Raw genomic sequence first — 55,977 nt, 5'->3', positions numbered from 1 at the left:
ACGATCACCTACCGGGGCGGTCTGCGCGTCGCCGCGCGGGACGACGGCACGTACTCCTTCGAGGGCGACGGCGTGGAGGTGCGCGGCAGCGGGACCGTGAAGTTCGCCCTGGTCCTGCGGCTCTCCGCCGCCGCGGACGGGGGTACGTCGATGGCCTTCAGCGGGACGGCGTCCGGCGACGGCCGCATCGCCGAGCTGGTGGAGAGTTCTCCACAGGCTGTGGAGTCCGCCGCGCGGCGGTTGCTCGCGAAGTTCGCGGAGGGGGTCGCCGCCGCGGCCGCCCCCGACGGTGCGGCCGATGTCCCGGAGCCGCCCGCCGGGCCCACCGGGGGTGGGGAAGGGGTGCACGGGATCTTCGCCGCCGAGGTGCCGCCGCCGTCCCTCGATCCGCTCACCGGCGGGGCGGGTGACCGGTTCGGGGAGTCGCTCGACGGGGGCGAGGTGCCTGCTGCCGAGGCCGCGCATGCCCGGCGGACGATGATCGGGCGCAGCGCGGAGGAGGTCGATCACGCGCCGCCGCGTGGGCGGTATGCGCCCGTGCCCGTGCCCGAGTCGATGTCCGGCGGGGTCGCCACCCTGCGGTGGGCTGCGCCCGCGGCTGCTGTGGTGTTGGCCTCGGCGATCGTGGTGGGGCGGGTGCTTCGGCGGCACCGCTGAGCGCTGGCGCTGTGCCGTTGCCGTTGTGGCTGTGCCGTTGGTGCCGGTGCGCTTGTTCTTGATCGCGTCGTTGGGGCTGGGGTCAGGGCTTCGCGCCGGCGCGCTCGTCCTCAAGCGCCGGACGGGCTTGGGTTGTCGCGCGCCGTCCGGGCTGGGCTCAGAGCATCGCGCTGGCGCGCTCGTCCTCAAGCGCCGGACGGGCTTGATCTGTGCCGGGCGGGCTTGATCTGTGCCCGGCGGGCTGGATGTGCGCCGGACCGGGTGGGCCCTGATCGTGATGTGCGCCGGGCGGGGCCTGATCGTGTCGTGTGGGCCAGCTGGTGTCCGGTGTCCTGGGGAAGGGCGGGTGGGTGGGAGGGAGAAGCCGTAGGGTCGGGGCCGTGAGTAGTGAAGAGATCAGGCTGGCCGCGGGCTTCGCGGACGTGACTGTGCAGCCGGGCAACGGTTGTCGCCTGGGGAGTCTGCGGATCGACGGAGTCGAGCTGCTGCGGCAGGGGGAGCGCTACGGCAGCTTCCCGATGGTGCCGTGGTGCGGCCGCACCCGCGAGGGCCGGTTCCGCAACGGTGGCATCCCGCACCGGCTCCCCGTCAACTCCCCACCGCACGCCATCCACGGCACCGCCCGCGACGCCGCCTGGAACACGGCCAGGGTGAGCGCCACGGAAGCCGTGTTCACGTACGACCTGACGGACCCCTGGCCCTACCCGGGCCGGGTCACGCAGGTCGTCGAGCTGACCGAGGACGCCCTGACGCTGCGGCTCGCGATCGAGACGTACGGGGACTCGTTCCCGGCGCAGGCCGGCTGGCACCCGTGGTTCAACCGCCACCTGGGGGACGCGCGGGAGGGCGAAGGGGTACGCCTCGGCTTCGACGCCGCCTGGCAGGAGCAGCGCGGCGACGACCACCTGCCCACCGGCACCCGCATCGACCCCGCCCCGGGCCCCTGGGACGACTGCTTCGGCATGCCCGACGGGGTGGACGTGACCCTGACCTGGCCGGGTCGGCTCGAACTGAACGTGGCGAGCCGGGAGCAGTGGGTGGTCATCTACGACGAGCCCGCCGAAGCGGTGTGCGTGGAGCCGCAGACCGGGCCGCCCGACGGCCTGAACACCCTGCCGCGCCTGGTCACCCCCGTGGAGCCCCTGGAGACGGCGACCACCTGGAGCTGGCGGCGCCTTTAAGCTCGTAGCCATGACGAACGACGTACGCGGCGACCTGCTGCAGCAGATCAAGGACAAGGCCGTCGTGCACGGCAAGGTGACGCTCTCCTCCGGTCTTGAGGCCGACTACTACATCGACCTCCGCCGGATCACCCTCGACGGCGAGGCCGCCCCGCTGGTCGGCCAGGTCCTGCTCGACCTCACCGAGGACCTGGACTACGACGCCGTGGGCGGCCTGACCATGGGCGCCGACCCCGTCGCGGGCGCGATGCTGCACGCGTCCGCCGCGCGCGGCAAGCGCCTGGACGCCTTCGTCGTCCGCAAGGCCGCCAAGGCGCACGGCATGCAGCGCCGCGTCGAGGGCCCGGACATCAAGGGCCGCCGCGTCCTGGTCGTCGAGGACACCTCCACCACCGGCGGCTCGCCGCTGACCGCCGTGGAAGCGGTGCGGGAGGCGGGTGCCGAGGTCGTGGCCGTCGCCACGATCGTCGACCGGGCCACCGGCGCCGGCGAGAAGATCACCGAGGGTGCGGGCGTCCCGTACCTCTTCGCGTACTCGAAGGACGACCTCGGTCTCGCAGACTGAGGACCTCGCCGAGTCTGGAAGGATGGGGGCGACGATGACGTCGCCCCCCTTAGGTCAGGGCCAAGCACACACCCGCACATCACAAGGAGCGGACACATGCCCATCGCAACCCCCGAGGTCTACAACGAGATGCTCGACCGGGCGAAGGCAGGCAAGTTCGCCTACCCGGCCATCAACGTGACGTCCTCGCAGACCCTGCACGCCGCGCTGCGTGGCTTCGCGGAGGCGGAGAGCGACGGCATCATCCAGATCTCCACGGGTGGCGCGGAGTTCCTGGGCGGCCAGCACAGCAAGGACATGGTGACGGGCGCCGTGGCCCTCGCCGAGTTCGCGCACATCGTGGCCGAGAAGTACGGCGTCACCGTCGCCCTGCACACCGACCACTGCCCCAAGGACAAGCTCGACGGCTACGTCCGCCCGCTGCTCGACATCTCCGCCGAGCGCGTCAAGGCCGGCCGGAACCCGCTCTTCCAGTCCCACATGTGGGACGGCTCCGCCGAGACCCTGGCCGACAACCTGGCCATCGGCCAGGAGCTGCTCGCCAAGGCCGCCGCCGCGAAGATCATCCTTGAGGTCGAGATCACCCCGACGGGCGGTGAGGAGGACGGCGTGACGCACGAGATCAACGACGAGCTGTACACGACCGTCGACGACGCGATCCGCACCGCGGAGGCCCTCGGCCTCGGCGAGAAGGGCCGCTACCTGCTCGCCGCGTCCTTCGGCAACGTGCACGGCGTCTACAAGCCGGGCAACGTCGTGCTCCGCCCCGAGCTGCTCAAGGACCTCCAGGAGGGCGTCGGCGCGAAGTACGGCAAGGCCGCCGGGTCGCAGCCGTTCGACTTCGTCTTCCACGGCGGCTCCGGCTCCACCGAGCAGGAGATCGCCACCGCCCTGGAGAACGGTGTCGTGAAGATGAACCTCGACACCGACACCCAGTACGCCTTCACGCGGCCCGTCGCGGACCACATGTTCAAGAACTACGACGGCGTCCTGAAGGTCGACGGCGAGGTCGGCTCGAAGAAGACGTACGACCCCCGCACCTGGGGCAAGTCCGCCGAGGCCGGCATGGCGGCGCGCGTCGCCGAGGCCTGCGCGAACCTGCGCTCCACCGGTACGAGGCTCAAGTAGCCGGGAGTCCCCCGAGCACGTCCACGCACGTCCACGCACGTGCACCGCAGGGGCCGGACTCTCCGGCCCCTGCGGCGTTCGTGGGGCGGGGTTCGGGGCGGGGCCCCACCGGGCGGTGGCCATGCCGCAGACTTGTCCCATGGCCATTCACCAAGATCTGCTCGGGGGCCCGCCCCCGACCCACCTCCCCGACGACCCCGAGCCCCGCGACCTCCTCGCAGCCGGCACCCCGGCCGCCGACGTCGCCGCGAAGTACCCGAAGTCGTCCCTCGCCTGGGCCCGGCTCGCGGACGAGGCGTTCGAGGCGGGCCGCGTCGTCGAGTCGTACGCCTACGCCCGTACGGGCTACCACCGCGGCCTCGACGCCCTGCGCCGCAGCGGCTGGAAGGGCCACGGCCCGGTGCCGTGGGAGCACGAGCCGAACCGCGGCTTCCTGCGCGCGCTGCACGGCCTCGCCCGCGCCGCCGACGCCATCGGCGAGCAGGAGGAGTACGAGCGGTGCGCGACGTTCCTGCGCGACTCGTCGGCGACCGCCGCGGACACCCTCGGCTGACCGACACGCGGCCGCACCCCCGAATACCGCGTACGACCTGCTTGGACACCCTGTGTGACCAGGCAGGTCTTGCCGTTTCCCAGGATGTTGCGGAGGATGCGGGTGGGGACCGGGGCCCCCGTGCCGGTACCGGCAGGGGCGGACCGCTACCCGGAGTACGCATCTAGGAGACAGCGATGTCTGACGAGGCGCACGCGGCGCAGGACAGCCCGAACCTCGACTTCGCAGGCACCACCCCGTACGAGGACTACGTACGGGCGGATGTGCTCACCCACCTCCAGCACCTGCGCTCGAACGACCCGGGCGAGATGGTCTTCCTGGTCACCACCCAGGTCATGGAGCTGTGGTTCACGGTCATCGTGCACGAGTGGGAGACCGCGGCGCGCGCCCTGCGCGAGGACGACGTGCCGGTGGCCGTCGCCGCCCTGAAGCGGTCGGTGCGCGAGCTGGAGGCCCTGAACCACTCGTGGAAGCCGCTCGGGCAGCTCACCCCGGCCCAGTTCAACTCCTACCGCGGCTCGCTCGGCGAGGGCTCGGGCTTCCAGTCGGCGATGTACCGGCGCATGGAGTTCCTGCTCGGCGACAAGTCCGCGTCCATGCTGGTGCCGCACCGCGGGGCCCCGCGCGTCCACGCCGAACTGGAGAAGGCGCTCCACGAGCCGTGTCTGTACGACGAGGTGCTCAGGCTCCTCGCGCGTCGCGGCCACGCCGTGCCGAACGCCGTCCTGGAGCGCGACGTCTCCCTCAAGTACGAGCCGTCGCCCGAGGTCGAAGCGGTCTGGACGGCCCTGTACAGCGGGGACCAGGACGCCGAACTCGCGCGCCTCGGCGAGGCGTTGACCGACGTCGGCGAGCTGGTGTGGCGCTGGCGCAACGACCATCTCGTCGCCACCCGCCGCGCCATGGGCTCCAAGACCGGCACCGGCGGCTCCGCGGGCGTCGCCTGGCTGGAGAAACGGGCCACCAAGAGCGTGTTCCCCGAGCTGTGGACGGCGCGCAGCCATGTCTGAGACGAGGGAGCCCGCGGCGCGGGCGCACGTGGAGGCCAAGGCCAAGGAGCTGGACGCGGCGGACGAACTCGCCGCCAAGCGAGCCGAGTTCGTTCTCGACGACACCGTCTATCTGGACGGCAACTCGCTGGGCGCGCTGCCCGTGCACGTCCAGGCGCGCGTCGCCGACGTCATCGACCGCCAGTGGGGTTCGCTGCGCATCCGGTCCTGGGAGGAGAGCGGCTGGTGGACCGCGCCCGAGCGGATCGGTGACCGCATCGCCCCGCTGATCGGCGCTGCCCACGGCCAGGTCGTCGTCTCCGACTCCACCAGCGTGAACGTCTTCAAGGCGCTGGTGGCGGCGGTACGCGTGATCCGGGACGGGGGCGGCGCGGGAGCCGCCGCGCGCGACGAGATCGTGGTCGACGCCACGACCTTCCCCACGGACGGCTACATCGCCGGGTCCGCGGCCCGCCTCACCGGCTGCCGCATCGTCCCCGCCGACCCCGCGGACGTACCCGGCCTGCTCGGGCCGCGCACCGCCGTCGTGCTGCTCAACCACGCCGACTACCGGGCGGGCAGGCTGCACGACCTGCCGGGCCTGACCGCCGCCGTGCACGCGGCGGGCGCGCTCGTCGTCTGGGACCTGTGCCACACGGCCGGGGCGCTGCCCGTCGGCCTGGACGAGCACGGCGTGGACCTGGCCGTCGGCTGCACCTACAAGTACCTGAACGGCGGGCCCGGTTCGCCCGCCTTCCTGTACGTGCGCCGGGACCTCCAGGACCGCTTCGACTCGCCGCTGCCCGGATGGAACTCGCACGTCGAACCGTTCGGGATGCGGCCGGGGTACGAGCCCGCCGCCGATGTCACCCGGGGCCGGGTCGGCACCCCCGACATCCTGTCGCTGCTCGCCCTCGACGCGGCGCTCGACGTCTGGGAGGGGGTGTCGATGACGGCGGTGCGCGCCAAGTCCCTCGCCCTGACGGACTTCTTCCTGGAGTGCGTCGAGGCGTACGTACCCGCGGGCCGCGTCGAGTCGATCACGCCCGTCGCGCACGCCGAGCGGGGCAGCCAGGTCGCGCTGCGCTGCCCGGACGCCGAAGGCGTGATGAAGCGGCTGGTCAAGCAGGGCGTGGTCGGTGACTTCCGGCCGCCGGACCTGCTGCGCTTCGGGTTCACTCCGCTGTATCTGACGTTCGCGGACGCCGAACGCGCGGCCCGGGTCCTCGCCCGGACCTTGGCAGCGGCGCCGACGGGGGGCTGACGGGCCCGGCGGCGTGCTGCGCGGGCGGAGGCTGGTACCGTCCGGCAGAATTGGATCAAGGCACGAACGTCCGTCGGCCCCCGGCGAGTTGTTCCGCCGGGGCCGACGGGCTGCCACCGCCGGCCGAGTCTGGGAGGGTTGCCGTATGCCGGACGACGCCGCAGTGGCCCGCGATGCCGCCGAGGAAGCAGCCGCCCTCGGGCACCCCGCGGTGCCGCCCGACGCCACCGCCGCGTACGGCGCGCACGCGGAGCAGGTCATCGACTTCTACGCCCCGCGCGGCACGGTGGACCGCCCCGCGCCGCTCGTCGTGCTGCTGCACGGCGGGGCCTGGCGGGCGCCGTACGACCGGTGGCACGTGTCGCCGTTCGCGGACTTCCTGGCCCGAAGGGGCTTCGCCGTCGCCAACGTCGAGTACCGCAGGGGGGCCGTTCCGGCACAGGGTCCGCCCGTGGGGGAGCCCGGCGGTGGCCCTGTGGCCGGGCGCTGGCCCGAGACCCTCGACGACGTGGCCGCCGCGCTCGACGCGCTGCCCGCCCTCGTCCGCGCGCACCTGCCGGCCGCCGACCCCGGCCGGACCGTGCTCACCGGGCACTCGGCCGGCGGCCAGCTCGCGCTGTGGGCCGCCGCCCGGCACGTCCTGCCGCTCGGCTCGCCCTGGCGCCTCGACCGGCCGCCGCCGCTGCGTGGCGTGGTGGGGCTTGCGCCCCTCGCGGATCTTCGGGTGGCGGACGAGTTGGGGGTGTGCGGTGGGGCCGTGCGGCAGTTCCTCGGCGTTTCGGGGGCCGCTGTGCGTCCGTCCCTCGGTGCTTCGGGGGCCGCCGTGCGTCCGTCCCTCGGTGCTTCGGGTGCCGCTGTGGATGCCGTGGATGCCGGGGCGGTCGAGGCGCGGTACGTCGAGCGGCTCGCGCATGCGGATCCTGCGGCGCTGTTGCCCACCGGGATCGCTACCACCGTCGTGCAGGGGCGTACCGACATCGTCGTGCCGCCCGCCGTTGCCGATGCGTATGCCGATGCGGCGGCGAAGGCCGGGGAGGTTGTCGGTGTGACGTTGCTCGAGGGGGTTGGGCACTTTCCGTTGATCGATCCGGGGGTGGATGCGTGTGCGGTGGTCGCGGAGGAGATCGCGCAGCTCGCCTTCTGACCGGGGGGCCACCGCGCCGCCGCGCCCGCGCTCTGGCCTCCCGGCCGAGCTCTCTTCCCCCACCCACCCGCCCTCCCATCGCGCTCCGCGCTCGTCCTCAACCGCCGGACGGGCTCTTCCCCACCCGCCCGCCCCTTTCCCGCGCTGACGCGCTTGTCCTCAATCGCCGGACGGGCTTTTCCCCACCCGCCCGCCCTTTTCCCGCGCTGGCGCGCTTGTCCTCAAACGCCGGACAGGCTGGATACTTCGCCCCGGCGGCACGAACGCAGCCCACCCGGCGAAGCTCACAAGCCCTTCCGGCGAACTCGCAAGCCCTCCGGCAAAGCTCTCAGCTCTTCCGGCGAAGCCCGCAAGCCCGCCCGGCGGCGCTTCCAAGCCCACCCGGCAGAGCTCTCAAGCCGGTTCGGCGGGGCTCTCAAGCCCGCCCGGCGAAGCTCTCAAGCCCGCCCGGCAGCGATCTCAGGCCGGTCCGGCGAAGCTCTCAAGCCCGTCCGGTGAGGCTTCAAGCCCGTCCGGCGAAGCTTCCAAGCCCGTCCGGCGTTTGAGGACGAGCGCGCAGCGCGATGGAAGGGCGGGTGGGTGGGGAAAAAGCCTGTCCGGCGTTTGAGGACGAGGCGCGGAGCGCCGATGGGGGCGGGGGTCCAGGGGGCGGCGCCCCCTGGTTGTCGGGAAAGGGGCGGGACTGGGGCGCCCCGCGAGGGAGCAGCCGGCCCCGAGTAGTACCTGCGACGGACCCCCAAGGACCCGTCCCCTTGGGGACGCGACCCGCGGGCAGCGGCCCGTACCGTCTAGGACGTGACCGAGAAAACCCGCAGCCCGGAGCTCGACCTCGCGCAGAACGCCCTCCAGGGCCTGCGCAGCGACCTCTTCCACGGCGCCCTCACCTACCGCCCGCTGCCCCCGCTCAAACCGGACACCCCCCTGCTCCAGTGGATACCGGACCGCCTGCGCAAGTACGCGGTCTGGACCCCGCACACCGTGGTCCTGGCGATGGCGCTGCTGACGCTGGCCGTCGCGTACACGGGAACGTCGGCCGGGTACGGCGGCAGCCGCGAGCTGGCCCACATCGTGATCGCCGGTGTGCCCGCGGCCACCGTGGCCCTGACGCTCGTACGCCCGGTGCTCGCGTGGTGGCTGTCCCTGGGGACGACCCCGGTCATGGTGTTCCTGGCAGGCAGCAGCGACTTCCCGTGGTCGGCGGGCTCCTTCGTCGGCCACACCGCGGTGATGATGGTGGTGGCGGCCCGCACCCGCCCCCGCACGGCGGCCTGGACCTGGCTGCTCACGGTCCTGTACTCGTTCCTCGCCGAGGGCACGGGCACCGGCTACGCCTCCAACAGCGGCCCCCTCGTCGTGCTCAGCGGCATCGCCGTCGCCCTGGTCACCCTGGTCACCCTCAACCGCGACACCCGCCGCGAGGTCGTCGCGGAGCGCACCGTCACCGCGGTCGAGCGGGACAAGCGCACACTCCTCGAAGAGCGCACCAACATCGCCCGTGAGCTGCACGACGTCGTCGCCCACCACATGTCCGTGGTCGCCATCCAGGCGGAGGCCGCCCCGTACCGGGTGCAGAACCCGCCGCCGGAGCTGGAGCAGGCCTTCGCGACGATCCGGGAGAACGCGGTGATCGCCCTGACCGAGCTGCGCCGCGTCCTCGGTGTCGTACGGGCGCAGGACTACGAGGCCCCGGACGCCCCGCAGCCCACGCTCGCCGACATCGACCGGCTCCTGGACAACGTGCGCGACACCGGTCTGAGCGTGGAGAAGGTCGTGACCGGCGCGGTGCGGGAGCTGCCGCAGGGCGTGGAGCTCTCCGCGTACCGCATCATCCAGGAGGCGCTCAGCAACAGCCTGCGGCACGCGCCGGGCGCGACGGCCCGGGTGGAGATCGGCCACGTCCTCGGCGGCCTCGGGCTGCGGATCGTGAACGGGCCCGCGACGGGGCTCGTACAGCCGTCGCCGGGAGCCGGGCACGGCATCACGGGGATGCGGGAGCGGGTCACGATGCTGGACGGCGAGATGACGGCGGAGGCGACCGCGGACGGCGGGTACGAGGTGACGGTGTTCCTGCCGGTGCCGATCGGCACGACGGAGACCGCGGGGCGGGTCGGTACGACGGAGACCGCGGGGCGGGTCGGGACGACGGAGACCGCGGGGCGGGTCGGGGCCGCGGAGACCGCGGGCGTGCCCGCGACCCGACCGGCGCGGGAGACCCCGGGCGCGCAGGACACGCAGGGCGCGCAGGGCACCACGACGATCCTCTCCCTGGACAAGCCCGCCGGAGGCGATCGCGCATGAGCCGCACCATCCGTGTCCTGATCGCCGACGACCAGATGATGGTCCGCGAAGGCTTCTCCGTGCTGCTCAACGCGATGCCGGACATCGAGGTCGTCGGTGAGGCCGTGAACGGCCGCGAGGCCGTGCGGCGGGTGCGCGAGCTCGCCCCCGACGTCGTCCTGATGGACATCCGCATGCCCGAGCTGAACGGCATCGAGGCGACCCGGGAGATCGTCGCGGACACCCTGGTGGAGACGAAGGTGCTCGTCCTGACGACGTTCGACCTGGACGAGTACGTGTACCAGGCGCTGCGCGCGGGCGCCTCCGGCTTCCTGCTCAAGGACGCCTCCGCGCGGCAGCTCGCCGACGGCGTCCGCGTGGTGGCGGCCGGTGAGGCGCTGCTCGCGCCGTCCGTGACCCGCCGCCTCATCACGGAGTTCTCGAAGCTCTCGGACAATCCGCGGCTCGCCGCGTCCGCGCAGGCCCAGGCGCAGTACGGGGAGCTGACCGAGCGCGAGACGGAGGTCCTCGTCCTCATCGCGCAGGGCCTGTCGAACGCGGAGATCGCCTCGCGGCTCGTCGTCGCCGAGTCCACCATCAAGACGCACGTCAGCCGGGTCCTGGTGAAGCTCGGTCTGCGGGACCGCACCCAGGCGGCCGTCTTCGCGTACGAGGCCCGTCTGGTCACACCGGGCTGACGCCGGGCTAACGTCCCCTCATGGATCCCTTACCGGCCCCCTCACCGGCTCCGTCCCCGGACGCCCCCTTCGACCCCTGGTCGCCCGCTTTCGTGGCGGACCCCTACCCCGCCTTCGCCGCGCTGCGCGCCGCGGGCCGCGTGCACCACTACGAGCCGAGCGGCCAGTATCTGATCCCGCACCACGCGGACGTCGCCGCCCTGTTGCGCGACCGGCGCCTCGGCCGCACCTATCTGCACCGCTTCGGCCACGAGGAGTTCGGCCGCGAGGCGCCGCCGCCCGGGCACGAGCCGTTCCACGTCCTGAACGACAACGGCATGCTCGACCTGGAGGCCCCCGCGCACACCCGCATCCGCCGCCTGGTGTCGAAGGCGTTCACCCCGCGCACGGTGGAGCGGCTGCGCCCCTACGTGGCGGAGCTCGCGGACGACCTGGTGCGGGGCCTGGTGGCGGACGGCGGCGGTGACCTGGTGGCCCGGGTGGCCGAGCCGCTGCCCGTCGCCGTGATCGCCGAGATGCTGGGCGTCCCCGAGGCGGACCGGCCGCTCCTTCGGCCCTGGTCCGCGGACATCTGCGGGATGTACGAGCTGAACCCGGGCGAGGCCGCGGCGGCGCGTGCCGTGCGCGCGTCCGTCGAGTTCTCCGCGTATCTGCGGGAGCTGATCGCGCACCGGCGCGGGGAGCCGGGCGAGGACCTGATCAGTGCCCTCGTCGCCGCGCACGACGAGGGCGACCGGCTGAGCGAGCAGGAGATGATCTCGACCTGCGTGCTGCTCCTGAACGCGGGGCACGAGGCCACCGTCAACGCGCTGGCGAACGGAGCGAACGTCCTCTTCGGTCACGAGGAGCAGTTCGCCGCCCTGCGCGCCGAGCCGGAGCGGTTGCTGCCCACGGCCGTGGAGGAGCTGCTGCGCTTCGACACGCCGTTGCAGCTCTTCGAGCGGTGGGTGCTCGACGACATCGAGGTGGGCTCCACCCCGATCCCGCGCGGCAGCGAGGTGGCGCTGCTCTTCGGCTCCGCCAACCGGGACCCGGCCGTGTTCACCGAGCCCGACACCCTGGACCTCGCCCGCGCCGACAACCCGCACATCTCCTTCAGCGCGGGCATCCACTACTGCGTCGGCGCGCCGCTCGCCCGCATCGAACTCGCCGCCTCGCTCGGCGCGTTGCTGCGCAGGGCGCCGCGGCTGCGGCCCGCCGCGGAACCGCGCCGCCGACCCCACTTCGTCATGCGGGGCCTGGAGGAACTGCTCGTCACCTGCTGAACCCGCCTGCTACGAGTTCCTCCGGCAGGAGCCCGCAGGAACGGTGTCCCGCCGGTGCACGCGCCGGTCCTGCCGCGTTCTCAGCGCGGCAGCGTCAGCCGCCACGCCTGCGCCCTGACCTGCCAGGTGCGGGTCCGCACGGGGCCCGTGACCAGCGTGTCCGCGCGGTAGCGGAAGTCGGGCCCGGACACGGTGACCGAGCGGGCACGGGCCCGCACCGGCGCGATCTGGGCGCCCACGGACGCAGGCAGGACCTCGACCCGGGCGAGGCCCCCGCCGCCGGGCCGCACGTACACCCCCTCGACGGGCTGGTCGAGGTCGACGAGCGTCACCCCGTCCGCCTCCACGCGCAGCCGCGAGGGGCCGCCCGGCGCCACCCGCGAGGGCCGCACGCCCAGGGTGCGGACGAGGGACTGGCAGGTCCGCAGCCACGGGTGCCGCTCCCCGGCGGCCGCGCCGCGCCCGCCCCCGCCCGCCTCGTCCCCGAAGCCCCCGCCGAACCCCCCGCTCCCGTCCCAGGGGCCCCGGCCGCCCTCGCCGCCCGAAGCGCCCCGGCCGTCCTCGGCACCCCTGCCGTCCCCGGCGCTCCCGCCACCCCCCGCACCCCTGCCGTCCCCACCGGCGCCGACCGGTGGAATGCGTACGTCACCGAGCACGACGCCGTCCCGGTCGTCCACGAGCAGATCGAGCCGCCGGGGCACCCCTTCGAGGACCGCCCGCGCCGCCGCGACCGCCCCGGCGGGGACGCCGAGCTCCCGCGCGAGCCGGACGGCGGCGGCCGCCTGGGCGACGGGAACGACGGACAGCACGGCGGAACCGAGCCCCCGCTCCTGGTGCAGGATGCTCACCGCACGCAGCAGCGCGCGGTCGTCCCCGACCACAACGGGCCGTCTCGCCCCCCGTCTGACCAGCGCTTTCGCGAATTCCTCCGGCCCCTCGGGCAGGCACAGCTTGACGCCCGCGCCCGCGCCAAGCACGTCCTTGGCGATGCGTACGGACTCCCCGTCCGTACGCCGGGCGACCGGGTCGATGACCACCAGAAGCTGGTCGCGAGCCGACACGTGCGCCCTTTCTTTAGTCCTCGGGTAGCATCTTTGTGCAAGAGCCCCTTGCGCTATTGCGCCAGGGGCTTCGTCTATTCCGGGGCAACCAAGGCTCACCCACACCGGCGGCAGACTGCCTCCGGCTGCGGCCCCCGACCTTGGACATGCCCCGCCCGGAAGGGGTGTACGCCTGTGCCCGCACTCGTGCTGCTCGGTGCTCAGTGGGGTGACGAAGGCAAGGGAAAGGCCACCGACCTGCTCGGTGGCTCCGTGGACTATGTGGTGCGTTACCAGGGCGGCAACAATGCCGGCCACACGGTCGTCGTAGGCGACCAGAAGTACGCGTTGCATCTCCTCCCTTCCGGGATCCTCTCGCCGGACTGTGTCCCGGTCATCGGCAACGGTGTCGTCGTCGACCCGTCGGTCCTGCTCTCCGAGCTGAGCGGTCTGAACGAGCGCGGCGTCGACACGTCGAAGCTTCTGATCAGCGGCAACGCGCACATCATCACGCCGTACAACGTGACGGTCGACAAGGTGGGCGAGCGCTTCCTCGGCAAGCGGAAGATCGGCACCACGGGCCGCGGCATCGGCCCGACCTACGCCGACAAGATCAACCGCACCGGTATCCGCGTCCAGGACCTCTACGACGAGTCGATCCTGAAGCAGAAGGTCGAAGCGGCCCTCGAGCAGAAGAACCAGCTCCTGACCAAGGTGTTCAACCGCCGCGCCATCGAGGCGGAGCAGATCGTCGAGCAGCTCCTGGAGCACGGCGAGAACATCAAGGGCTACGTGGCGGACACCACGCTGATCCTCAACAACGCGCTCGACGAGGACAAGGTCGTCCTGTTCGAGGGCGGCCAGGGCACCCTCCTGGACGTGGACCACGGCACGTACCCCTTCGTCACCTCGTCCAACCCGACCGCCGGCGGCGCCTGCACCGGCACCGGCGTCGGCCCGACGAAGATCAGCCGCGTCATCGGCATCCTGAAGGCGTACACCACGCGCGTCGGCGCGGGCCCGTTCCCGACGGAGCTCTTCGACAAGGACGGCGAGGCGCTGCGCACCATCGGCGGCGAGCGCGGTGTCACCACCGGACGCGACCGCCGCTGCGGCTGGTTCGACGCCCCGATCGCCCGTTACGCCACCCGCGTGAACGGCCTGACGGACTTCTTCCTCACCAAGCTCGACGTCCTCACCGGCTGGGAGCAGATCCCGGTCTGTGTCGCGTACGAGATCGACGGCAGGCGCGTCGAGGAACTCCCGTACAGCCAGACCGACTTCCACCACGCCAAGCCGGTCTACGAGATGCTGCCCGGCTGGTCGGAGGACATCACCAAGGCCAAGACCTTCGATGACCTGCCGAAGAACGCGCAGGGCTATGTGAAGGCCCTGGAGGAGATGTCCGGCGCGCCGATCTCCGCGATCGGCGTGGGCCCCGGCCGGGACGAGACGATCGAGATCAACTCGTTCGTCTAGACGGGATCGAGTCGACCTCGTCCAGGCGAGGTCGAGTCGCTCGCCCAGCGGCCTTGTCCGTGCTCCGGGCCCCCGGTCACTCCGGGAGCTCGGAGCACGCCTTCAAGCCCTCCGACGCCGAGCACGGCAGATGGCCGTGGACGCGGATCACGTCCAGGCCGCTGCCGCGCGTGTACGCGAGGAATTCGGAGGCGAGCGAGTCCGCGGGCGGATCGCCGTAGGTGTAGGCGTACTCGATCTCCCGGTACGGGTATCCGCTGTGCGCGAGGTTGTCCGTGGACGCCTCGTGGCCGTCGAGGGACAGCCGGTGCAGGCCCTTCAGGTCGGCGGCGGCGCGCAGCTCGCTGTAGCCGATGGCGCCGGGGACGCGGCTGACGGTGTCGAGTACCTGCTCGGTCGAGTCGAGTTCGCAGCGGATCACCGGGGCCCGCGCGTCGTCCTTGCGCACGCAGTCCTTGGACGAGGCGCTGAGCTCGAAGCCGCCCGCGAGCAGTCGCCGTTGCAGGGTGTCGCGGGTGCCCGAGCTGGAGCCGCGGCTGACGAGGACGACGTCCAGGTCCGGCCCGCGGAGCTGCTTCCAGTTGTGGATCTCGCCGCGGTAGAGGCGCCGTACGTCCGCGAGCGAGAGGTTCCTGAGGGGGACGCGGTCGTTGAGGACGAGCGCGTACGCCGAGATCGCGACACGGCGTTCGACCAGGTGCGGATAGCCGTCCGATTTGGGCCCGTCGGACAGGGCGATCATCGGGGGCGACTTCTTGTGCTTCCGCGCGAACCGGGCGCCCTGCGCGTCCAGCTCCCTGATGCCCGCCGTGCTGCCGTGCGCGGAGACGGTGATGGACGCGCCGGGGCAGTCCTCCTCGTACTTCTCCTTCAGCTCGTCGGCGACCGGCCGGAACGCCGTGGAGCCGACCACGGTCAGCTCGCCGGTGGCGCACTCGATCGGGATCGACTCGTCGCCGTCCGCCAGGATCATCGAGGCGAGCGTGACGACGCCCGCCGTCAGGAGCGCCGTCAGGATCTTCGCGGGCCTGCTGAAGAGGGGCGCCTTGTCGTCGGGCGTCGTGGACCTGTTCGGCTGCACCGCGCCCGCCTGGAGGCCGCCGGAGACGAGCACCTCACCGCCGACGGCGCCGCCGGTGAGCAGCACCAGCAGTTTGTAGTGCTGGCCGCGGTCCAGCGGTACGCGCGGTATGTGCACGGTGGAGCCCTCGTACCGCAGCCCCGCCGCCGGGGTGAAGTGCTCCATCAGGTGGTCGGCGCCCGCCTGCGCGGTCACGGCGAGGCCGCGCACGGTACGGCCCGCGAACACGGCTGTCAGGCCGTGCAGCGCGCGGCCCGTGTAGTCGGTGTCGGAGACGAACTGCGAGCCGTCGTTCTCCACCCGCAGCAGCACGAGCGTCGCGTCCGACATCTCCGGCGTCTCGTCGAAGAGGCCGAGGCGCGCGTTCGCGCCGCCGGTACGGACGTTGTCGCCGATGGCGGTGTCCATCTGCACGCGGTAACCGACGCGCTTGCGGCGCGGCACCCGGCGCTCGTACCAGATCGCTCCGACGGTGGCGATCAGCCCGAGCGCGGCGGTGAGGACTGCGACGACGTTCTCGGGGTTCAACCAGTTCACGCCCGCACGCTACGGAGCGGTTCCGGCGCGTGGAACGCCCCGGCCGGGGACTTCGCCGTTCCGCCGCCGGACGTTCGCCGCCGGTTCAACTGCCGCGCGGCCGGGGCCGATCGGGGCCCCGGCCGCGTCAGTGACCGGTCACGTCGCCTTTCGTGTACGTCAGCGCGCGGGTGCCGTCGGTGTTGACGCGGTGCAGTTCACCGCTCGGCAGGATCGTGACCACGGTCGGCTTGCCGGGGTCGCACGCCGGGGGCCCGCCGACGGTGACCCGCGTCGGGCCGATGTCCAGCCGGTCCTCGCTCGCGGACCTCAACTCGCCCTGAAACACGCAGTGGTAGGTGCCGCCGCCCGCGAGCGGTCCGTCGGCCGTCATCGACAGGACGGTGTCGCCCGTCTCGCCCTGCTGGATGGTCAGGCGGCGGGTGCTGACCCCGGCGTCGCCGCTGAGCGTGCCGTTCCAGGTGCCGAGGAACTTCTCCGGCACGGTGCCGCTGTCCGACGCGGTGGACGTGGACGGCGAGGGGCTCTGCGAAGGGCTCGGCGAGGGGCCGGGGTCCGACGGGGTGCCGGGTGTCGTGGGCGCGCTGCTCCCCCCGCTCCTGCCACCGTCCTTCGCCTTCGGGTCGCCGTCGTCGTTCTTCATCGTCGCGTAGACCGTGCCGCCCGCGCCGAGGGCGACTATCAGGGCGACGGCGACGAGCAGGACGGTGGAGCGTGCGCTGCGGCGCTGGGGTTCGTCCGGGGGCGGCCCGTAGGGGGGTGTGGAGCCGTAGGGCGGGGTGGAGCCGTAGCCCGGCTGGGGGTAGCCGTACCCGGGAGCGTGCTGCTGGGGGTAGCCGTACCCGGGGGTCTGCTGGGGCGGGTAGGCGTAGGCGGGGGTGTTCGGGGCGGGGGCCTGGCTCGGGGCGGGGGTGGATATGGGGCCGGGGGCCGGGGGGAGGCCGCTGACCATGGTGGGGAGGTGGTTGACGGGGGTGTGGCCCGGGGGGCCGGGCGCGGGCGGGGTCTCCGGGGCGGCCGGCAGGTCCGGTGCCACGGCGGGCGGGGGCGGGGTCGGGGTCGCCGAAGCGGGGCCCGGGTCCTGGGCGGGGCCCGGGTCCTGGGCGGGGCCCGGCGGTGCGGCCGGGGCCGGGGGGCTCTCGCCCTCGGGGTCCTCGACCTCGAGGAGCTGCACCGCGTGCCGCCCGAGCTGCGCGACCAGGGCGCCGGGGAGCCACGGCTCCAGGGACTTCCCCTCGAAGAGGGTGTCGTCGGCTCCGGTCCTCGCACGTATCTCGTCGAGCGAGGGCCGGTCGCCGGGCGCCTTGGTCAGACAGGCGCCGATCAGCTCCCGCAGGGACTCCGGCAGGGCTTCGAGATCGGGTTCCTCCTGCGCGATGCGGAACATCAGCGCGTGCACCCCGCTGTTGGCGGTTCCGAAGGGCAGCGTGCCCGTGGCCGCGTACGCGAGGACGGAGCCGAGGCAGAAGACGTCGCAGGCCTCCGTGACCCGGTCGCCGCGCACCTGCTCGGGCGCCATGAAGCCGGGCGAGCCGACGAGGGCGCCGGTACGGGTGAGGCCGCCGTCGGTGACGGTCTCCAGGGCGCGGGCGATGCCGAAGTCGATGACGCGGGGGCCGTCGATGGTGACGAGGACGTTGGACGGCTTCAGGTCGCGGTGGATGAGCCCGGCTGCGTGGATGTCCTTGAGGGCGTTGGCGAGCCCGGCGGCGAGGATGTTCACGGAGCGTTCGGGCAGCGGGCCGTGCTCGTGCGAGACGACGGACTGGAGCGTGGGCCCGGCGACGTACCCGGTGGCGACCCACGGGATCGCGGCGTCGGTGTCGGCGTCGAGCACCGGCGCCGTCCACGCGCCGCCGACGCGCCGCGCGGCCTGCACCTCCTGCCGGAACCGCCCGCGGAACTCGTCCTGCGCCGCCAGCTCCTCGCGCACCAGCTTGACCGCCACCGTCCGGCCGCGCCCGGAACGCGCCAGGTACACCTGCCCCATCCCGCCCGCCCCGAGCCGCGCGAGCAGCCGATAGGCACCGATCCGCTGCGGATCCCCCGGCCCCAGTTTCTCCATACCCACGGGCGCCGCCCTCCCCCTGTTTCAAGCCACCGCGTGCGGCGACTCTCCGTACACCGCTGTGCAACAGATCGAGGATAGTGCGGGGGTGCGGGGGGTGGCCCTGGGTTACGTCTACGGTTGCGTAACGGCGGGCGGGGCCCGCTCTCCGCACTGCGCCGCCCCGCCTCCCCGGGCAGCAGCCGCCACCGCCCTCTGCACGGCGGGGGCGGCGGCGTCGACCCGCCCCGCTCGGATCAGCGGGTCATCGGGTCAGCGGATCAGCACCATCGCGCACAGCACGGGTGCGCCCGCGAACGGCCGGGTCACGCCCACGGGCTCGTAGCCCCAGCTCTCGTAGAGGGCGCGGACCTTCGGGTGTTCCTCGTGCACGAGGAGAGTCACCCGCTCCTCCGGGCGTCCGCGCAGCAACTCGTCATGGATCAGCCGTGACGCTCCGGTGCCGCGCCACGGCGTACGGATCATCAGCTCCGACAAGGCGAACGTCCGTGTACCCGTCTCCGCCATGAATCCGGCGTCCAGGGCGGGTTCGACCTTTTCCCACCAGGTCGTCGCCGCGCTCAGAGGAGCACCGTAGGCATAACCGACGGGCCTGGTCCGGTCGTAGGCGACGACGCACGCGAAGTCCTGCTTGCCGGTCCACCGGTCGACGAACCCGGCGAACACGTCCCGCGGTGCGAGGGGGTCGTCGACGCCCTCGTACACCTCGTCGTGGACATCGAGCAGGAGTCCGCGGATGCCGGCCGCCTGGGTGTGCCCGTAGCGCCGGAGTTCCAGTTCGGTGGGTGCGGTCACGTAGGCCCTCCCTTGTTCTTCATGGTGCCGACTGCGACAACCCGCTCGAGCCGGTCGCCGATGCGTCTGCCGGAGACGAGGCCCGCACGGGCCTTCGCGACGGTCGCGGCCGCCTGAGCGTGCTCGCCTTGCGCCGACTGGATCTCGGCGAGCAACGTCAAGTAGAAGGTGCGGTTGCGGTTGAATCCGGCGTCCAGGAGATCGAGGGCCTGTTGAGCATGCTGCTCGGCGTGCGCGTATCGACCGGCGCTCCGGTGGGCGATGGCACCGAGGCCGGACAGCTCCGCCGGGGTGCAGAACGCGAGCCAGCCCGGGGTGACGGACGGGTCGGCGCGGTCGTGCGCACGGGCGGCTGCCGTCAGGTGGCGGCCCATGCCGTGCGTGTCACCGGTCCGGGCGAGGCAGTCGGCAAGTCGGGCGTGCAGCAGTGACGCGAGGAGCGGTTCGGCCCGCAGGTGCCGCTCGCCGAGCGCTGCCCTGTTGATGCGCGCCGCCTCGGCCGGGCGTCCGGCCAGCTTGGCATGTGCCGCGAGATCGGACCAGGCGCGCGTCACCGCGACCGGGTCCCGGGACAGCAGTGCGGCTTGGAGCGCCTCGTTGCGGAACCGCCGGGCACGGAAGGAGTCGCCGCAATCGTGCGCCGACCACCCGGCACAGGCGGCGACATCCGCCATGGCTCGCGTCATGGCACGTTCGACGCGTTCACTGCACGTGCACTGGTTCAATGCGCGCTGGAGCCGCTGGAGGTAGTCGGCGGCCACGTCCACCAAGGCACCGCCACCGAGCCCGTTGAAGTGCGCGTCGAGTCGGCCGACGGTGGCCCGGGCACGGTCGACGTCGGACATGCCGAGGCGGCCGAGCTGCGGGGTTTGATCGGTGCCGAGAGTCGCTGCGAGGGCTCCGGCGATGAACGTACGTCGCTGAAGGGGATGCAGCGTGCTCAGAGAGTCCTGACTACCGGCGTCCCCCGTGGTCGACCCGGTTCCGGCCTGCGATGTCGCACGAGTCGGTGCTTCCGTACGAGGCAGGAATCCCATGTCCTGTGGTCCGCAGCCGAGAACGCGCTCCAGGAGCCGCAGATGCCGTGGCCACGGGCAGCGGACCTGACCCGAGATCCAACGCCGCACGTGGCGGTCGGTGCAGTTCGTGGGCTCGCCGGACTCCTCGGCGGCCAAGCGGTTGACTTCGTCGGCCAGAGCTTGGTGCGTGTACCCGAGCTCCGCGAGCAGGGACTCCAGCCGGGTGTTTCGCCGTCTCGTCATGGTGCCCCCCTGCTGCGCACGCCGCTTGACGGTAGTCGTACCGTCACCGCTCGCTGAGGAAACCGTCCGGTTCCTCGTCGAGAAGTACTCGCGATGGGTCCTGATGCCGTACGGCAGAAGTCCGCTTTCCTCAAGGCTACGAACCCCCGCCGGCCACTGCTGACGGCCTCGGGGCGTGGCGATCACGAGGAGTCGACATGAGCGGAAGTATGGCCGCCGAGCGAGGCCCGGAAAGCTCCGTACGCCGGCAGACACCCGAACGGGGAGCCGTCACCGACTGGTTCGCCGGAGCCCACCCCGTGCCGCGGCAGGCCCACGCCGAGTGGGCGGACTGCGGTGTCGCGCTTCTGCCCCTCGGCGGGCGGTTCGACGCACTCCGCGTCGCCGGGCGGCTCGTCCACTCCGCCGTGGTCAGTGCGCGGCCGGAAGCCGTCGGTGCGGCCCTGACCGACTGGCTGCACGGGCCCGTCATCCGCGACGGCCGCACCGGCAGCGGTCAGTACTACGTGCTCGTCGCGCCTGACGCCGAGTGGCAGGGCACCGCCGACCGGCTCGGCACCGGCACCTACCTGGCCGTGCCGCGCATCGGCAAGCAGGTGTCACCCGTGACGTCCTGGGCGGTGCAGCCGCAGCGCCGCGGTCGGCTGTGCGACCCCGCGCACCTCGCCGCGCTGCTCGCCATGGCCGCCGCGCCGTCGCCCACGGCCGACGCGCTGGGGGCGATCGACCCATGACCTCCGCCGACCGAGCCGTGTCACCCGGGCACCCGCTACGGGCGGGGCGGCTCCGTGGCGGGTGGGTCCAGTTTCGTCAGGGCCTCGGAGAGGCGCTCCAACGCCTGGGTCGTGCGGAGGAACTCCTCGGTGCCGAGGGCGGCTTGGAGCCGGGCCGCGAGTTCCGCGTGGCCCGGCTCGATCTCGGCCACCGCCGTCCTGCCCGCCTCCGTGGGCCGCAGCAGCTTGGCGCGGCGGTGTGCCGGGTTCGGGGCGTACTCGGCCAGGCCGCGCCGCACCAGGAGGTTGGCCACGCGCTGCACGCTCTGGCGGGTGATGCCCATGGCGCGGGCGATCCCCGCGACCGGCAGCGGTTCGCGCAGGACCGCGCCGAGCACCTGCCACCACGCCGCCGTGAGCCCGGCGGGCGCGGCCAGTTCCTCCGCGGCGGAGAGGAACTGGCCGTTGAGGCGGAAGACCGCGAGTGCGGTGCGGCTCAGGAGGTCCTGGGCCGCGTCGTCCCGGGCGGTGCCCAGGGGGGTGGCGTCGTCCCCGGTGGTCCCGGTGGTCCCGGTGGTCCCGACGGTCCTAGTGGCCCCGGCGGCCCCGGCGGGCCCGGTGGCCCCGGTAATCCCGCCGGTGGTCCTAGTGGCCCCAGTGACCCCAGCGACCCCAGTGGCACCGGCGGGCTTCGCGGCTGGCCCCGAGGTGGGCTGCGCGTCGCTCATGACGCGAGCGTCTCGTACGCCGCCGGGTCCGAGTCGTGGAACAGGCGGTACCACGCGTCCAGCTTCTCGCCCTCGAACGCGCCCATCCGCTTGAGGACCTCGCGCGCGAACGCGACCGGCTCGGTCGGTCCCGCCGTGATCAGGTCGCCGTCGGTGACCGCGTCCGTCTCCACGTACCGGTCCGCGCCCGCGTACCCCGTCGCGTCCAGGTACATCGACACCGCGCTGGTGTGCGTCCGGTCGTCGAGCAGTCCCTCGCGGGCGAGCCCGGCCGTGGCGCCGCAGATCGCGGCCACCGGAACCCCGGCGTCGAGGAACGCGCGGGCCGTCCGGGCGAAGGGGGCGAGCGAGTCACCCGTGTCCCACAGGTCGCCGCCCGGCAGGATCAGCAGCGCGCTGTCCTCGGGCCGCAGCTCGTCGAGCGTCAGGTCCGGCTGGATGCGCACACCGCCGACCGTGGTGACGGGCTCCCGCGTCATCGCGACGGTACGGATCCGGTGGCCCGCGCGGGCCAGGTACGCGGTGGCGTAGCCCGTCTCCCAGTCGGCTAGGGCGTCGTACACGGCGAGGTGAATGGCGGGGGCGGTGGTCGTGGTGGCGGCTGTTGCGGTGGTGCTGCTGCTCATGAGGGCTCCACTCGGCGGCGCGGGGGATTGTGTGAGCGACTGCGTGCGTGACTGAGTACGTGCGTGACTGAGTACGTGCGTGCTGCGTGCTGCGTGCTGCGTGCTGCGTGCTGCGTGCTGCGTGCTGCGTGCTGCGTGCTGCGTGCTGCGTGCTGCGTGATTGATTATGCCAGTATGCTGTCAATGTGTCAGCGTGCTGTCAAGTCACTTCGCGAGCCTCGTCGGAAGGCGGAGGGGCCGGGCCCGCTGTGGGCAGGCTCCCCCCGGGCGACAGAATGTCGTGTTCCCGAAGACGGGGCAGACAGGACGCCCATGGCTCGCAGCGGACGGGGACATCTACCCTCGGCCGCATGACCCCTCAGCCAGACCCGCAGCTCGGCGCAGCCGTATCCGCGGTGGATCGCGCCCATGTGTTCCACTCCTGGTCCGCCCAGGAACTCATCGCCCCGCTCGCCGTCGCCGGCGCGGAAGGCTCGTACTTCTGGGACTACGAGGGCAACCGGTACCTCGACTTCACCAGTGGGCTCGTGTTCACCAACATCGGCTACCAGCACCCCAAGGTCGTCGCCGCGATCCAGGAGCAGGCCGCGACGATGACCACGTTCGCGCCCGCCTTCGCCGTGGAGGCCAGGAGCGAGGCCGCCCGGTTGATAGCCGAGCGCACCCCCGGCGACCTGGACAAGATCTTCTTCACCAACGGCGGCGCCGAGGCCGTGGAGAACGCGACCCGCATGGCCCGGCTGCACACGGGCCGCCCGAAGGTGCTCTCCGCCTACCGCTCGTACCACGGTGGCACCGCCGCCGCGATCAACCTCACCGGCGACCCGCGCCGCTGGCCCTCCGACAACGGCTCGGCCGGTGTGGTGCGCTTCTGGGCGCCGTTCCTGTACCGCTCGCCGTTCCACTCCGGGAACGAGGCCGAGGAGCGCGAGCGGGCCCTGGCGCACCTGGAGGACACCATCGTCTTCGAGGGGCCGTCGACGATCGCCGGGATCATCCTGGAGACCGTGCCCGGCACCGCCGGGATCATGACGCCGCCGCCCGGCTACCTCGCCGGAGTGCGCGAGCTGTGCGACCGGTACGGGATCGTCTTCATCCTCGACGAGGTCATGGCGGGCTTCGGGCGGACCGGCGCCTGGTTCGCCGTGGACCACTTCGAGGGGGTCGTGCCCGATCTGCTGACCTTCGCCAAGGGCGTGAACTCCGGGTACGTGCCGCTCGGCGGCGTCGCGATCTCCGGCGCCGTCGCGGAGACCTTCGCCAAGCGGCCCTACCCGGGCGGGCTCACCTACTCCGGGCACCCGCTGGCCTGCGCGGCCGCCGTCGCCACGATCAACGTCATGGCGGACGAGGGCGTCGTCGAGCACGCCGCCAGGATCGGCGCGGACGTCATCGGGCCCGGCCTGCGGGACCTCGCGGAGCGGCACCCGAGCGTGGGGGAGGTGCGGGGGCTCGGCATGTTCTGGGCCCTGGAGCTGGTACGGGACCGGGAGACCCGGGAGCCCCTCGTCCCCTACAACGCGACCGGGGACGCCAACGCCCCGATGGCCGCGTTCGCCGCCGCCGCGAAGGCGAACGGGCTGTGGCCGTTCGTGAACATGAACCGTACGCACGTGGTGCCGCCGTGCAACATCTCGGAACCCGAGGCGAAGGCCGGCCTCGCGGCCCTCGACTCGGCCCTGGACGCCGCCGACGCGCACGTCGCCTGAGCGGAGGGACCCGGGGGCGGGTGCGGTGGACCCGTGGCGTCACGCGACCGCACTCGCCCTCGCCCAGCCGCTCCGCGGCTGGAGCTCTCTCCCACCCACCCCGCCCACCCACCTTTCCCCGTGACCCCGGTCACTCAGGGCCGCAACCCCGACCGCGTAGTCTGACGTGCTCGTAAGCGACCAGGGGGAGGCCCACCACCATGCCCGGACCCGACGGCCCCGCCGTCATCCGCAGCACCCTGCGCCAGCAGATCGCCGACGCCCTGCGCGACGAGATCCTCGCGGGCCGCCTCGTGCCGGGCCAGGAGTTCACGGTGAAGGAGATAGCCGACCAGTACGGCGTCTCGGCCACCCCGGTCCGCGAGGCCCTGGTGAACCTGTCCGCGCACGGCCTCCTGGACTCCGTACAGCACCGCGGCTTCCGCGTGCACGAGCACACCCTCGCCGACTACCGCGGCATGCTCCAGGCCCGCGGCCTCATCGCGGACGCCGTCTTCCGGGACGTGGCCGCCACCTCCGCCCACCACGCGGTGCCCGCCGCCGCCTTCGTCTCCGTACGCCGCAGGGGCGAGGAGGCGGCCCGCGCCGCGGCGGCCGGCGACCTCACCGTCCTGATCGGCTACGACCTGCGCTTCTGGCGCGAGCTGAGCGCCCTGTTCGGCAACGCCTACCTCTCGGACTTCCTGCACCGCCTGCGCGTGCAGTCCTGGGTCTGCGCGGTCCCCCACCTGCGCCGCGAGACCGAACGCGGCGGCGACCTGCGCGGCCGCCTCTGGTCGCGGCACACGGACCTGGTGGACGCCCTGACCCGGCGCGACGCCGCGCACGCGCACACCATCGTCGACGAGTACAACGCCCACTCGCTCGACCTCGTCACCGCACTGGCCACAGGGCCCGCGGGACCCGCGGGGCCCCCGGGCGCCCCGGGATCGGCAGGACCCGCGGGACCCTCCGCATGAGCGTCGATCTGTCCGTCGTCATCCCCGCGTACAACGAGGAGGGCCGCCTCGGCCCCACCCTCGACGCGATCCGCGCCTACCTCGACCACCCCGGCGGCCCCGTGGCGGAGTCCGCGCGGTGGGAGCTGATCGTCGTCGACGACGGCTCCACCGACCGCACCGCCGACATCGCCGCCGAGGCGGCCGCCCGCGACCCGCGCGTCCAGCTCGTCCGCGGCGGCCGCAACCGCGGCAAGGGGCACGCCCTGCGCCGCGGCGTCCTCGCCTCCTACGGCCGCCGGGTCCTGGTCACCGACGCGGACCTGGCCGCGCCCATCGAGGAGCTGCCCGCCCTGGAGAAGGCGCTCGCCGACGGGAACACGGCGGCCGTCGGCTCCCGCGCGCGGCCCGGCGCGACCATAGACGTCCACCAGCACCGCCTGCGCGAGCTCCTCGGCCGCGGCGGCAACTTCCTGATACGCACGGTCGCCGTCCCCGGAATCCGCGACACCCAGTGCGGCTTCAAGCTCTTCGACGGCGACCGTGCCCGAGCGGCGTTCGCCGCGTCCCGGCTCAGCGGCTGGGGGATCGACGTCGAGATCCTGCACCACTTCCGGCAACAGGGCTGGCCCGTCGCGGAGGTGCCGGTGCGCTGGTCGCACCAGGAGGGCTCCAAGGTCAAGGCCACCGACTACGTCCGGGTCCTCGCCGAGGTCTCCGCCCTGCGCGTCCGCGGCCTGCGCCGCGCCGACCTCCTCACCCTGGCCCTCTTCGTGGCCTTCGCCGCCGTTCTGTACTCGGCGCGCTGGATCTCCCCCGATCACCGCTACCTCCCGCACTCCCTCCAGGACCAGAACCAGTGGGAGTGGTTCTTCGACGTCACCGCCCACAACGTCGGCCACCTCCAGAACCCGCTCTTCACCCACCTACAGAACGCCCCCGACGGCGTGAACCTCATGGCCAACACGGTCATGCTCGGCCTGTCCGTCCCCCTCGCGCCCCTCACCTGGGCCCTCGGCCCCGCCGTCAGCCTGAACGTGGCGATGACCCTCGGCCTCGCGGCGACCGCCTTCGCCTGGTACTGGCTGATCGTCCGCAGACTCGTACGGCACCGGGGCGCCGCCGCGCTCGGCGCCGCCCTCGCCGCGTTCGCGCCGCCGATGGTCAGCCACGCGCACGCCCACCCGAACTTCATCGTCCTCTTCATGATCCCGCTGATCATCGACAGGGCGCTGCGGCTCTGCGAGGGGCGGCGCGTCGTACGGGACGGGGTGGTCCTCGGGCTCTTCGCGACGTACCAGATCTTCCTCGGCGAGGAGCCGCTGCTGCTCGCCGCGATGGGGATGCTGCTGTTCACGGTGGCGTACGCGGTGGTGCGCCGCGATGTCGCACGCGCCTCGTGGCGGCCCCTCGCCCGCGGCATCGGCATCGCCCTCGCGGTGTGCCTGCCGCTGGTCGCCTTCCCGCTCTGGTGGCAGTTCTTCGGGCCGCAGAGCTACAAGAGCGTGCTGCACGGCGACAACGCGGGCAACAGTCCGCTCGCCCTGCTCTCCTTCTCCGAGCGCTCCCTGGCGGGCGACGCCGACACCGCGGCCTCGCTGTCCATGAACCCCACCGAGCAGAACGCCTTCTACGGCTGGCCGCTCGTCGTCCTCGCGTTCCTGGTCGTCGTGCGGCTGTGGCGGCGGGCGGTGGTGCGGGCCCTCGCGTTCACCGCGGTCGCCGCTGCCTTCCTGTCCCTCGGGCCGAAGTTCCGCATCCCGCTGACCGACGTGGTCCTCACGGGGCCGTGGGCGCTGCTCGCCGACAAGCCGCTGTTCGAGTCGGTCATCGAGTCGCGGGTGGCGATGGTGTGCGCGCCCGCCCTCGGGATGCTCGTCGCCCTGGCGGTGGGGCGGCTCGTGGCGCGGGGCGGCGAGGGCCGTCCGGCGCGGGGCGCGCCCGTGCGGTACGCGGGGCTCGCCGCCGTCGCCCTCGCCCTGCTGCCCCTGTTCCCGCTGCCCCTGAAGGCGGTGGACCGGGCCGACGTGCCCGCGTTCATCGCGGACGGCACCTGGAAGGAGTACGTCGACACGGCCGCGGGCGAGACCCTCGTACCGGTGCCGCTGCCCGACCCCGGGAACGCGGAGGCCCTGCACTGGCAGGCCGTCGCCGACCTCGGTTTCAGGCTCCCCGGCGGCTACTTCAACGGGCCCTGGGGCCCGGACCGCGTCGGGATCTACGGCGCGTCGCCCCGCAACACCTCCAACCTGCTGCGCGACATCCGCAGTTCCGGCCGCCCGGTGCGGCTCAGCGACGCCTGGCGCCGTGCCGCCCGGGAGGACCTGCGGTACTGGAACGCGGGCGTCCTGGTGCTCGCGCCCCAGCCCGGCGACGCGGCCTTGCGCACGACGGTCGACGACCTCCTTGGACAGCGCGCAAAGTGGGTAGACGGGGTGTGGATGTGGGACGTGCACGGGGGAGGCTGAGCGGGTTCCGGTGCCACTACGCTTCCGCAACAACACGCACGGTGGCTACGCCAGGTAGCCGCGCACGAAGCCCTTCACCGAGTCGACCCTAGGAGCATTTCTTGGCCTGCGACCTGTGGCTGGTCCCGCTCGTCGACGTGCTGTGTCACAGCGCCGACAACCCCTTCGCCGAGGAACTCGCCGTGTACGACAAGGCGCTCGGCGAGGCCGGACTCCCCTCGGTGCCCGTGTACGCCTACATGCCGGGTCTCTCCGGCGACGTGGCCCCGGTCGCGGGGTTCGACTACGACGCGCTGCACTTCCTGCGCCGCGCCTATCTGCTGAAGATCTGCGGCCTCGAGGTCACGCCCGTCGACGCGCTCGGCGGCGACTACGAACAGCTCCTGGAGATGTTCGACGCGACCGCGCAGCAGTCGCACCTCGTGTGGCACTACGACCACGCGGGCGCGTACGTGCCCGTGGACTTCCCCGCGCCGCTCTCCAACGACGAGCTGCTGGCAGGCGGCGGTCCGCTCGGCTCGTCCCAGGCACTCCTGCGGGAGCTGGAGTACGTCGCCCCGTCCATCGGCATAGACCCGGCGAACCCCCCGCTCCCCCCGGCCCCGCCCCAGGCCCCCACCACCCTGGAGGAACCGGCGGACCCGGCCCCCCACGACCCGAGCCCCTTCGCCCGCGAACGCCACGTCTGGCTCGGTCTGCACGCGGCCACGACACGGAGCCTCGCCCAGGGCTCCATGATCATCTACAGCTGACCGCGGACGCCCCCGCGCCGCCGGGCCTACCGAGGCTCGGGCGGCCGCTGCCGAGGCATGTTGGGCCGGGCCCCCGGCGGCAGCGGAAACCGCCCGGGCCCGGGACCCCCTTCCCGGGGCTGACCGGAACTCCCGCCGGGCACGGCACCCTGCATCACCAGGGGCGCGGGGCCCGACCGGAACTCCACCATCCAGTCGGCCGTCTCGGCCCGGACGAGTTCCGTCACATCCTCGGAGAACCGCCGCAGCACCCCGAGGCACCGCTCGGCCGCCTCGCTGGCCGTGCCGTCCGTGGGCCCGAGGACCTCCCGCACGCTCTCCGACGCCCAGTCGAACTGCAACACCTGGAGCCGCCGCTGCACGGCCTGCGCGGTGGCCATGTCCCGCATCCACCCGGAGGTGAGCCCGAAGAACCGGTCGCACCCCACGCACGCCACCGAGGCGAGCAGCGACACGTACCCCCAGGGAGCCGCGCCCGCGACCCCGCCCGCGAGGTCGAGCAGCACGAGCACCCCCGCCCCCACGGCCCCGAGCGCGGCCCCGCCCCGCAGCAGCCTGGCGCCGAGCCGCTTGCGGGACCGGTCGCGCAGGTACCAGCCGGCGGTGTCGAGGGCCCCGCGCTCCACCCAGCGGTACAGCTCGTCGAGCCGGTCCGCCGGCTCGCCCCAGTCGCCCAGGGGGAACGGCCGCCCCGCCAGGTCCCCGGGCGGCGGCCCGGGCGTGGGGTGACCGGCGCCGCTCCCTTCCTGGGGCACCCCCTCAGGCTGCATCTCCGGCTGGTGGTGGCTCACCCGGCACTCCCTCGGCTTCCGCACGCCGCTTCCGCGTGCATAAGTGACGCAACGTAATGGATGGTGCCCGTGCGCGGCACCAGTCCTACCGCCCAATGGGTGGCTATGCGGCAGTTTTCGCGGCTTTTCCGCCGGGAAGGGGCGCTTGATCAGGTATAGGCGCGCGGCAGATCTCACCCGAACGAGTGGCGACCGGAGTGCTGGGGCGCGTGCACCCACGACCACGTAGGCTCGTGACAGACGGGAAAACCCCGCCATACGGACCATCCGAACCGACCCATCGACCCCTTTCGACGACCAGGAGCTGATCGTGATCCCCGGTGGTGGCCAGCCCAATATGCAGCAGCTGCTCCAGCAGGCCCAGAAGATGCAGCAGGACCTCGCCGCCGCGCAGGAGGACCTCGCGCGCACGGAGGTCGAGGGACAGGCCGGCGGCGGCCTCGTCAAGGCGACGGTCACCGGCTCCGGCGAGCTGCGCGGCCTCGTGATCGACCCGGAGGCGGTCGACCCCGAGGACACCGAGACCCTCGCGGACCTGGTGGTCGCGGCCGTGCAGGCGGCGAACGAGAACGCCCAGGCGCTCCAGCAGCAGAAGCTCGGCCCGCTCGCCCAGGGCCTCGGCGGCGGCGGCATCCCGGGACTGCCGTTCTAGGGCACCGCGGCCCGGGCCCCGCGGTTCCCTTCTAAGTCGGCCGACGGCCAACTACGGTACGTACAAAAGCTCCCTGAGCCCCCGAGAATGAAGATCCGGAAGCCGGGTACGGCGACCGGGAACAGGAAGGCAATCCGTGTACGAAGGCGTGGTCCAGGACCTCATCGACGAACTGGGCAGGCTGCCCGGCGTCGGTCCCAAGAGCGCGCAGCGGATCGCCTTCCACATCCTCCAGGCCGAGCCCACCGACGTCCGCCGTCTCGCCCACGCGCTGCTCGAGGTCAAGGACAAGGTCCGCTTCTGCGCGACCTGCGGGAACGTCGCGCAGGAGGAGCTGTGCAACATCTGCCGCGACCCGCGCCGCGACCCCGCGGTCATCTGTGTGGTGGAGGAGCCCAAGGACGTGGTGGCGATCGAGCGGACCCGTGAGTTCCGCGGTCGGTACCACGTCCTCGGCGGGGCCATCAGCCCGATCGAAGGCGTGGGCCCCGACGATCTGCGTATACGGGAACTCCTCGCCAGGCTCGCCGACGGCACGGTCACGGAGCTGATCCTGGCCACCGACCCGAACCTGGAGGGCGAGGCCACGGCGACGTACCTCGCGCGCATGATCAAGCCCATGGGCCTGAAGGTCACCCGCCTGGCCAGCGGACTCCCTGTCGGGGGAGATCTGGAATACGCGGACGAGGTCACCCTGGGCCGCGCCTTCGAGGGGAGACGACTCCTAGATGTCTAAGTCAGCCGAAGCACACCAGAGCACGCTCCTGCACTCCGCCGCCCCGGACCCGGACGACTTCGCGGTCCAGATCTCCGACCAGATCGAGAGCTTCATCGTGGCGGTCACGGAGGTCGCGCGCGGCGACGAGCCGGACTCGGCCGTCCCCTTCCTGCTCCTCGAGGTCTCCCAGTTGCTCCTCGCCGGGGGCCGTCTCGGCGCGCACGAGGACATCGTCCCCGACGAGCGGTACGAGCCGGACCTCGGCCCGGAGGGCGACGTGGACGAGCTCCGCGAGCGGCTCGCCGCCCTGCTCGCCCCGATCGACGTCTACTCCGAGGTCTTCGACCCCTACGAGCCCCGCAAGGCGCCGGTGGCCTGCCGCATCTCCGACGACCTCGCCGACGTCGTCACCGATCTGCGGCACGGCCTCGCCCACTACCGCGCGGGCCGCACCTCGGAAGCCCTGTGGTGGTGGCAGTTCTCCTACTTCTCGAACTGGGGCGCCACCGCGTCCGCGTCCCTGCGCGCCTTGCAGTCCCTGGTGGCCCACGTCCGGCTCAACCAGCCCCTGGAGGACCTGGACGGGCTCGACACCGACGAGGACCTCTCCGACGACGCCCTCGCGGAGGTCGCGGGCCAGGTCATGGTGGAGGAGCTCGGGGGCCCGCTGGGGCTGCGCGAGGCGAAGTAGGCCGTCCGTCCGGGCGCTGTGACCCGCCCCACTTTCCGGAGTGGGTGGCTCCACGGCGGGCATGTGCCCTCGCGGAGCGGCCGGAGCACGGACTGCCCGCTGATCACGGACTGAGCGGGACATCTCATGATGTGATACGCGCGGGGTGGGAACCGGCCGCTCGTTAGACTGAGCCGACCGCAGCAGTGCGGTAAGAGACGTAAACGAGCGAGGAGCGCACGTGGGCCTTGTCGTGCAGAAGTACGGAGGCTCCTCCGTAGCCGATGCCGAGGGCATCAAGCGGGTCGCCAAGCGGATCGTCGACGCCAAGAAGAACGGCCACCAGGTGGTCGTCGTGGTGTCGGCGATGGGTGACACGACGGATGAGTTGATCGATCTCGCCGGACAGGTATCGCCGATCCCTGCCGGGCGTGAGTTCGACATGCTGCTGACCGCCGGAGAGCGGATCTCCATGGCGCTGCTCGCCATGGCGATCAAGAACCTGGGCCACGCGGCCCAGTCGTTCACCGGCAGCCAGGCCGGTGTCATCACCGACTCGGTGCACAACAAAGCGCGCATCATCGATGTCACGCCCGGCCGCATCCGGACCTCGATCGACGAGGGCAACATCGCCATCGTCGCCGGGTTCCAGGGTGTCAGCCAGGAGGGCAAGAACATCACCACGCTGGGCCGCGGCGGTTCCGACACCACGGCCGTGGCCCTCGCCGCCGCGCTCGACGCGGAGGTCTGCGAGATCTACACGGACGTCGACGGTGTGTTCACCGCCGACCCGCGCGTCGTGAAGAAGGCGCGGAAGATCGACTGGATCTCCTTCGAGGACATGCTGGAGCTGGCCAGCTCCGGGTCCAAGGTGCTGCTCCACCGCTGCGTGGAGTACGCCCGCCGCTACAACATCCCGATCCATGTGCGCTCGTCCTTCAGCGGCTTGCAGGGCACGTGGGTCAGCAACGAACCGCAAGGGGACCGCAAGGTGGAGCAGGCCATCATCTCCGGTGTCGCACACGACACGTCCGAGGCCAAGATCACGGTCGTGGGCGTCCCGGACAAGCCGGGCGAGGCCGCGTCGATCTTCCGCGCCATCGCCGACGCCCAGGTCAACATCGACATGGTCGTGCAGAACGTCTCGGCCGCCTCCACGGGGCTCACCGACATCTCCTTCACGCTGCCGAAGACCGAGGGCCCCAAGGCCATCGAGGCCCTGGAGAAGACCAAGGCGGGCGTCGGCTTCGACTCCCTGCGCTACGACGACCAGATCGCGAAGATCTCCCTCGTCGGCGCGGGCATGAAGACCAACCCCGGTGTCACGGCGACGTTCTTCGAGGCGCTCAGCGACGCGGGCGTGAACATCGAGCTGATCTCGACCTCCGAGATCCGCATCTCCGTCGTCACCCGCGCCGACGACGTGAACGAGGCCGTCCGGGCCGTGCACACCGCCTTCGGGCTCGACTCCGACTCGGACGAGGCCGTGGTCTATGGAGGCACCGGGCGATGAACCGCAAGCCGACGCTCGCGGTCGTCGGAGCGACCGGGGCCGTCGGCACGGTGATGCTCCAGATCCTGTCGCAGCACGCCGACATCTGGGGCGAGATCCGACTCGTCGCGTCTCCGCGCACAGCCGGCCGCAAGCTGGCCGTGCGCGGCGTCGAGGTCGAGGTCCTCGCGCTGACCGAGGACGTCTTCGACGGCGTCGACGTCGCCATGTTCGACGTCCCCGTCGCCGTCGCCGAGCAGTGGGCGCCCATCGCCGCCTCGCGCGGCGTCGTCGTGGTGGACAACTCCGCGGCCTTCCGGATGGACCCGGACGTGCCGCTCGTCGTGCCCGAGGTCAATCCGCACGCCGCCCGGGTGCGGCCGCGCGGCATCGTCGCCAACCCCAACTGCACCACCCTGTCGATGATCGTGGCCCTCGGCGCCCTGCACGCCGAGTTCGGCCTGCGGGAGCTGATCGTCTCCTCGTACCAGGCGGTCAGCGGGGCGGGCCGCGACGGCATCGACACCCTGCGGCGCCAACTGCGGCTGGTCGCGGGCTCCGAGCTGGGCACGGGCCCCGGCGACGTGCGCCGGGCCGTGGGCGAGGACACCGGGCCCTTCCCCGAGCCCGTCGCCCTGAACGTGGTGCCGTGGGTCGGCGCGCTCCGCGAGGACGGCTGGTCCTCGGAGGAGATGAAGGTCCGCGACGAGTCCCGCAAGATCCTCGGCCTGCCCGATCTGCGGGTCGCCGTCACCTGCGTACGGGTGCCCGTCGTCACCACCCACTCCCTGACCGTGCACGCGCGCTTCGAGGACGAGGTGACCGTCGCCCGTGCCCGCGAGATCCTCGCGACCGCGCCGGGCGTCGTGCTCTTCGACGACCCCGCCGCCGGCGAGTTCCCGACGCCCGCCGACGCCACCGGCACCGACCCGACCTGGGTGGGACGCCTGCGCCGCTCCCTGGACGACCCGACGGGCCTCGAACTCTTCGTGTGCGGCGACAACTTGCGCAAGGGCGCCGCCCTCAACACCACGCAGATCGCGGAGCTGGTGGCGGGGGAGCTCGGGAACCGCTGAGCGGACACGCGGCCCGCGTCAGCGGACGCCGTGCTTCCGGTGCCCGGAGCGGAGGGCCCGCTGGGAAGTGTGTAAGTTCTGTGTCCAACCTGATGGTCCAGACCGCTTGAACTGGGACGTCTCCACGTTCGAAGATTCGGCTTCTGTGCGCTGCAACCGCGGCGGCGCAGCGCGCGTCTTCGCCGTCGCCCTCCAGTGGGCGGCCTGAAGTGCTGCGTAAAGAAGATGGGGCATAGGGGAAGAGCTGGTACGCATGGGGGCATTTGATGCATCGTCGCGAGCGATTCCCGCAGCCGCGACGCACGCCGCGACCACGGCGTGCACGCCTCGCGCCGGGCACGCGATGCAATACGCCACACCCGGCGCGTACAACCCTGATGGGGGGAAGCGTGTCCAACAGGCGTGGCAGAGGTACTGGACTTCACAGCGGCGAGCGGCGCGGCGGCACTGCGACCGCCCCGGCGGCGCGTTCCCGGCGGCATGCCGGTGATCGCCCCCATGCCCGCGGCGCGGCCTGCCCGCATCCCGACTCAGCGCGAGGGCGATGAGTTGAGCGTGACCGCGGGCACCACCGTCGACCATCTCACCGAGACCTACCGCGCGCACTACAGGTCGCTGCTCGGCCTCGCCGCCCTGCTCCTGGACGACACCGCGTCCTGCGAGGACGTCGTGCAGGAGGCCTTCATCCGCGTGCACTCCGCGCGCAAGCGGGTGCGCGACCCCGAGAAGACCCTCGCCTATCTGCGCCAGACCGTCGTGAACCTCTCCCGGTCCGCGCTGCGCCGCCGCATCCTCGGCCTGAAGCTGCTCACCAAGCCGATGCCCGACATGGCGAGCGCCGAGGAGGGCGCGTACGACCAGCTGGAGCGCGACGAGCTGATCAAGGCCATGCGCAACCTCCAGCGCCGCCAGCGCGAGGTCCTCGTCCTGCGGTACTTCGCCGACATGACCGAGGCCCAGGTCGCCGAGACCCTCGGCATATCCCTCGGCTCGGTCAAGGCGTACGGCTCGCGGGGCATCGCCGCCCTACGGGTCGCCATGGAGGCCCCGGCATGACGTACAAGGGGCGCACGAGGAACGGCGCTGCGCGCGGCACCACGCGCGAACGACAGAACGTGAACGTGAACGTGTACGAAGAAGAGCGACGCACCGCCCGCGGCCGCGGAATCGGCGTCCTGGGCCTGCTCGCGAGCGGCGGTCCCGGCCGGTCTGCCGCGTCAGCCGGGTCCGCGGGGCCCGGTGTGGTCCTGGACCTGGTGGCGGGGACGGGCCCGTCCGGCGCGGACGGTGCCTCCGGGGGCGGTGGGGGCCCGAAGGGCTCTGAAGGGGGCCCGAAGGGCTCGGTGGACGGTCCGGCGGGCAAGGACTCGGCGGGCGGTCCGGCGAACAAGGGGCCGACGGGCAAGGGCCCGGCTAGCAAGGGCCCCGTTGGCAAGCAGGCCGAGGGACCAGGCGGGTCCGGCAGTCCGGGTTCCGGCGGCTCGGGTGGCGGCTCCCGCGGGGGCGGCTCCGGCAAGGGTCCCTTCGGAGGGGGTCCGTCCGGTGACGGCGCGGCCGGTGACGGCGACGAGCCCGGGGGCCTCGACCCCGACGAACTGGCGCTGCGGCGCCTGCTCAAGGACACCGTCGGCGGGATCACACCGGGCGACGCCGCCCTGGACAGGCTGCGGCACGCGGTGCCCGCGCGCCGCGCCCGCAAGCGCCAGGCCGTCGTCGGTGTGGCCGCCGCCGCGCTCCTCGTCGGCACGGCCATCCCCGCCCTGGTGCACGTCACCAACTCCGGCGGCGACTCCGACGCCCGCCCCTCCATCGTGGGCGCGGGCAGCGACCAGCCGAGCCGGGAGGACTCCGGCGGCGCCGCCGACCGCGACCGGCGCGAGCAGGAGTCCGTGAGCGACAAGCCCAAGGACAAGAAGGAAAAGAAGGAAGAAAAGGGCAAGAAGGAGAAGGAGAAGGGCGGCAAGGACAGGGGCGACAAGCCCGACGGTGCCACCGGCGGCCACGAACCGAACTCCGAGGACACCGCCGCCGCCTCCTCACCGGCCTGCGCCGCCGCCCAGCTCAGCGCCGTCGGCACCACCGGGCCCGTCGAGGCCGACGGCAAGGTGTACGGCACGTTCCGCATCTCCAACGTCTCCGGCGACAGCTGCACCGTGAGCAGCGCGGGCACCGTAGCCGCCGCGGCCCAGGGCGCCACCGAGCCGGGCAACGTCAACGTCGTCGACCACACGGCGGGCGACGCCGCGGTCGGCCTGCCCGACCCGGCGCAGGAGTCGAGCTCGCTCGTCCTGAAGGCCGGGGCGGCCTACGAGGTGCGGTTCGCCTGGGTGCCTTCGGCCACCTGTCCGTCCGAGGGCGGCGACCCCTCGCCGAACCCGTCGCCCAGTGACGGCGGCACCACGGGCGGGAGCACCGGCGGCTCCGAGACCGGCGACCCGGGCGGCGCGACACCCCAGCTGGTCCGCACGGACGACGGCACGGTCGACGGCAGCGTCGCGGTGTCCCTCACGGCGGACCCGGGGTCGCCCTCGGTGAGCACGACGGTCGGCAACGCGTGTTCCGGGACGGTGTACAAGACCGGGGTGCTCGCGGCGCAGTAGCCCCACGCGGTCCGCGGGCGCGTCGGCCCCGGTGCGTCAGCCCGGGCCGGGCGCCGCCTCCACCGTCGTACAGGAGTCCGCCGCGGTGTCGGGGGCCGGGTCGGCGTCCGGGTCCGGCAGCAGGCCGAGCGCCGAGTCCCGCGCGAACTCCCGCTCGCGCCGGAACAGACGGAACCACATGAAGAGCACGAACCCGGCGAAGACGAACCACTCACCGGTGTAGCCCAGGTTCTGGAACGCCTTCATGTCCAGGCCGCTGTCCTCGGGCGCCGACGCCGGTACGGGCCGCAGGCCCGCCCCGCTCCTGTCGCCCTCGTCGAGCGTGATCCACGCGTCGTACACGTCGTCCGGGACCAGGTTCACCAGGGACGCCGCGCTGATCATGCCGACCTGTCCCGAGGGCAGCCCGCCCGCCCTGGACACGCCGTCGGAGCTGAGGCTCTCCGACGCCTGTAGGGCGCCGGTCACCTCGACCTCGCCCCGCGGGGCCGCCGGTGCCTTGCTCGCGTCGGCGGTGCCCGGCAGCCAGCCCCGGACCACCGGCAGGGACCTGCCGTCGCCCGTGTCCAGGAGCGTGAGCACATAGAACCCGCGCTTGTCGTCCAACTCCCGGTCCGGTACGAGGAGTTGCTTGCCCCACCGCCCGGTGGCCGCCGCCGTCTCGCCCGACGTCCTCTTGTCCACGGGGAGCAGTGAGGTCAGCGGGCGGGCCGCGCCCGTGTCCGCGGTGGCGTGCTGCTTGGCGTCCTCGTGGTCCTGTACGCGGTCCTCGAAGCGGCTCAGCTGCCAGGAGCCCATGAACAGGCACACGGGGATCGACAGCGCGACGAAGAGGTTGATCCCCCACCAGCGTGGGGTCAGCAGGAACCGGTACACCCCTCCACGGTACGGGGCGCGACGCGAGGGGCCCTCGCGGGGGGCGCCCCGGACCCCGCTCCGCACACGCCGGTGGGGCTGATTTTCAGCCCGTCCGGCGTTTGAGGACCGGGGGTCCAGGGGGCGGAGCCCCTTGGTCACGGGAAAGGGGCGGGACCGGGGCGCCCCCGCGAGGACCTACCCCAGATGCCGCCGCGCGAAGTCGAGCTCCAGGCCCACCTGCTTGATCCGCTCGTCCACGACCAGTGACCCGTGCCCCGCCTCGTAGCGGTACACCTCGTGCACGGCGCCCCGCGCCGCGAGCCGGTCCACGTAGTTCTCGACCTGCCGGATCGGGCAGCGCGGGTCGTTCACCCCGGCGGAGATGTAGAGCGGGGCCTTCACGGCGTCCACGTACGTCAGCGGGGACGAGGCCGCGAAGCGCTCGGGGACCTCTTCGGGCGTACCCCCGAAGAGGGTGCGGTCGAGGGCCTTGAGGGCCTCCATCTCGTCGTGGTACGCCGTCACGTAGTCCGCGACGGGCACGGCGGACAGACCGAGGGCCCAGGCGTCGGGCTGGGTGCCGAGGCCGAGGAGCGTGAGGTAGCCGCCCCAGGAGCCGCCGGACAGGACGAGGCGGGCCGGGTCGGCGAGGCCCGACGACACGGCCCACTCGCGCACGGCCGCGATGTCCTCCAGCTCGATGAGGCCGACGCGGTGCTTGAGGGCGTCCGTCCACTCCCGGCCGTACCCGGTGGAGCCGCGGTAGTTGACCCGGACCACGGCGTACCCGTGGTCGACCCAGGCGGCGGGTCCCGCCGTGAAGGCGTCGCTGTCGTGCCAGGTCGGGCCGCCGTGCACCTCGAACACGGTGGGCAGCGGTCCCCTCGACCCCACGGGCTTCTGCACGAGGGCGTGGATGCGGCCGCCGGGACCCTCGACCCACACGTCCTCGACCGGCACCGAGCGGGGCGCCTTCATGCCGGGCGGGTCGAGGACGACCTGGCCGGAGGTGGAGCGCAGGACCGGCGGCTCGGCGGCCGACGACCACATGTACTCCACGGTGCCGTCGGGGCGGGCGGTGGCGCCGGAGACGGAGCCGCGCGGGGTCGGTACGGGGGTCAGCTCGCGGGTGGCGAAGTCGTACCGCCACAGGTCGCCGCGGGCCTCGAAGCCGTGCGCGACGAGCAGCGCGGAGCCGTCCGGATACCACTCGGCGGAGACGTCGCCCGGCAGGTCGAGCGCCAGGTCGCTCTCCTCGCCCGTGGCCACGTCCCACACCATCGGCTCCCAGCGGCCGCGGCGCTGGTGGCCCACCAGGAGGCGGGTGTCGCCGTCCACCGGGGCGAAGCCGAGCACCTCAAGGCCCAGGTCGACGGTGCCGCCCTTGCTGTCGTCGAGGTCGGCGACCGTCGAGCCGTCGGTGCGCAGGACGCGCAGCGCGGCGTGCATCGCGTCGCCGTGCTCGGTGTGCTCGACGGCGATCAGGGTGCCGTCGTGCGACAGGTCGCCGACGCCGGCGGACTCGCGGTGGCGGTAGATCTCGGCGGGTGCCTCCCCGGGGGCCGCGTCCGCGCGCACGACGTGGATCGTCGAACCGTCCTCGTCGGTGGACCGGCCCACCGCCACCGTGCGCCCGTCGCGGCCGATGGCGAGGCCCGCCGGGTACGAGGGGGCGAGCCCCGGGACCGCGGGCTCGTCCGTGCCGCTGCCGTCGAAGGGCTGGCGCAGCCAGACGCCGAACTCGTCGCCGTCGGTGTCATCGAACCACCAGATCCAGCGGCCGTCCGGGGACAGCACGCCGTCCGTCGTGCCGTTCGGCCGGTCCGTGACCTGGCGCTGCTCGCCCGTCGCGCGGTCCCACGCGTACAGCTCGTACGTCCCCGTGGCGTTCGACACGAACAGGGAACGGTCCGGGGCGTCCTCCGCCCAGTCCGGCAGGGAGACGCGCGGGGCACGGAAGCGCTTCTCCCAGTCGGGCATCGATCCTTCGGTCCGCTCCGGTCCTGCGTGCGGCTGCTTACCCGTCTCACTCATGGCCCCATAGTGCCTGCAACCGGAGCCGAGCCGCCGACGGGGCTTTCGGACCTGTGGACAACCGAGCCGCGCCCTCAGCCGGAGCGCGGCCGCAGCCATGCCTCCCTCGGCGGCGTCGGGAACTCGCCCAGCTTCGTGTAGGACCATGCCCGCAGCACCTCGTGCGCGGACTTCGTGCCCGGCGGTACCGCGGCGGTGACGACGTCGTCGGTGTGCCGGGACAGCAGGAGGTCCCGCAGGCGGGTGGCGACGCCCCCGCGGCGGTACTCCGGAAGCACCATCAGCTCCGTGAGGACGAACAACCGCCCCGACCCGGCGGGGACGACCAGGTCGGCGGGCAGCAGGTCGCGGAAGGCGTCCGCGAGCGCGCCGCCCCGCTCGGGCCTGAAGCCGTACAGGCAACCGGCGAGCACGGAACCCGAGTTGGCGGTCACCATGTCGAAGTCCGACTCCTGCACATGCCGTTCGAACCGCTCGAGGAACGCCTCGCGGCCCCCGCCCTCCGGCTCGTGGCACGTCACGTACAGGTGCGCCATCGCCTCCCGCTGCTGCTCGGCCTGCCACCGGGTCAGCCGTCGCAAGAACACCTCAGCCATCCACGCCTCCCCCTCCGCGCCCGTGCCGCACCGTCCCGCCCACCGCGTCGGGTCCGTGCCGGGTGCACCTGGACTCCGCATGGTGACACCGCGGGAGCGCTCACGGAACTGCGCGCGTACGACGATCACACCCGGCGCCGACTTCGCCCGCGTCAGGCGCGGGTACCGACTTCGCCCGCGTCAGGTGTGAGAACCGCCTCCGCCCGCGTCAGATGCGGGTGCGCAGCACGGTCCCCCGCCGCTCGAACTCCATGAGGGCCTCGACCCGGCCGGCCGGCTCGGGGCCGAGCGCCCGCTCCAGGACCCACAGGGCGCCGTCGATCCCGGAACTCACCCCGCCCGCGCACACCAGGTCCCCGTCGTCGACCACGCGGGCGTCGCGCACGTCGGCGCCCTGTGCGCGCAGGTGGTCCTTCGCGCGGTGGTGCGTGGTGCACGGGCGGCCGCCGACGACACCGGCCGCGTGCAGCACCACCACACCCGTGCAGACACCGAGCAGGGTGAGGCCGGGGCGGGCCGCCTCCCGCAGGGCCCGGGTCAGGCGGCCCGCGGCGATCTCCGCCCAGACGCCCGGGCCGTTCCTGTCCCCGAAGCCGCCGCCCGGCACCACGAGGACGTCGGCCGAGCGGGGGTCCCAGGCGGCGGCGCCGGTCACCCGCGTACCGAAGCGGCCGGTGCAGCCGCCCGGACCGCCGCTGGTGACCAGCTTCGTCTCGACCCGCTGCCCCACCGTGCGCGCGGCGCCGAAGACCTCCAGGGGGCCGGCGAAGTCCAGCTCCTCGACGCCGTCGAAGACGACGATGTGCACCCGCAGCGGCCGCCCGCGCGTGCGCTCCCGGGACCCCGGCTGCGCGTGCGCCCGCGCCACCCCCGTGCCCCATGAAACTGCCGCACCGCCCGCACCCGCGGCGGCAGCCGACCTCAGCACCCCTCTGCGGTCCATGTCCGGCCCTCCTCGCTCCTCGGCAACGCCCGTCGTGACGCGGACAGTTGGTCGGGCGAGGGCGGGTCCTGGTTCCCGTGCGCCGAAAGAGCGGGTGCGCCCACCGCGCTCCGGCCGAGGGGGCGGGGGGTCCTACTGGCCGGACGTCTTGGAGCCGCCGGACAAGGTGTGGGCGACCAGGGCGTTGGCGTGCCCGTGGCCCAGGCCGTGCTCGGACTTCAGCCAGGCCACGAGCTCCATGTGCTTGCTCAGCTCCGACGCCCGGATGAGCGCCTCCCACTCCGCGACGGGACGCCCGTACTTCTTCTCGATCGAAGGAAAGTAGCTGGCGGGACCCTTCACAGCGGCAGTGGACATCTCGACACCCTCCCGTTCTCACGGTCTCGGCCCCGGCGGCCTCGACGTACGGAAGACCACCGGGGCCGCCGGAACTGATCGCCGAACCCGTGTGACGTGAGCCATAGACGCCTTGCGAGGGTGCCGCTGTGGGAGAGCACCCCCGCAAGAGCCGTACGTCAGGTGGCGTTCAGGGCCACCGTGGGGTGCAGCCGCGCGGCCCGCGCCGCCGGGTAGAGGCCCGCGAGGACGCCGATGAGCAGCGTCGCCGCGAAGCCGGCGGCCACGGACCAGGGCGGGACCACGGCGGTCCAGCCCTGGGCGAGGGCGAAGCCGAACGTCGCCGCCGCGCCGAGCACGGCCCCCGCCGCGCCGCCGAGCGCCGACAGCAGCAGCGACTCCGTCAGGAACTGCACCCGGACCGCGTTCCTGGTCGCGCCGATGGCGCGGCGCAGGCCGATCTCCTGGCGGCGCTCCAGGACCGAGACGACCATGGTGTTGGCCACGCCGACACCGCCGACCAGGAGCGCCACCGCGCCGAGCCCGAGCATCAGGGAGGTCAGGCCCTTGTCGGTCGCCGCCTTCGCCGCGAGCGCGTCCGAGGGTCTCGAGACCTTCACCGAGCCCTCGGCGCCGGGGCTCACCGTGCGGGCGAGCACGGCGCGGACGTCCTCGACGGCGGCGTCCGCGGACCGCTCGAAGACCATCGAGGGGTGGCCGTCGAAGCCGAAGTACGTCCGGGCCGCGGGGAAGCCGACCATCGCCACCCGGTCCAGGGTGGGCACCAGCTCCACGGGCGCGAGGATGCCGACCACGACGACGTACTCGTCGTCCAACATGATCTTCTCGCCGGGCCCGGTGACGCCGAGCCGCTGTGCGGCGATCGAGCCGAGGACCGTGACCGGCAGGTGCTCGTTGGCCCTGTCGAGCCAGGTCCCCTCGGCCACCCGGGCGCCGAGGGCCGCGAGCAGGTCCGTGCGGGCCGCCTGGGTGGTGACGCCCGCCGTCCGCTCCTCGGGCACCACGTCGCTGCGCCGTACCTTCGCGTCCACGTTGCCCGTCGCCGTCGCGTGCCGCACGGGGCCGATGCGCTCGACCATCGCCACCGCCGACTTCGGCAGCTTCAGGCTCCCGCCCAGCGGGTCCTGGCCCGCCTCCACGGTCAGGAGGTTGGTGCCGAGGCGGTCGAGCCGGGCCATCAGGTCCGCCTTGCTCGACTGCGACAGGCCCACCACGGCCACCATCGTGGCGATCCCGATGGCGATCCCGAGCGCGGACAGGACGACCCGGGCCCGGCGGGCGCGCAGCCCGACCGCGCCCAGCCCGAGCAGGTCGCGGGGCGAGAGCCTGGCGGGCTCCAGGCGTGTGCTGCTCCTGCCGCTCATCGCGCACTCCCCTCCCGCGTAGGGCTCTGCGACCGCGTACGGGGCTCCGCCTGCGTACCGGAGTCGGACGCGATCCGGCCGTCCCTGAAGCGCACCCGCCGCGGCAGCGCGTCCGCGATCTCGGTGTCGTGGGTGATCACGCAGACCGTGGTGCCCGCCGCGTTCAGCTCGCGGAGCAGTTCCATGACGACCTCGCCGGACGCCGTGTCCAGGGCGCCGGTCGGCTCGTCGGCAAGGAGCAGGTCCGGCTCGCCGACCAGCGCGCGGGCGATGGCGACGCGCTGCTTCTCGCCGCCGGACAGCTCGGCGGGCCGGTGGCCGACGCGGTGGCCGAGGCGGACCCGCTCCAGGGCGGCGCGGGCACGGGCCCCGCGCTCCCTGCGGGGGACGCCCGCGTACAGGAGGCCGTCCGCGACGTTGTCCAGGGCGTCGCGGCCCGCCGCCAGGTGGAAGTGCTGGAACACGAAGCCGATGTGGCGTGCGCGCAGCGCGGAGAGCCGGGCGTCCGGCATCCGCCCCACGTCGTACCCGGCCACGCGGACCGTTCCCGTCGTGGGCGCGTCGAGCGTGCCGATGACGTTGAGCACCGTCGACTTCCCCGACCCGGAGGGCCCGACGATCGCGAGGAGCTCACCCGCACCCACGGTGAGGCTCACCCCGCGCAGGGCGTGCACGCCCCCGGCGTACGACTTGGTGACGTCCCGCAGCTCGACGACGGGGACGGGGGCCCCGGGGCCCCTGGCGGGCGCGGGGAGCGTCATTCCTTCGCCACCCCGACCTTCATCCCCGCCCGGATCCGCGGACCGCTCACCTCGATGTGGCCGTCGGCCGTCATCCCCGTCCGCACCCGCACCATCCGGGACCCGCCCTCCTCGACGAGCTGCAAGCCGTAGCCGCCGTCCGTGCCGCGCAGCGCGACGACCGCCTCCACCGGCACCGCGAGCACGTCCTCGCGGCTCTCGCTGACGAACCGCACGCTCGCCGTGGCCGCGGCGTTCCCACCGGACACCGCGGCGGCCCCGCCGTGCAGGTCCACCTCGACCGTGATGCCGTCCCCCGCCGGGGCCTGCGAGCCCTCCTCGTCCTCGGGGCGCACCGTCCCCGTGACCCGGCCCCGCCGGGTCGTGCCGTCGGGCAGGGTCACCTCGACCTTGGTGCCCCGCGCGGTCAGCGAGGCGTCGGCCTGGTCGAGTTCGGCGCGTACGACGGGCCGCGTCGAGGCCACCGTGAGGACGGCGGTGTCCGGGCCCACCTGGTCGGCGAGCGCCGCGTCCGCGCGCACGACGGTGACCCGCGCGGGCTGGAAGACGACGTGGCCCTTGCCGACCCTGCCGGTCGGCGTCCGGTTCAGGGACCTCTGCCACCGCTCGACGGCGGCCTCCGTGGCCCGGTCGAAGCGCGGGTCGACGTACAGGCCCCTGCCGAAGCCGAGCGCGACGAGGTTGCGCTCCAGTTCCAGGACGTCGCTGCCGCGGTCGCCGACCTTCATCTCGCGAAACGCGGGCACGGGGCCGTAGAGCAGGGTGACGGGCTTGTCGTCCAGTTCGTAGAGCGCCTGGCCGCGGGCGACCGTGGCGCCCTGCCGGGCCGCGACCGTCACCGTGCCGGGCACCGCCGACTTCACCGGGCGGCGCCGCGCGAAGTCGAGCTTCCCGTCGACCGTCCTGGACTGCACGAGGTCGGTCCGCGCGATGGTGGCGGTGGCGGGCGGCAGCTCGCCGCGGCCGTCCCGCGCGCCTTCGCCGCCCCCGCCGTACGCGAGGGCGCAGACGCCGAGCGCGACGACGGCCGCCGTGGCGCCGCCGAGGAGGAAACCAGTACGGCGCCTCATCTACTGCATCCCGTCCAGGCCTTCGAGCAGCTTGCTGCGGCACGCCTCGCGGGCCTGCTTGTAGGCGGGCGACGACGGGTCGAGCGCCGGGTCGCCGGGGCTCGGGTCGCCGCCGGGGATGACGTTGCCGCCGGACATCGTGGGGTTGGTGAACTTGGACACGCCGTTCTCGCGCATGCACTTGGCGTGCGCGAGCATGGACTCGTAGTCCTTCTGCGCGTCGCGCTTCGGCTCCAGGTTCAGGGCCTTCTCCATCTCCGGGAAGCAGACGCCGTCCTTGCCGCCCTTGTACTCCTCGCCGCCGCCCTTCGGGTCGACGACCTCGTCGATCTTGGGCCAGTCCAGATAGCCGCTCAGGCGCGGATCGGGGAAGTCCTTCACCCCCGCCTTGGTCCGCATGCAGCGCACGTACGTCAACTGCGCGTCGTAGAAGGCGCTCTTGCCCCCGGCGGCGGCGCCCGACGAGTCCTTCCCGGCACCGTCGGCACCCGCCGTGCCGCCGCTGCCCTTCGCGGTCGGCTCCTCGGGTACGGACGCCACGTCGTCGCCCTTGCCGTCCCCGCCCGAACCGGAGTCGTCCCCGCCGCCGCACGCCACGGAGAACGCGAGCAGGGGAGCGGCGACGGCCGCGGCGAGGCGGAGCCGTGCGGCGCCCCCGCGGGCGCCGCGGGACGGGGTGTGGTCACTCATGCGCAGATCGCTCATGCGGATCACCGTCGGCCTCCCACATGGTGACTGCTCCATGGCCGCATGATGAGCGCGTAACAATTGGCGAGACGGCCCCCGATATCTCCCCGCATCTCCCCGCACGTCTCTGAACAGGGCAAACCCTCGCGCATAATCGGCGCCATGGCCCATGTGCTGCTGATCGAGGACGACGTGTCCGTGCGCGACGGCATGGAACTGGTGCTGCGCAGGCACGGCTACGACGTCGACACGGCCGCCTCCGGGGAGCACGCCCTCGCGCTGCTCGACTCCGCCGCGGGCGCGGGCGTGGAACTCGCCGTGCTCGACCTGATGCTGCCCGGCATCGACGGCTTCGAGGTCTGCCGCAGGCTGCGCGCCGCCGGATCGGCCCTGCCGGTGATCATGCTGACCGCGCGCGGCGACGACGGCGACATCGTGCGGGGCCTGGAGGCGGGCGCCGACGACTACGTGGTCAAGCCGGTGACCGCGCCCGTCCTGGAGGCCAGGATCCGGGCGGCGCTGCGGCGGGCCGAACCGGTGCGCTCGGCCCGCGGCGAGGACCACGCGGGCCTGGTCATCGACCGGGCGGGCCTCACCGTCAACAAGCGCGGCGTCCCGATCGCCCTGCCGCCCACCGAACTGCGCCTGCTGCTCGAACTGTCCGCGTCCCCCGCCCATGTCTTCAGCCGCGAACAGCTCCTGCGGTCGGTGTGGGAGCAGGGCTTCCTCGGCGACTCCCGGCTGGTGGACGCGGCGGTCGGCAGGCTCCGCGCCAAGATCGAGGACGTACCGGCGCGACCGCGCTACATCCAGACGGTACGGGGCTTCGGGTACCGCTTCGGGCCGGTGTGAACATGCCCCGTGCACGCCCGCGCGGCCTCGGCGGCCTGCGCACCCGGCTCGTCGTCGCCTTCGTGCTCGTCGCCCTGGTCAGCGCCGTCACCGCGACCGCGCTCGCCTACCGCGAGTCCCGTACCGCCGTGCTCCAGCGCAAGCAGGACGCGGTGCGCTCGGACTTCAGGAACCGGGTGGAGCAGGCCGCCGCGGACTTCGACGTGCCCGCGGACGAGGTCGCCCTCACGCGCTTCGCGGGCATCGTCGCGGACGGGCTCGGCGGCGAGGACACGGTCGTCGTCGCCACCTACCGCTCGCGCACCGCGTCCTCCGACACCTCCGCCGGCCGCTCGTGGATCACCCCCGCGCTGCGGGAGGCGGTGCGCACCCGCAACCGCATGAGCTTCCAGCGGGTGGACCGGCACGGCAGGCCCTGCCTGGTCGTCGGCACGCCCGTCACCTTCGACGGCGCGGCGCCCTCCGGCCTCGACGTCTACGCCGTCACCTCGCTGCGCGCCGAGAGCGAGGACACCGCCGGGGTGCTCGACGCGGTGCGCGACGGCATCGTGCCCGTGGTGCTGCTCGCCGCCGTCCTCGCGCTCCTCGCCGCCGGTACGGTGCTGCGTCCCGTACGCGAACTGGGACGGGCGACGCGGCGGCACGCCGCCGGTGACCTCAGCTCCCGGGTCCGGGTGCGCGGCCGGGACGAACTCGGCGACCTGGCGCGGGACTTCAACGAGACGGCGGACGCACTCCAGGCCTCCGTCGCCGAGCTGCGCGAGCAGGACGCACGGGCGAAGCGCTTCGTCGCCGACGTCTCGCACGAGCTGCGCACCCCGCTGACCGCGATGACGATGGTCGCCACCGTCCTCGACGAGGACGCGGGCGCGCTGCCCCCGGACGCCGCGCGCGCCGCGCGCACGGTCAGCGCCGAGACGGCCAGGCTCGCCCGGCTCGTGGACGACCTGATGGAGATGTCCCGCTTCGACTCGGGCGCGGCCCGGCTCAACCTCACCGCCACCGACCTCGCCGAGGCCGTCCGCGCCACCCTCTCCCTGCGGGCCCTCACCGACCGCGTGCGCACCGCACTCCCGGACGGCGTACGGGCCCTGGTCGACCGGCGCCGCGTCGACGTGATCGTCGCCAACCTCGTCGGCAACGCGCTGCGCCACGGCGCCGCACCCGTCACCCTGACCCTGGCCGCCGACCCGGCGGGCGACTGGATCACGGTCGAGGTCGCCGACCACGGCCCCGGCCTGCCACCCGAGGCCCTCACCCATGTCTTCGACCGCTTCTACAAGGCGGACACCGCACGCGCCCGCTCGGAGGGCAGCGGGCTCGGCACCGCCATCGCCCTGGAGAACGCCCGGCTGCACGGCGGCACCATCGAGGCGGCCAACAGGCCGGGCGGCGGCGCGGTGTTCACGCTGCGGCTGCCGTGGCGGCACGTCGACGAGGGGACCCGATGAGAGCGTCGCACCCTGCCCGCGGGACGCTCCCCGCGGTCCGCGCCACCAGCCGCGGGACGCTCCCCGCGGTCCGCGCCACCAGCCGCCGGGTTATCCCCGCGGTCCTCGCCGCCGTGCTCCTGTCCGGCTGCGGGGTGCGCCCCACCGGTGTCCTGGACGGCGGTACGGCGGCGAGCGGCCTGACGAAGGGGCTCCGCCTGTACTTCGTCTCGCAGACGGGCCGGCTGGAAGCCGTCTCGCGGCCCGACCTGCCCGCGTACAAGGTCACCGACCCGGCAGGCGTCATCAAACTGCTCGGCAGCGGTCCGACGGCGGCGGAGCGGGCCGCCGGGCTGACCTCCCTGGTGGGGGACGGCGACTACGAGACCGGGTACGAGGCCGACGTCGACGGCGACGGCGCGGTCACCGTCCGCGTCCCACAGTTCGAACTCGACGACTCCTCGGTGGGGGACAGGAACCTGAAGGGTCAGCTCGTGTGCAGCATCGCGCGGGCACGCGCCGTGGCCGACCGCGCCGGCACGGCGGAGACCGACGACATCCGGGTGACGGTGCGCCCGCGGGAGGGCAGGCCGGGGACGCACGTGTGCTCGGACTTCCTGAAGTGACAGCCGTGGCGGTGACAGCCGTGGCGGGGGCCCGGGATCAGGTGGTGACGAGCGTGACCTCGGTGGCCTTGATGCCGACGTGGACGGGGGTGCCGTCGGCGATGGCGAGTTCGGCCGCGGCCTGCGGGGTGATCTCCGCGACGAGGTCGGGGCCCTCGTCGACGACGACCAGGACGCGCAACCGGCTGCCGACCGCGGTGATCTCGCGGACCGTGCCCGGCCAGACGTTGCGGGGGCTGCCCTCCGGGCGGGTCCGGTGCAGCGACACCGCCTCCGGGGCGATGATCGCGAGCGCTCGTGTGCCCGTGCCGAGCGGTTCGGCGACGACGAGGTGCCCGCCGTCGGCGAGGCGCAGGGTGCCGTCCGCGGCGGTGGTGCCCGCCAGGGCGTTGCGGCCCAGCATGCGGGCCACCCAGGGGGAGCGGGGGTGGCGGGTGACCTCGGCGGGCGGTGCGTCCTGGAGGGTGCGGCCGTCCTCGAGGACGAGCACGCGGTCGGCGAGCGAGACGGCCTCCACCGGGTCGTGGGTGACGATCAGACAGACCCCGCCGAAGCCCGACAGATGGCCGCGCAGGGTGTGCCGGACATGGGCGCGGGTGGTCTGGTCGAGGGCGGCGAGGGGTTCGTCGAGGAGCAGGAGGCGGGGGCTCGGGGCCAGCGCGCGGGCCAGGGCGACGCGTTGCGCCTGGCCGCCGGAGAGCTGTCCCGGCCTGCGGTGCGCGAGGTGGCCGACGCCGAGCCGGTCGAGCCAGGCCTGCGCGGTGCGGCGGGCGGCGGCGCGCGGGACGCCCTGGACGCGCAGTCCGTAGGCCGTGTTGGACAGGGCGCTGAGGTGCGGGAAGAGCGCGCCGTCCTGCGGGACCCAGGCGACGCCACGCCGGTGCGGGGGCAGCGCGGTGACGTCCGTGTCGCCGAGGCGCAGGGTGGCGTGAGCCCGTGGGGTGAGGCCGAGCAGGGCCCGCAGCAGGGTGGTCTTGCCCGCGCCGTTGGGTCCGACGACGGCGATGGTGGTGCCGGGGCCGGCGTCCAGGGTGAGCCGGTTGAAGCCGCTCACGTCCGCGTGCAGGGGCCAGCGCTCGGGCGGGGCGTCGGAGGGGACCGGTTCGGAGGGGGCCGGTTCGGAGGGGGTCGGTTCGGGGGCGGGGTCCGCGGCCGTGTCGGCGGTTTCGGGGCCCGGGGCTGGGCTCGGGTCCGGGCTCCGGCCTGCCGGTCGGCTGCCGCGGGTGCGGGCCGTGCGCCCCGTACGCCCGGTGGCGCCCCCGGTCCAGCGACCGCGCAGCGCGATGAGGACGGCCATGGCGATGACGAGGAGCAGCAGGGACACGGAGGTCGCGGCCTCGGGCTGGTCCTGGAGGAGCAGGTACACCTGGAGCGGCAGCGTCTGCGTGGTGCCCGGCAGGTTGCCCGCGAAGGTGATGGTGGCCCCGAACTCGCCGAGGGCCCGCGCCCAGGTGAGGGCGGCTCCGGCGGCGAGCCCGGGCGCGACCATCGGCAGGGTGACGGTGAGGAACACCCGTACCGGTGACGCTCCGAGGGACGCGGCGGTCTCCTCGTACGAGGGCCGCAGCCCGGCGAGTGCGCCCTCCAGGCTGATCACCAGGAACGGCATGGCCACGAAGGACGCGGCGAGGACGGCGCCGGAGGTGTGGAAGGGCAGCACGATCCCGAAGGTGTCCTCGAGCCACGGCCCGAGCAGCCCGCGCCGCCCGAACCCGAGCAGCAGCGCGACACCGCCGACGGTGGGCGGAAGCACCATGGGCAGCAGGACGAGGGACCGTACGAGGACCTTGCCGGGGAAGTCGACGCGGGCGAGGACCCAGGCCAGCGGCACCCCGAGGACCAGGGACAGGCCGAGCGCCCAGAAGGACACGTACAGCGAGAGCTTCAGGGCCTCGGTGACGCCGGGGCTCGTCAGATGGGTGCCGAGGTCGCCCCAGCGGGTGCGGGACAGGATGCCGACGAGCGGCAGCAGCAGGAACGCGACCGCGAGCAGTGCGGGCACGGCCAGGGCCACGGGGGTGCGGGTTCTCCCGGGGCTCCGGGCGCGCAGGCTTCTCATCGCGGAAACTATGCCTTCTGGAAGCCCGCGTCCCGCAGGAGCTTCTGCGCGGCGGGGCCGCTCAGCCACTTGACGAAGTCGGCGGCCGCCCCGGAGTGCTCGCTCGTCCTGAGGGTCGCTGCCGGGTAGGAGGCGAGGGCGTTCTGCGCGTCGGGGATGTCGACGCCCTCGGCCTTGCCGTCGGCGGCGGTGACGTCGGTCTTGTAGACGATGCCCGCGTCCGCCTCGCCGAGTTCTACCTTGCTGAGCACGGCGCGTACGTTCGGCTCCTGCGAAACCGGCTCGACGTCGACCTTCTGGGCGTCGAGGACCTGCTTGCTGTACCGCCCCACGGGCACCTCGGGGGCGGCGAGCACGACCTTGAGGCCGCTCCTGGAGAGGTCCTTCAGCGTCCTCACGCCCTCCGGGTTGCCCTTGCCGGTGGCGATGACGAGCCGGTTCCTGGCGATCACCACGGGCGTACCGGTGTCGTCCCGCAGCCCGTCCATGGTCTTGGTGTCGGCGGTGACCAGGGCGTCGGCGGGGGCGCCCTGGCGGACCTTCGCGGCGAGCTCCTGCGACCCCTCGAAGGAGAACTTCACCTCGGTGCCGGGGTGCTCCTTCTCGTACGCGGCGCCCGCGGTCCTGAAGACGTCGGTGAGGGAGGCGGCGGCGAGGACGGTCAGCGTGGCCTTCCCGCCGTCCTTCCTACCGCTGTCGCCGCTGTCGCCGCTGTCGCCGCCGTCGTCGTTGCCGCAGGCGGCGAGCGGTACGAGGACGGCGGCGGTGACGAGGGCGGCGGCGAGGCGGCGGCGGGTGGACGTCTGCGGCACGGCGGAACTCCTTGGGACGCGGGAAGCCGGTGTACGGGTTCGGGGGCGGGCGCGCGCCGCACCGGGTCAGGCGCGGTCGATGTGCACGCTGGTCGACTTCACGCGGGCGGTGGCCCGCATGCCGACCTCGAGGCCGAGCTCCTCGACGGCCTCCCGGGTGAGCAGGGAGACGAGGCGGTGGGGTCCCGCCTGGATCTCGACCTGCGCGGCCACGTCGCCGAGCTTCACGGCGGTGACGATGCCCGGGAACGCGTTGCGGGCCGAGGTGTACGAGGCATCCTCCTCACCGGCGCCGCCCTGGCCGACCTCGACGGAGAAGGCGGCCAGGGCCCGCCCCTCGATGAGACGCCGCCCGCTCTCGTCCCGATGCGTGGCAACACGCCCCGCGTCGGCCCACCGCCGCGCGGTATCCGGACTGACACCCAGGAGCCGCGCGGCCTGCCCGATCGTATAGGACTGCATGTGCGTCACCGTAGGGGTCTGTGCCTGGCATATACAACTCTTGGGAGGTATTGCCATGGCAGGTGCAAGGTTCCTGGAGGAAGGTCCTAGGGGGGCTGAGGCGGCGCGGCAGGACGGCTCGGCAAAGCGGGTCTCGGGATGGCTCGGGTCACAGGTGCAGCATGTGCAGCAACTCCGTGCTCCGTACGCCGGTGTCCACCGGCGTACGGTCCTCGCCGGGCCGCATCCACCCCACCCTCTCCGCCGCGGCGACCCGTGAGGCCTTGAGGGCCGCCTCGTACGCCGCCACGGCGCGCTCGATCCCACCGTCGTGGACCCGCCCCATACCGGCGGCCTGCGCCGCCGAAGCCGCCGCGTTCCGCACGCACCACCCGGCCCCACCGAGCCAGATCGTCTGGTTCGCCGATCCCGCAAGGGCCCCGCCCCTCCCCCGCAATCGCTTGCCGTCGTGGCCGGAGGCCCATAACCTCCATCTGATGGGTCGTCAGATACAGTCGGGCGCCGTCAGACGCAGTCAGACGCAGTCTCGGATGCGGGCCGGTGCGGCCGGCCGGTGGTGAGGGGTTCGGTGTGAGCGGCATGGAGAGTGGCACCAGGGACATCCCCAAGGTCATCAGCGTCGACGACCACGTCATCGAGCCCGCGCACCTCTTCGATACGTGGCTCCCCGCCAAGTACCGCGACCGGGGCCCCAAACCCTTCACCGCCGGGATCGGCGACCTCGCGTACATCGGCGGCAAGTACCGCTTCACCACCGACCCCGAGGGGCAGGTGACGGACTGGTGGCGGTACGAGGACGAGATCTTCCCGTACAAACGCATCATCGCCGCCGTCGGCTTCTCGCGGGACGAGATGACCCTCGACGGCATCACCCGCGAGCAGATGCGGCGCGGCTGCTGGGACCCCGGGGCCCGGCTCGCGGACATGGACATGAACCACGTCGAGGCCTCGCTCTGCTTCCCGACCTTCCCCCGCTTCTGCGGCCAGACCTTCGCCGAGGCCAAGGACAAGGAGGTGGGGCTCGCGTGTGTGCGCGCGTACAACGACTGGATGGTCGAGGAGTGGTGCGGGGACAGCGGCGGGCGGCTGATCCCGCTGTGCCTCATTCCGCTGTGGGACGTGCCGTTGGCGGTCGGGGAGATCCGGCGGAACGCCGCCCGCGGCGTCCGCGCCGTCACCTTCAGCGAGATCCCGACCCACCTGGGCTTGCCCTCGATCCACTCCGGCCACTGGGACCCGTTCTTCGCGGCCTGCGAGGAGACGGGCACCGTCGTGAACATGCACATCGGCTCGTCGTCGCAGATGCCGGCCGCCTCACCGGACGCACCCCCCGCCGTGCAGGCCTCGCTGTCGTTCAACAACGCGATGGCCTCGATGATGGACTTCCTCTTCTCCGGGGTGCTCGTGAAGTTCCCCCGCCTCAAACTCGCCTACAGCGAGGGGCAGATGGGCTGGATCCCGTACGCCCTGGAGCGCGCCGACGACGTCTGGGAGGAGCACCGCGCGTGGGGCGGGGTCAAGGACCTGGTCCCGGAGCCGCCGTCGACGTACTACTACCGGCAGATCTTCTGCTGCTTCTTCCGCGACAAGCACGGCATCGAGTCGATCGAGACCGTGGGCGTCGACAACGCGACCTTCGAGACCGACTACCCCCATGTCGACTCCACCTGGCCGCACACCAAGGAGGTGGCGGCCGACCACGTGGGCCACCTGCCCGAGGACGTGGCCTACAAGCTGCTGCGTGGAAACGCGATTCGTATGCTGGACCTGCCGTTCGACAAGGACCGGACGGCCGTGACCGCGGCCACCGGCTGAAGCCGGGCGCCGGGTCCGGGTGCGTGCGGAGCGGGGCGGAGAGGCGAGTGCGGGATGAGGAGCGCGGTGGCGGAACTCGGGGAGGGCCTTGCCACTCTCGGACGGCGGTACGTGCGTGACGCCCCCGGCACCTTCGGCAAGGCCTGGCTCGCCACCCGCCACCTCAACCCCTGGCTGCGGGACCACCCGCGCCGCCGGGTGGTCGAGTCGCTCTTCGGGGCCAGGTTCGCCGTCGACACCCAGGACCTCATCCAGCGCTACGTCTACCTCTTCGGGGTCTGGGAGCCGCATCTGACGCGCTGGCTCCAGGGGCGGCTGCGCCCGGGCGACGTGTTCGTGGACGTCGGCGCGAACATCGGCTACCTGAGCGTCCTCGGGGCCCGACTGGTCGGTGACGAGGGCCGCGTGGTCGCCATCGAGGCCTCGCCGGAGTTCCACCGGCACGTGCTGGTCCACCGCGACCTGAACGGCTGCGACAACATCCGCGCGGTGAACGCCGCCGTCTCGGACACCCGCAGGAAGCTCACCTTCGTCCTCGCCAGCGCCCACAACATGGGCGCCAACAGCGTCGTACCGTGGGAAGGGCCGGTGGCGTCCCGCTTCGAGACCGAGGCGCTGCCCCTGCCCGAGCTCCTGGAACCGGACGAGATCGCGCGCGCCCGGGTGATCAAGGTGGACGTCGAGGGCGCGGAGGGAAGCGTCGTACGGGGCCTGGCCCCGGTCCTCGACCGGCTGCGCCCCGACGCCGAGATCGCCGTGGAGGTCACCCCCGACCGGATGGCCCGGCTCGGCGACTCGGCCGACGAACTCCTGGCGACGATGCGCGCGCACGGATTCCACCCGTACCGCCTGCTCAACGACTACGCGCCGGGCAGCTATCCGGCAGCCGTCCGGCACGCCGGGAGCGGCCCCGTCCGGTGGCGCGGGCCCGTGCGCGAGGAGAGCGACCTGATCTTCTCGCGCGTGGACGCCGACGTACTCGACTGAGGGACCGGAGGGTGGCGCGGGTGCGGTACCGGGGGGCTCGGGAGCGGTACCGACGGGTGGCTCAGGCGGCGTCGACGGCGGCCGCGGGCTCCGGGTAGCGCCACCCGAAGCGCGAGAGCGCCCGCGCCCGCGCCTCCACCACCGCCATCCTCGCGTCCCGCTCCACGGTGTCGGTGTGCGCGGGCTGACCCGTGACCTGGCCCTCCCACTTGCGGTAGAGCAACCCGGCCTCGGACGTGAACCAGCCGCGGGCCACCGAGCCGAGGGCGAGGAGGAGGCCGGTGTCCTCCGACGCGGGCAGCGCCATCCAGCCCCCGAGGCCCACGAGGAGATCACGGCGGACGAAGAGCGTCGCCGGGTGGACCGGGGCACGGAAGCCGTTCGCCTTCCAGGACGCAAGGACGGCACCGCGCTCGATCGGGCCGTGCTCGGGGTCGCCGGGGAAACCCGCCGTGGTCCCGTCGGGCAGCAGGTCGAGGGCGCGCGAGGTCGCCCAGCCGATGGCGCTGTCGGCTTCGAGCGCCGCGAGGTCGCGGGCGAGCGCCCCGGGCGTGAGCCGGTCGTCGGCGTCCAGGACCTTCACGTACTCGCCGTCGGCGTGGGCGAGCGCCATGGTGCGGGCCATGCCCGGGCCGCCCGCGCGCCCCTGGAGGAAGGTCACCCGCGCGTCGTCCGGCACCCGGGGCGCGACCTGGTCGCCCTCGCCGTCCTCCCGGATCAGCCAGTGCCACTCCCAGTCCCCGGGGAGTTCCTGGGCGCGGAGCGAGGCGTACGCGTCCGGCAGGAAGCGGGCGGACGGGCCGTGCACGGCGGTGACGACGACGACGCGCCGGCGCGGGGCACGCACGTGTTCACCACCTGTCCAGGCGGGTGGTGAACACCAGCTCCATGCGGTCGCCCGGCAGCTTGATGTCGGACAGTTCGACGACGCGGTCGGCGGTGTCGTACGCGAGCTTGCGCAGGACGAGGACCGGCATGCCAGGCGGGAGTCCCAGTTCTGACGCTTCCGCGGGGGTCGGCGGGCGGGCCGTGACGTGCTCCTCGAAGCGGTCGACCTCGATGCCGAGCGTGTGCAGCTGGTTCTGGGTGCCGCCGGGCCACGGCTCGTTCGCGTCGTCCAGGAGGTCGGGGTTGGCGGCGACGACATCGCGGACGAGATACGAGGTGACCAGGGTCAGCGGCGTCGTCTCGGCGGCGTACCGCGTCCGGTAGGAGCGTTCCACCAGCGCGGTGCCCTCGTCCACGCCGAAGGCCGCGGCGAGGTCCTCGTCCGCCTTGGTCTCGCGGTACGAGGCGTGGAAGACGAGGTCCTCCGTCTCCAGGCCGGTGTCGTGCTCGGTGGCTCCCGTGTCCGCGCGCTCCTCGCGGGAAGCGCGGGCGCGGTCCTTCTCCCACTGGTGGCGCAGGTTCGACCGGACGGCCCGCGTCCTGTTCCCTGCCTGGTCCGCGGTCCGCTCGTACGCCTCAGTCATCGATGTCCACCCGTTCGGTCGTTCGGCGGCTTTCACCTTACGACGCGGGCTGCGGAAAGTGCCCGCGGAAGTTTCCGTGTACGGGGAAACGGTCTTTTTCGGCAGGTGGGCGGCCGGGTGCGGCGGCGGAAAGAGTGCACTGCGAAATGGTCCATTGCAAGGAGTGCAATGGTGCTGACCGCCGGACGGCGTGAGCAGAGAAGAACCCGATCGCTGGCGACGGGGGATGCACCAGCGATCGGGCTGTACCCAACCGTAACAAGCCTGTTCGCGCTAGGGGAGTCAACAGCCCGGAGTTGGCGATTTGTGACCGGGATCACGCAGCGTGAGCGGCGTCCGGGACCGTCATTCGGCACACGGCGGCGCGTACGGGAGGCGGGGCAGGTATTCCCGCCATTCCGCCCGTGTCAGAACGCCGCGGGTCGTCGAGCAAATGCGGCGGATCGCCGCTTCGGTGTTCAAGTTCCAGAGCCGGACGGTATCGCTGCCGCTGGACACTCCGAGCATGTGACTTTGCGGATTGAACGACAGGAAACCGCCGGTCCTGGCGTTCGGGCTCATCGACTGGCCGATGGGGGAGGCCTTGACGGGGTGGGCGACGTCCCAGAGCCGGACCGTGTTGTCGTTGCTGCCGCTCGCCAGGGTGCGCCCGTCCTCGCTGAACGTCAGCGACACGATCGCGTCGGTGTGTCCCTTCAGGGACGCGACCAGGCGGTCCGCCGCGAGGGGGTCGGACAGGTCCCAGAGCCGGACCGTGCCGTCGTCGCTGCCCGTGGCAAGGGTGCGGCCGTCGGGACCGTAGGTGAGCGTGTTGATGGGGCCGAGGTGACCGGTGAGCGGCTCGCCGAGCCCACCCGCCCGGCTCGGGTCCTGCAC

At 73.0% G+C, this 55,977-nt stretch carries 53 protein-coding genes (2 of these 53 only partly in view); 29 read left to right on the top strand and 24 right to left on the bottom strand.

What is annotated here, in order from left to right; all coding sequences use genetic code 11:
- The 11 genes from ACH4DX_RS27070 to ACH4DX_RS27020 form a co-directional block, all read left to right on the top strand.
- Positions 1-657, top strand: partial view of an SRPBCC domain-containing protein gene (locus tag ACH4DX_RS27070; protein ID WP_398119816.1) — the 3' portion only. The gene continues 159 nt to the left of window position 1, outside the view; the window shows 657 of its 816 coding nt (coding positions 160-816); the start codon falls outside the window, past its left edge; its stop codon occupies positions 655-657.
- 380 nt (positions 658-1,037) lie between these two features.
- Positions 1,038-1,838 (top strand): aldose 1-epimerase, encoded by an 801-nt coding sequence (locus ACH4DX_RS27065; protein WP_398157095.1) that lies wholly within the window; start codon positions 1,038-1,040, stop codon positions 1,836-1,838.
- Between the two features lie 10 nt (positions 1,839-1,848).
- The gene (pyrE, locus tag ACH4DX_RS27060) at positions 1,849-2,403 is read left to right on the top strand and encodes an orotate phosphoribosyltransferase (protein WP_398157094.1); all 555 of its coding nucleotides are present in this window, start codon (positions 1,849-1,851) and stop codon (positions 2,401-2,403) included.
- 96 nt (positions 2,404-2,499) lie between these two features.
- Positions 2,500-3,531 (top strand): class II fructose-bisphosphate aldolase, encoded by a 1,032-nt coding sequence (gene fbaA, locus ACH4DX_RS27055; RefSeq protein ID WP_398119822.1) that lies wholly within the window; start codon positions 2,500-2,502, stop codon positions 3,529-3,531.
- Positions 3,532-3,670: 139 nt separating this feature from the next.
- Entirely contained in the window at positions 3,671-4,084 is a 414-nt protein-coding gene (locus ACH4DX_RS27050; protein ID WP_398157093.1) for a DUF3151 domain-containing protein, read from the top strand.
- Positions 4,085-4,260: 176 nt separating this feature from the next.
- Positions 4,261-5,094, top strand: coding sequence for a tryptophan 2,3-dioxygenase family protein (locus tag ACH4DX_RS27045; RefSeq protein ID WP_398119826.1), 834 nt, complete (start codon positions 4,261-4,263; stop codon positions 5,092-5,094).
- Positions 5,087-6,337 carry a kynureninase gene (kynU, locus tag ACH4DX_RS27040; RefSeq protein WP_398157092.1) on the top strand — a complete coding sequence of 417 codons (1,251 nt, stop codon included), beginning with the start codon at positions 5,087-5,089 and terminating at the stop codon, positions 6,335-6,337. Before ACH4DX_RS27045 ends, kynU begins: the two co-directional genes overlap by 8 nt.
- 145 nt (positions 6,338-6,482) lie before the next feature.
- Positions 6,483-7,481 (top strand): alpha/beta hydrolase, encoded by a 999-nt coding sequence (locus ACH4DX_RS27035; protein ID WP_398157091.1) that lies wholly within the window; start codon positions 6,483-6,485, stop codon positions 7,479-7,481.
- Positions 7,482-8,276: 795 nt separating this feature from the next.
- Entirely contained in the window at positions 8,277-9,779 is a 1,503-nt protein-coding gene (locus ACH4DX_RS27030) for a sensor histidine kinase (protein WP_398157090.1), read from the top strand.
- Entirely contained in the window at positions 9,776-10,456 is a 681-nt protein-coding gene (locus ACH4DX_RS27025) for a response regulator (RefSeq protein WP_398119833.1), read from the top strand. Before ACH4DX_RS27030 ends, ACH4DX_RS27025 begins: the two co-directional genes overlap by 4 nt.
- A 20-nt stretch (positions 10,457-10,476) precedes the next feature.
- Positions 10,477-11,721, top strand: a complete 1,245-nt coding sequence (locus ACH4DX_RS27020; protein ID WP_398157089.1) for a cytochrome P450 — start codon at positions 10,477-10,479, stop codon at positions 11,719-11,721.
- Positions 11,722-11,801: 80 nt separating this feature from the next.
- Here the strand turns inward: ACH4DX_RS27020 and ACH4DX_RS27015 are convergent, their stop codons facing one another.
- Entirely contained in the window at positions 11,802-12,782 is a 981-nt protein-coding gene (locus ACH4DX_RS27015; RefSeq protein WP_398157088.1) for a diacylglycerol kinase, read from the bottom strand.
- Positions 12,783-12,956: 174 nt separating this feature from the next.
- Here ACH4DX_RS27015 and ACH4DX_RS27010 point away from each other — a divergent pair, with 174 nt between their 5' ends.
- Positions 12,957-14,240, top strand: coding sequence for an adenylosuccinate synthase (locus ACH4DX_RS27010; RefSeq protein WP_398119839.1), 1,284 nt, complete (start codon positions 12,957-12,959; stop codon positions 14,238-14,240).
- 76 nt (positions 14,241-14,316) lie between these two features.
- Here the strand turns inward: ACH4DX_RS27010 and ACH4DX_RS27005 are convergent, their stop codons facing one another.
- The 4 genes from ACH4DX_RS27005 to ACH4DX_RS26990 all read right to left on the bottom strand — a co-directional run bounded on the left by ACH4DX_RS27005 (position 14,317) and on the right by ACH4DX_RS26990 (position 19,983).
- Positions 14,317-15,858, bottom strand: a complete 1,542-nt coding sequence (locus ACH4DX_RS27005) for a PstS family phosphate ABC transporter substrate-binding protein (RefSeq protein WP_398157087.1) — start codon at positions 15,856-15,858, stop codon at positions 14,317-14,319.
- A gap of 127 nt (positions 15,859-15,985) precedes the next feature.
- Positions 15,986-17,923 (bottom strand): protein kinase, encoded by a 1,938-nt coding sequence (locus ACH4DX_RS27000; protein WP_398157275.1) that lies wholly within the window; start codon positions 17,921-17,923, stop codon positions 15,986-15,988.
- Between the two features lie 255 nt (positions 17,924-18,178).
- On the bottom strand, positions 18,179-18,721 hold the full coding sequence (locus ACH4DX_RS26995; RefSeq protein ID WP_398157086.1) for a GNAT family N-acetyltransferase: 543 nt from the start codon (positions 18,719-18,721) through the stop codon (positions 18,179-18,181).
- Complete coding sequence (locus ACH4DX_RS26990) at positions 18,718-19,983, bottom strand: hypothetical protein (protein ID WP_398157085.1); 1,266 nt, start codon at positions 19,981-19,983, stop codon at positions 18,718-18,720. Before ACH4DX_RS26990 ends, ACH4DX_RS26995 begins: the two co-directional genes overlap by 4 nt.
- Before the next feature lie 197 nt (positions 19,984-20,180).
- Here ACH4DX_RS26990 and ACH4DX_RS26985 point away from each other — a divergent pair, with 197 nt between their 5' ends.
- Complete coding sequence (locus ACH4DX_RS26985) at positions 20,181-20,717, top strand: hypothetical protein (RefSeq protein WP_398157084.1); 537 nt, start codon at positions 20,181-20,183, stop codon at positions 20,715-20,717.
- Positions 20,718-20,752: 35 nt separating this feature from the next.
- On the opposite strand, the gene ACH4DX_RS26980 is transcribed toward ACH4DX_RS26985, so the two are convergent.
- Together ACH4DX_RS26980 and ACH4DX_RS26975 are read right to left on the bottom strand one after the other, a co-directional pair.
- The gene (locus ACH4DX_RS26980; RefSeq protein WP_398157274.1) at positions 20,753-21,232 is read right to left on the bottom strand and encodes a MarR family winged helix-turn-helix transcriptional regulator; all 480 of its coding nucleotides are present in this window, start codon (positions 21,230-21,232) and stop codon (positions 20,753-20,755) included.
- Between the two features lie 188 nt (positions 21,233-21,420).
- The gene (locus tag ACH4DX_RS26975; RefSeq protein ID WP_398157083.1) at positions 21,421-22,050 is read right to left on the bottom strand and encodes a DJ-1/PfpI family protein; all 630 of its coding nucleotides are present in this window, start codon (positions 22,048-22,050) and stop codon (positions 21,421-21,423) included.
- A gap of 350 nt (positions 22,051-22,400) precedes the next feature.
- Here ACH4DX_RS26975 and ACH4DX_RS26970 point away from each other — a divergent pair, with 350 nt between their 5' ends.
- The 4 genes from ACH4DX_RS26970 to ACH4DX_RS26955 all read left to right on the top strand — a co-directional run bounded on the left by ACH4DX_RS26970 (position 22,401) and on the right by ACH4DX_RS26955 (position 27,917).
- Positions 22,401-23,759, top strand: coding sequence for an aspartate aminotransferase family protein (locus ACH4DX_RS26970; RefSeq protein WP_398157082.1), 1,359 nt, complete (start codon positions 22,401-22,403; stop codon positions 23,757-23,759).
- Positions 23,760-23,959: 200 nt separating this feature from the next.
- Positions 23,960-24,718 (top strand): GntR family transcriptional regulator, encoded by a 759-nt coding sequence (locus tag ACH4DX_RS26965; protein ID WP_398119852.1) that lies wholly within the window; start codon positions 23,960-23,962, stop codon positions 24,716-24,718.
- On the top strand, positions 24,715-27,165 hold the full coding sequence (locus tag ACH4DX_RS26960; RefSeq protein ID WP_398157081.1) for a dolichyl-phosphate beta-glucosyltransferase: 2,451 nt from the start codon (positions 24,715-24,717) through the stop codon (positions 27,163-27,165). Before ACH4DX_RS26965 ends, ACH4DX_RS26960 begins: the two co-directional genes overlap by 4 nt.
- 101 nt (positions 27,166-27,266) lie before the next feature.
- Positions 27,267-27,917: a hypothetical protein gene (locus ACH4DX_RS26955; RefSeq protein ID WP_398119856.1), complete on the top strand. Its 651-nt coding sequence runs from the start codon at positions 27,267-27,269 to the stop codon at positions 27,915-27,917.
- Positions 27,918-27,943: 26 nt separating this feature from the next.
- On the opposite strand, the gene ACH4DX_RS26950 is transcribed toward ACH4DX_RS26955, so the two are convergent.
- The gene (locus ACH4DX_RS26950; RefSeq protein WP_398157273.1) at positions 27,944-28,687 is read right to left on the bottom strand and encodes an SLATT domain-containing protein; all 744 of its coding nucleotides are present in this window, start codon (positions 28,685-28,687) and stop codon (positions 27,944-27,946) included.
- Between the two features lie 331 nt (positions 28,688-29,018).
- Between ACH4DX_RS26950 and ACH4DX_RS26945 the strand changes: the two genes are divergently transcribed.
- From ACH4DX_RS26945 to ACH4DX_RS26915, 7 genes are all read left to right on the top strand, one after another.
- Positions 29,019-29,360, top strand: coding sequence for a YbaB/EbfC family nucleoid-associated protein (locus ACH4DX_RS26945; protein ID WP_398119858.1), 342 nt, complete (start codon positions 29,019-29,021; stop codon positions 29,358-29,360).
- Between the two features lie 136 nt (positions 29,361-29,496).
- Complete coding sequence (gene recR / locus ACH4DX_RS26940; protein ID WP_058852390.1) at positions 29,497-30,096, top strand: recombination mediator RecR; 600 nt, start codon at positions 29,497-29,499, stop codon at positions 30,094-30,096.
- Positions 30,089-30,769 (top strand): DUF5063 domain-containing protein, encoded by a 681-nt coding sequence (locus ACH4DX_RS26935; protein ID WP_398119860.1) that lies wholly within the window; start codon positions 30,089-30,091, stop codon positions 30,767-30,769. Before recR ends, ACH4DX_RS26935 begins: the two co-directional genes overlap by 8 nt.
- A 220-nt stretch (positions 30,770-30,989) precedes the next feature.
- Positions 30,990-32,261, top strand: coding sequence for an aspartate kinase (locus ACH4DX_RS26930; RefSeq protein WP_398119862.1), 1,272 nt, complete (start codon positions 30,990-30,992; stop codon positions 32,259-32,261).
- Complete coding sequence (locus tag ACH4DX_RS26925) at positions 32,258-33,316, top strand: aspartate-semialdehyde dehydrogenase (RefSeq protein ID WP_398157080.1); 1,059 nt, start codon at positions 32,258-32,260, stop codon at positions 33,314-33,316. Before ACH4DX_RS26930 ends, ACH4DX_RS26925 begins: the two co-directional genes overlap by 4 nt.
- 402 nt (positions 33,317-33,718) lie before the next feature.
- Positions 33,719-34,372: a SigE family RNA polymerase sigma factor gene (locus tag ACH4DX_RS26920; protein WP_398119864.1), complete on the top strand. Its 654-nt coding sequence runs from the start codon at positions 33,719-33,721 to the stop codon at positions 34,370-34,372.
- Positions 34,369-35,916: a hypothetical protein gene (locus tag ACH4DX_RS26915; protein ID WP_398157079.1), complete on the top strand. Its 1,548-nt coding sequence runs from the start codon at positions 34,369-34,371 to the stop codon at positions 35,914-35,916. Before ACH4DX_RS26920 ends, ACH4DX_RS26915 begins: the two co-directional genes overlap by 4 nt.
- A gap of 36 nt (positions 35,917-35,952) precedes the next feature.
- Here the strand turns inward: ACH4DX_RS26915 and ACH4DX_RS26910 are convergent, their stop codons facing one another.
- From ACH4DX_RS26910 to ACH4DX_RS26870, 9 genes are all read right to left on the bottom strand, one after another.
- Positions 35,953-36,792, bottom strand: coding sequence for an SURF1 family protein (locus ACH4DX_RS26910; RefSeq protein ID WP_398157078.1), 840 nt, complete (start codon positions 36,790-36,792; stop codon positions 35,953-35,955).
- 177 nt (positions 36,793-36,969) lie between these two features.
- Entirely contained in the window at positions 36,970-38,808 is a 1,839-nt protein-coding gene (locus ACH4DX_RS26905; protein WP_398157077.1) for a prolyl oligopeptidase family serine peptidase, read from the bottom strand.
- Positions 38,809-38,882: 74 nt separating this feature from the next.
- Positions 38,883-39,404: a hypothetical protein gene (locus ACH4DX_RS26900; protein WP_398157076.1), complete on the bottom strand. Its 522-nt coding sequence runs from the start codon at positions 39,402-39,404 to the stop codon at positions 38,883-38,885.
- 208 nt (positions 39,405-39,612) lie between these two features.
- The gene (locus ACH4DX_RS26895; protein ID WP_398157075.1) at positions 39,613-40,272 is read right to left on the bottom strand and encodes a DJ-1/PfpI family protein; all 660 of its coding nucleotides are present in this window, start codon (positions 40,270-40,272) and stop codon (positions 39,613-39,615) included.
- 207 nt (positions 40,273-40,479) lie between these two features.
- Positions 40,480-40,704, bottom strand: a complete 225-nt coding sequence (locus ACH4DX_RS26890; protein WP_398119875.1) for a DUF4287 domain-containing protein — start codon at positions 40,702-40,704, stop codon at positions 40,480-40,482.
- Between the two features lie 158 nt (positions 40,705-40,862).
- Positions 40,863-42,068, bottom strand: coding sequence for an ABC transporter permease (locus ACH4DX_RS26885; RefSeq protein WP_398119877.1), 1,206 nt, complete (start codon positions 42,066-42,068; stop codon positions 40,863-40,865).
- Positions 42,065-42,829 (bottom strand): ABC transporter ATP-binding protein, encoded by a 765-nt coding sequence (locus ACH4DX_RS26880; RefSeq protein ID WP_398157074.1) that lies wholly within the window; start codon positions 42,827-42,829, stop codon positions 42,065-42,067. Before ACH4DX_RS26880 ends, ACH4DX_RS26885 begins: the two co-directional genes overlap by 4 nt.
- On the bottom strand, positions 42,826-43,899 hold the full coding sequence (locus ACH4DX_RS26875) for a peptidoglycan-binding protein (protein ID WP_398157073.1): 1,074 nt from the start codon (positions 43,897-43,899) through the stop codon (positions 42,826-42,828). The genes ACH4DX_RS26880 and ACH4DX_RS26875 overlap by 4 nt, the downstream gene beginning before the upstream one ends.
- Positions 43,900-44,604, bottom strand: a complete 705-nt coding sequence (locus ACH4DX_RS26870; protein WP_398157072.1) for a hypothetical protein — start codon at positions 44,602-44,604, stop codon at positions 43,900-43,902. It abuts the gene before it with no gap.
- A 144-nt stretch (positions 44,605-44,748) separates the two neighbouring features.
- Here ACH4DX_RS26870 and ACH4DX_RS26865 point away from each other — a divergent pair, with 144 nt between their 5' ends.
- From ACH4DX_RS26865 to ACH4DX_RS26855, 3 genes are read left to right on the top strand one after another with little or no spacing between them, the layout of a single operon-like run.
- Positions 44,749-45,438, top strand: a complete 690-nt coding sequence (locus tag ACH4DX_RS26865) for a response regulator transcription factor (protein ID WP_398157071.1) — start codon at positions 44,749-44,751, stop codon at positions 45,436-45,438.
- 2 nt (positions 45,439-45,440) lie between these two features.
- The gene (locus tag ACH4DX_RS26860; protein WP_398157070.1) at positions 45,441-46,889 is read left to right on the top strand and encodes an ATP-binding protein; all 1,449 of its coding nucleotides are present in this window, start codon (positions 45,441-45,443) and stop codon (positions 46,887-46,889) included.
- On the top strand, positions 46,886-47,494 hold the full coding sequence (locus ACH4DX_RS26855) for a hypothetical protein (protein WP_398157069.1): 609 nt from the start codon (positions 46,886-46,888) through the stop codon (positions 47,492-47,494). Before ACH4DX_RS26860 ends, ACH4DX_RS26855 begins: the two co-directional genes overlap by 4 nt.
- 37 nt (positions 47,495-47,531) lie before the next feature.
- On the opposite strand, the gene ACH4DX_RS26850 is transcribed toward ACH4DX_RS26855, so the two are convergent.
- The 4 genes from ACH4DX_RS26850 to ACH4DX_RS26835 all read right to left on the bottom strand — a co-directional run bounded on the left by ACH4DX_RS26850 (position 47,532) and on the right by ACH4DX_RS26835 (position 51,191).
- On the bottom strand, positions 47,532-49,553 hold the full coding sequence (locus ACH4DX_RS26850; protein WP_398157068.1) for an ABC transporter permease: 2,022 nt from the start codon (positions 49,551-49,553) through the stop codon (positions 47,532-47,534).
- A gap of 8 nt (positions 49,554-49,561) precedes the next feature.
- Complete coding sequence (gene modA, locus ACH4DX_RS26845; protein ID WP_398157067.1) at positions 49,562-50,365, bottom strand: molybdate ABC transporter substrate-binding protein; 804 nt, start codon at positions 50,363-50,365, stop codon at positions 49,562-49,564.
- A 66-nt stretch (positions 50,366-50,431) separates the two neighbouring features.
- Positions 50,432-50,827 (bottom strand): molybdopterin-binding protein, encoded by a 396-nt coding sequence (locus ACH4DX_RS26840; protein WP_398119895.1) that lies wholly within the window; start codon positions 50,825-50,827, stop codon positions 50,432-50,434.
- A 148-nt stretch (positions 50,828-50,975) separates the two neighbouring features.
- Positions 50,976-51,191: a hypothetical protein gene (locus ACH4DX_RS26835; protein ID WP_398157066.1), complete on the bottom strand. Its 216-nt coding sequence runs from the start codon at positions 51,189-51,191 to the stop codon at positions 50,976-50,978.
- Between the two features lie 215 nt (positions 51,192-51,406).
- On the opposite strand from ACH4DX_RS26835, the gene ACH4DX_RS26830 reads away from it, so the two are divergent.
- A complete protein-coding gene (locus ACH4DX_RS26830) occupies positions 51,407-52,642 on the top strand; it encodes an amidohydrolase family protein (protein WP_398157272.1) in 1,236 nt (411 codons plus the stop codon).
- Positions 52,643-52,696: 54 nt separating this feature from the next.
- The gene (locus ACH4DX_RS26825; protein ID WP_398157065.1) at positions 52,697-53,629 is read left to right on the top strand and encodes an FkbM family methyltransferase; all 933 of its coding nucleotides are present in this window, start codon (positions 52,697-52,699) and stop codon (positions 53,627-53,629) included.
- Positions 53,630-53,690: 61 nt separating this feature from the next.
- Here the strand turns inward: ACH4DX_RS26825 and ACH4DX_RS26820 are convergent, their stop codons facing one another.
- The 3 genes from ACH4DX_RS26820 to ACH4DX_RS26810 all read right to left on the bottom strand — a co-directional run.
- Positions 53,691-54,476 (bottom strand): glycosyltransferase family 2 protein, encoded by a 786-nt coding sequence (locus ACH4DX_RS26820; protein ID WP_398157064.1) that lies wholly within the window; start codon positions 54,474-54,476, stop codon positions 53,691-53,693.
- 4 nt (positions 54,477-54,480) lie between these two features.
- Positions 54,481-55,101, bottom strand: a complete 621-nt coding sequence (locus ACH4DX_RS26815) for a UTRA domain-containing protein (protein ID WP_398119914.1) — start codon at positions 55,099-55,101, stop codon at positions 54,481-54,483.
- A gap of 345 nt (positions 55,102-55,446) precedes the next feature.
- Positions 55,447-55,977 carry the 3' end of a hypothetical protein gene (locus ACH4DX_RS26810; protein WP_398157063.1) on the bottom strand. It continues 3,690 nt past the right edge of the window, so 531 of the gene's 4,221 nt are visible here — the last part of the coding sequence; its start codon lies off the right edge, out of view — the gene reads right to left on this strand; it ends in the stop codon at positions 55,447-55,449.

Origin of the sequence: Streptomyces sp. NPDC017940 (genome assembly GCF_044328435.1) — a bacterium.
In the GTDB taxonomy this organism is placed as follows: Bacteria; Actinomycetota; Actinomycetes; order Streptomycetales; family Streptomycetaceae; genus Streptomyces.
The sequence above is the reverse complement of the archived record's forward strand: the minus strand, read 5'-3'. Positions and strand labels throughout refer to the sequence as shown.

What these genes read in the sequence shown, in the direction of transcription:
- ACH4DX_RS26840 (WP_398119895.1), bottom strand. Translation starts at nt 50,827, where the DNA reads ATGCAGTCCTATACGATCGGGCAGGCCGCGCGGCTCCTGGGTGTCAGT.
- ACH4DX_RS26950 (WP_398157273.1), bottom strand. Translation starts at nt 28,687, where the DNA reads ATGCAGCCTGAGGGGGTGCCCCAGGAAGGGAGCGGCGCCGGTCACCCC.
- ACH4DX_RS26860 (WP_398157070.1), top strand. Translation starts at nt 45,441, where the DNA reads ATGCCCCGTGCACGCCCGCGCGGCCTCGGCGGCCTGCGCACCCGGCTC.
- ACH4DX_RS27025 (WP_398119833.1), top strand. Translation starts at nt 9,776, where the DNA reads ATGAGCCGCACCATCCGTGTCCTGATCGCCGACGACCAGATGATGGTC.
- ACH4DX_RS26965 (WP_398119852.1), top strand. Translation starts at nt 23,960, where the DNA reads ATGCCCGGACCCGACGGCCCCGCCGTCATCCGCAGCACCCTGCGCCAG.
- ACH4DX_RS26975 (WP_398157083.1), bottom strand. Translation starts at nt 22,050, where the DNA reads ATGAGCAGCAGCACCACCGCAACAGCCGCCACCACGACCACCGCCCCC.
- ACH4DX_RS26850 (WP_398157068.1), bottom strand. Translation starts at nt 49,553, where the DNA reads ATGAGAAGCCTGCGCGCCCGGAGCCCCGGGAGAACCCGCACCCCCGTG.
- ACH4DX_RS26960 (WP_398157081.1), top strand. Translation starts at nt 24,715, where the DNA reads ATGAGCGTCGATCTGTCCGTCGTCATCCCCGCGTACAACGAGGAGGGC.
- ACH4DX_RS26865 (WP_398157071.1), top strand. Translation starts at nt 44,749, where the DNA reads ATGGCCCATGTGCTGCTGATCGAGGACGACGTGTCCGTGCGCGACGGC.
- ACH4DX_RS27000 (WP_398157275.1), bottom strand. Translation starts at nt 17,923, where the DNA reads ATGGAGAAACTGGGGCCGGGGGATCCGCAGCGGATCGGTGCCTATCGG.
- ACH4DX_RS26900 (WP_398157076.1), bottom strand. Translation starts at nt 39,404, where the DNA reads ATGGCTGAGGTGTTCTTGCGACGGCTGACCCGGTGGCAGGCCGAGCAG.
- ACH4DX_RS26870 (WP_398157072.1), bottom strand. Translation starts at nt 44,604, where the DNA reads ATGAGCGATCTGCGCATGAGTGACCACACCCCGTCCCGCGGCGCCCGC.
- ACH4DX_RS26935 (WP_398119860.1), top strand. Translation starts at nt 30,089, where the DNA reads ATGTCTAAGTCAGCCGAAGCACACCAGAGCACGCTCCTGCACTCCGCC.
- ACH4DX_RS26830 (WP_398157272.1), top strand. Translation starts at nt 51,407, where the DNA reads ATGGAGAGTGGCACCAGGGACATCCCCAAGGTCATCAGCGTCGACGAC.
- ACH4DX_RS27050 (WP_398157093.1), top strand. Translation starts at nt 3,671, where the DNA reads ATGGCCATTCACCAAGATCTGCTCGGGGGCCCGCCCCCGACCCACCTC.
- ACH4DX_RS26880 (WP_398157074.1), bottom strand. Translation starts at nt 42,829, where the DNA reads ATGACGCTCCCCGCGCCCGCCAGGGGCCCCGGGGCCCCCGTCCCCGTC.
- ACH4DX_RS26985 (WP_398157084.1), top strand. Translation starts at nt 20,181, where the DNA reads ATGAGCGGAAGTATGGCCGCCGAGCGAGGCCCGGAAAGCTCCGTACGC.
- ACH4DX_RS26905 (WP_398157077.1), bottom strand. Translation starts at nt 38,808, where the DNA reads ATGAGTGAGACGGGTAAGCAGCCGCACGCAGGACCGGAGCGGACCGAA.
- ACH4DX_RS26815 (WP_398119914.1), bottom strand. Translation starts at nt 55,101, where the DNA reads ATGACTGAGGCGTACGAGCGGACCGCGGACCAGGCAGGGAACAGGACG.
- ACH4DX_RS27045 (WP_398119826.1), top strand. Translation starts at nt 4,261, where the DNA reads ATGTCTGACGAGGCGCACGCGGCGCAGGACAGCCCGAACCTCGACTTC.
- ACH4DX_RS26915 (WP_398157079.1), top strand. Translation starts at nt 34,369, where the DNA reads ATGACGTACAAGGGGCGCACGAGGAACGGCGCTGCGCGCGGCACCACG.
- ACH4DX_RS26855 (WP_398157069.1), top strand. Translation starts at nt 46,886, where the DNA reads ATGAGAGCGTCGCACCCTGCCCGCGGGACGCTCCCCGCGGTCCGCGCC.
- ACH4DX_RS26990 (WP_398157085.1), bottom strand. Translation starts at nt 19,983, where the DNA reads ATGACGAGACGGCGAAACACCCGGCTGGAGTCCCTGCTCGCGGAGCTC.
- ACH4DX_RS26825 (WP_398157065.1), top strand. Translation starts at nt 52,697, where the DNA reads ATGAGGAGCGCGGTGGCGGAACTCGGGGAGGGCCTTGCCACTCTCGGA.
- ACH4DX_RS26885 (WP_398119877.1), bottom strand. Translation starts at nt 42,068, where the DNA reads ATGAGCGGCAGGAGCAGCACACGCCTGGAGCCCGCCAGGCTCTCGCCC.
- pyrE (WP_398157094.1), top strand. Translation starts at nt 1,849, where the DNA reads ATGACGAACGACGTACGCGGCGACCTGCTGCAGCAGATCAAGGACAAG.
- ACH4DX_RS26925 (WP_398157080.1), top strand. Translation starts at nt 32,258, where the DNA reads ATGAACCGCAAGCCGACGCTCGCGGTCGTCGGAGCGACCGGGGCCGTC.
- ACH4DX_RS26970 (WP_398157082.1), top strand. Translation starts at nt 22,401, where the DNA reads ATGACCCCTCAGCCAGACCCGCAGCTCGGCGCAGCCGTATCCGCGGTG.
- ACH4DX_RS26875 (WP_398157073.1), bottom strand. Translation starts at nt 43,899, where the DNA reads ATGAGGCGCCGTACTGGTTTCCTCCTCGGCGGCGCCACGGCGGCCGTC.
- ACH4DX_RS26890 (WP_398119875.1), bottom strand. Translation starts at nt 40,704, where the DNA reads ATGTCCACTGCCGCTGTGAAGGGTCCCGCCAGCTACTTTCCTTCGATC.
- kynU (WP_398157092.1), top strand. Translation starts at nt 5,087, where the DNA reads ATGTCTGAGACGAGGGAGCCCGCGGCGCGGGCGCACGTGGAGGCCAAG.
- fbaA (WP_398119822.1), top strand. Translation starts at nt 2,500, where the DNA reads ATGCCCATCGCAACCCCCGAGGTCTACAACGAGATGCTCGACCGGGCG.
- ACH4DX_RS27020 (WP_398157089.1), top strand. Translation starts at nt 10,477, where the DNA reads ATGGATCCCTTACCGGCCCCCTCACCGGCTCCGTCCCCGGACGCCCCC.
- ACH4DX_RS27035 (WP_398157091.1), top strand. Translation starts at nt 6,483, where the DNA reads ATGCCGGACGACGCCGCAGTGGCCCGCGATGCCGCCGAGGAAGCAGCC.